This is a genomic window from Phenylobacterium sp. (assembly GCF_013822795.1).
Lineage (GTDB): Bacteria > Pseudomonadota > Alphaproteobacteria > Caulobacterales > Caulobacteraceae > Phenylobacterium.
In genome coordinates, this window is the sequence record NZ_PNLB01000004.1 from 54,806 (window position 1) to 110,964 (window position 56,159).

The 56,159-nt window shown below is 68.9% G+C and carries 50 protein-coding genes (2 of these 50 running past the window's edge); 24 read left to right on the plus strand and 26 right to left on the minus strand.

The window, feature by feature from the left end; translation table 11 throughout:
• On the plus strand, positions 1-196 hold the 3' portion of the coding sequence (locus C0481_RS04690) for a nuclear transport factor 2 family protein (RefSeq protein ID WP_293401153.1). Its footprint begins 179 nt before the window's first position; only the last 196 of its 375 coding nucleotides appear in the window; its start codon lies beyond the left edge, outside the window; the stop codon is at positions 194-196.
• Here the strand turns inward: C0481_RS04690 and C0481_RS04695 are convergent.
• Positions 193-816, minus strand: a complete 624-nt coding sequence (locus C0481_RS04695; protein ID WP_293401155.1) for a hypothetical protein — start codon at positions 814-816, stop codon at positions 193-195. The genes C0481_RS04690 and C0481_RS04695 overlap by 4 nt on opposite strands.
• A 421-nt stretch (positions 817-1,237) precedes the next feature.
• On the opposite strand from C0481_RS04695, the gene leuA reads away from it, so the two are divergent.
• Entirely contained in the window at positions 1,238-2,905 is a 1,668-nt protein-coding gene (gene leuA / locus C0481_RS04700; protein ID WP_293401157.1) for a 2-isopropylmalate synthase, read from the plus strand.
• 232 nt (positions 2,906-3,137) lie between these two features.
• Here leuA and C0481_RS04705 read toward each other — a convergent pair whose 3' ends face one another.
• Together C0481_RS04705 and C0481_RS04710 are read right to left on the minus strand one after the other, a co-directional pair.
• Positions 3,138-3,845, minus strand: a complete 708-nt coding sequence (locus tag C0481_RS04705) for a TonB family protein (protein ID WP_293401159.1) — start codon at positions 3,843-3,845, stop codon at positions 3,138-3,140.
• Positions 3,845-5,887: a TonB-dependent receptor gene (locus tag C0481_RS04710; RefSeq protein ID WP_293401161.1), complete on the minus strand. Its 2,043-nt coding sequence runs from the start codon at positions 5,885-5,887 to the stop codon at positions 3,845-3,847. Before C0481_RS04710 ends, C0481_RS04705 begins: the two co-directional genes overlap by 1 nt.
• Before the next feature lie 175 nt (positions 5,888-6,062).
• Between C0481_RS04710 and C0481_RS04715 the strand changes: the two genes are divergently transcribed.
• Together C0481_RS04715 and C0481_RS04720 are read left to right on the plus strand one after the other, a co-directional pair.
• Positions 6,063-6,860, plus strand: a complete 798-nt coding sequence (locus C0481_RS04715; protein ID WP_293401163.1) for a DUF4198 domain-containing protein — start codon at positions 6,063-6,065, stop codon at positions 6,858-6,860.
• An 8-nt stretch (positions 6,861-6,868) separates the two neighbouring features.
• The gene (locus tag C0481_RS04720; protein ID WP_293401165.1) at positions 6,869-7,333 is read left to right on the plus strand and encodes a hypothetical protein; all 465 of its coding nucleotides are present in this window, start codon (positions 6,869-6,871) and stop codon (positions 7,331-7,333) included.
• A 55-nt stretch (positions 7,334-7,388) separates the two neighbouring features.
• On the opposite strand, the gene C0481_RS04725 is transcribed toward C0481_RS04720, so the two are convergent.
• The 4 genes from C0481_RS04725 to C0481_RS04740 form a co-directional block, all read right to left on the minus strand.
• Positions 7,389-8,528: a serine hydrolase domain-containing protein gene (locus C0481_RS04725; RefSeq protein WP_293401167.1), complete on the minus strand. Its 1,140-nt coding sequence runs from the start codon at positions 8,526-8,528 to the stop codon at positions 7,389-7,391.
• 17 nt (positions 8,529-8,545) lie between these two features.
• Positions 8,546-9,361, minus strand: coding sequence for a class I SAM-dependent methyltransferase (locus tag C0481_RS04730; RefSeq protein ID WP_293401169.1), 816 nt, complete (start codon positions 9,359-9,361; stop codon positions 8,546-8,548).
• 13 nt (positions 9,362-9,374) lie between these two features.
• On the minus strand, positions 9,375-12,137 hold the full coding sequence (gene secA, locus C0481_RS04735) for a preprotein translocase subunit SecA (protein WP_293401171.1): 2,763 nt from the start codon (positions 12,135-12,137) through the stop codon (positions 9,375-9,377).
• A gap of 217 nt (positions 12,138-12,354) precedes the next feature.
• A complete protein-coding gene (locus C0481_RS04740) occupies positions 12,355-13,530 on the minus strand; it encodes an acetyl-CoA C-acyltransferase (RefSeq protein WP_293401173.1) in 1,176 nt (391 codons plus the stop codon).
• Positions 13,531-13,681: 151 nt separating this feature from the next.
• Between C0481_RS04740 and C0481_RS04745 the strand changes: the two genes are divergently transcribed.
• Both C0481_RS04745 and argJ read left to right on the plus strand, forming a co-directional pair.
• Complete coding sequence (locus C0481_RS04745; protein WP_293401175.1) at positions 13,682-14,668, plus strand: peptidylprolyl isomerase; 987 nt, start codon at positions 13,682-13,684, stop codon at positions 14,666-14,668.
• Positions 14,665-16,086, plus strand: coding sequence for a bifunctional glutamate N-acetyltransferase/amino-acid acetyltransferase ArgJ (argJ, locus tag C0481_RS04750; RefSeq protein WP_293401177.1), 1,422 nt, complete (start codon positions 14,665-14,667; stop codon positions 16,084-16,086). The genes C0481_RS04745 and argJ overlap by 4 nt, the downstream gene beginning before the upstream one ends.
• Positions 16,087-16,224: 138 nt before the next feature.
• On the opposite strand, the gene C0481_RS04755 is transcribed toward argJ, so the two are convergent.
• Together C0481_RS04755 and C0481_RS04760 are read right to left on the minus strand one after the other, a co-directional pair.
• The gene (locus tag C0481_RS04755) at positions 16,225-17,694 is read right to left on the minus strand and encodes a DEAD/DEAH box helicase (RefSeq protein ID WP_293401179.1); all 1,470 of its coding nucleotides are present in this window, start codon (positions 17,692-17,694) and stop codon (positions 16,225-16,227) included.
• A 263-nt stretch (positions 17,695-17,957) separates the two neighbouring features.
• Positions 17,958-18,254, minus strand: a complete 297-nt coding sequence (locus C0481_RS04760) for a hypothetical protein (RefSeq protein ID WP_293401181.1) — start codon at positions 18,252-18,254, stop codon at positions 17,958-17,960.
• A gap of 47 nt (positions 18,255-18,301) precedes the next feature.
• Between C0481_RS04760 and mutT the strand changes: the two genes are divergently transcribed.
• From mutT to C0481_RS04775, 3 genes are all read left to right on the plus strand, one after another.
• Positions 18,302-18,712 carry an 8-oxo-dGTP diphosphatase MutT gene (gene mutT / locus C0481_RS04765; protein ID WP_293401183.1) on the plus strand — a complete coding sequence of 137 codons (411 nt, stop codon included), beginning with the start codon at positions 18,302-18,304 and terminating at the stop codon, positions 18,710-18,712.
• A 242-nt stretch (positions 18,713-18,954) separates the two neighbouring features.
• Complete coding sequence (locus C0481_RS04770) at positions 18,955-19,830, plus strand: LysR substrate-binding domain-containing protein (protein WP_293401185.1); 876 nt, start codon at positions 18,955-18,957, stop codon at positions 19,828-19,830.
• Positions 19,820-20,689 carry a kinase gene (locus tag C0481_RS04775; protein ID WP_293401187.1) on the plus strand — a complete coding sequence of 290 codons (870 nt, stop codon included), beginning with the start codon at positions 19,820-19,822 and terminating at the stop codon, positions 20,687-20,689. The genes C0481_RS04770 and C0481_RS04775 overlap by 11 nt, the downstream gene beginning before the upstream one ends.
• A gap of 55 nt (positions 20,690-20,744) precedes the next feature.
• Here the strand turns inward: C0481_RS04775 and C0481_RS04780 are convergent, their stop codons facing one another.
• The gene (locus tag C0481_RS04780; RefSeq protein ID WP_293401189.1) at positions 20,745-21,122 is read right to left on the minus strand and encodes a DUF4168 domain-containing protein; all 378 of its coding nucleotides are present in this window, start codon (positions 21,120-21,122) and stop codon (positions 20,745-20,747) included.
• A gap of 226 nt (positions 21,123-21,348) precedes the next feature.
• On the opposite strand from C0481_RS04780, the gene C0481_RS04785 reads away from it, so the two are divergent.
• From C0481_RS04785 to C0481_RS04795, 3 genes are read left to right on the plus strand one after another with little or no spacing between them, the layout of a single operon-like run.
• The gene (locus C0481_RS04785; RefSeq protein WP_293401191.1) at positions 21,349-22,032 is read left to right on the plus strand and encodes a hypothetical protein; all 684 of its coding nucleotides are present in this window, start codon (positions 21,349-21,351) and stop codon (positions 22,030-22,032) included.
• A 9-nt stretch (positions 22,033-22,041) separates the two neighbouring features.
• Positions 22,042-23,262 carry a M48 family metallopeptidase gene (locus C0481_RS04790; protein WP_293401193.1) on the plus strand — a complete coding sequence of 407 codons (1,221 nt, stop codon included), beginning with the start codon at positions 22,042-22,044 and terminating at the stop codon, positions 23,260-23,262.
• A gap of 2 nt (positions 23,263-23,264) precedes the next feature.
• Complete coding sequence (locus C0481_RS04795; protein WP_293401195.1) at positions 23,265-23,852, plus strand: hypothetical protein; 588 nt, start codon at positions 23,265-23,267, stop codon at positions 23,850-23,852.
• On the opposite strand, the gene C0481_RS04800 is transcribed toward C0481_RS04795, so the two are convergent.
• Positions 23,849-24,760: a methyltransferase domain-containing protein gene (locus tag C0481_RS04800; RefSeq protein WP_293401197.1), complete on the minus strand. Its 912-nt coding sequence runs from the start codon at positions 24,758-24,760 to the stop codon at positions 23,849-23,851. The genes C0481_RS04795 and C0481_RS04800 overlap by 4 nt on opposite strands.
• A gap of 118 nt (positions 24,761-24,878) precedes the next feature.
• On the opposite strand from C0481_RS04800, the gene C0481_RS04805 reads away from it, so the two are divergent.
• From C0481_RS04805 to C0481_RS04825, 5 genes are all read left to right on the plus strand, one after another.
• Positions 24,879-25,541, plus strand: coding sequence for a ComF family protein (locus C0481_RS04805; protein WP_293401199.1), 663 nt, complete (start codon positions 24,879-24,881; stop codon positions 25,539-25,541).
• 33 nt (positions 25,542-25,574) lie between these two features.
• Positions 25,575-25,832, plus strand: coding sequence for a glutaredoxin 3 (gene grxC / locus C0481_RS04810; protein WP_293401201.1), 258 nt, complete (start codon positions 25,575-25,577; stop codon positions 25,830-25,832).
• 40 nt (positions 25,833-25,872) lie between these two features.
• A complete protein-coding gene (locus C0481_RS04815; RefSeq protein WP_293401203.1) occupies positions 25,873-26,706 on the plus strand; it encodes a carbon-nitrogen hydrolase family protein in 834 nt (277 codons plus the stop codon).
• A complete protein-coding gene (locus C0481_RS04820) occupies positions 26,703-27,134 on the plus strand; it encodes a DUF1178 family protein (RefSeq protein ID WP_293401205.1) in 432 nt (143 codons plus the stop codon). Before C0481_RS04815 ends, C0481_RS04820 begins: the two co-directional genes overlap by 4 nt.
• Before the next feature lie 97 nt (positions 27,135-27,231).
• The gene (locus C0481_RS04825; protein ID WP_293401207.1) at positions 27,232-28,641 is read left to right on the plus strand and encodes a M20/M25/M40 family metallo-hydrolase; all 1,410 of its coding nucleotides are present in this window, start codon (positions 27,232-27,234) and stop codon (positions 28,639-28,641) included.
• A 135-nt stretch (positions 28,642-28,776) separates the two neighbouring features.
• On the opposite strand, the gene C0481_RS04830 is transcribed toward C0481_RS04825, so the two are convergent.
• Positions 28,777-30,063 (minus strand): outer membrane protein transport protein, encoded by a 1,287-nt coding sequence (locus tag C0481_RS04830; protein WP_293401209.1) that lies wholly within the window; start codon positions 30,061-30,063, stop codon positions 28,777-28,779.
• 152 nt (positions 30,064-30,215) lie between these two features.
• Here C0481_RS04830 and C0481_RS04835 point away from each other — a divergent pair, with 152 nt between their 5' ends.
• The 3 genes from C0481_RS04835 (at position 30,216) to clpB (ending at position 37,137) form a co-directional block, all read left to right on the plus strand.
• Entirely contained in the window at positions 30,216-32,456 is a 2,241-nt protein-coding gene (locus C0481_RS04835) for an arylsulfatase (RefSeq protein WP_293401211.1), read from the plus strand.
• Positions 32,457-32,532: 76 nt separating this feature from the next.
• Positions 32,533-34,446, plus strand: a complete 1,914-nt coding sequence (locus C0481_RS04840) for a S9 family peptidase (RefSeq protein ID WP_293401213.1) — start codon at positions 32,533-32,535, stop codon at positions 34,444-34,446.
• A gap of 108 nt (positions 34,447-34,554) precedes the next feature.
• The gene (clpB, locus tag C0481_RS04845; RefSeq protein ID WP_293401215.1) at positions 34,555-37,137 is read left to right on the plus strand and encodes an ATP-dependent chaperone ClpB; all 2,583 of its coding nucleotides are present in this window, start codon (positions 34,555-34,557) and stop codon (positions 37,135-37,137) included.
• A gap of 58 nt (positions 37,138-37,195) precedes the next feature.
• Here clpB and C0481_RS04850 read toward each other — a convergent pair whose 3' ends face one another.
• Together C0481_RS04850 and arfB are read right to left on the minus strand one after the other, a co-directional pair.
• On the minus strand, positions 37,196-37,735 hold the full coding sequence (locus C0481_RS04850; protein WP_293401217.1) for a hypothetical protein: 540 nt from the start codon (positions 37,733-37,735) through the stop codon (positions 37,196-37,198).
• Between the two features lie 49 nt (positions 37,736-37,784).
• Positions 37,785-38,210: an alternative ribosome rescue aminoacyl-tRNA hydrolase ArfB gene (gene arfB, locus C0481_RS04855; RefSeq protein ID WP_293401219.1), complete on the minus strand. Its 426-nt coding sequence runs from the start codon at positions 38,208-38,210 to the stop codon at positions 37,785-37,787.
• Positions 38,211-38,417: 207 nt separating this feature from the next.
• Between arfB and C0481_RS04860 the strand changes: the two genes are divergently transcribed.
• A complete protein-coding gene (locus C0481_RS04860; protein ID WP_293401221.1) occupies positions 38,418-38,903 on the plus strand; it encodes a GNAT family N-acetyltransferase in 486 nt (161 codons plus the stop codon).
• Here the strand turns inward: C0481_RS04860 and C0481_RS04865 are convergent.
• Complete coding sequence (locus C0481_RS04865; RefSeq protein ID WP_293401223.1) at positions 38,900-39,382, minus strand: Fur family transcriptional regulator; 483 nt, start codon at positions 39,380-39,382, stop codon at positions 38,900-38,902. The genes C0481_RS04860 and C0481_RS04865 overlap by 4 nt on opposite strands.
• Positions 39,383-39,526: 144 nt before the next feature.
• Here C0481_RS04865 and C0481_RS04870 point away from each other — a divergent pair, with 144 nt between their 5' ends.
• Positions 39,527-41,557, plus strand: coding sequence for a TonB-dependent receptor (locus C0481_RS04870; RefSeq protein ID WP_293401225.1), 2,031 nt, complete (start codon positions 39,527-39,529; stop codon positions 41,555-41,557).
• A gap of 67 nt (positions 41,558-41,624) precedes the next feature.
• Here C0481_RS04870 and C0481_RS04875 read toward each other — a convergent pair whose 3' ends face one another.
• The 3 genes from C0481_RS04875 to C0481_RS04885 form a co-directional block, all read right to left on the minus strand.
• On the minus strand, positions 41,625-42,686 hold the full coding sequence (locus tag C0481_RS04875) for a DUF4167 domain-containing protein (RefSeq protein ID WP_293401227.1): 1,062 nt from the start codon (positions 42,684-42,686) through the stop codon (positions 41,625-41,627).
• A gap of 249 nt (positions 42,687-42,935) precedes the next feature.
• Positions 42,936-43,805: a peptide chain release factor N(5)-glutamine methyltransferase gene (prmC, locus tag C0481_RS04880; protein WP_293401229.1), complete on the minus strand. Its 870-nt coding sequence runs from the start codon at positions 43,803-43,805 to the stop codon at positions 42,936-42,938.
• Positions 43,802-44,578 (minus strand): MOSC N-terminal beta barrel domain-containing protein, encoded by a 777-nt coding sequence (locus tag C0481_RS04885; protein ID WP_293401231.1) that lies wholly within the window; start codon positions 44,576-44,578, stop codon positions 43,802-43,804. Before C0481_RS04885 ends, prmC begins: the two co-directional genes overlap by 4 nt.
• A gap of 139 nt (positions 44,579-44,717) precedes the next feature.
• On the opposite strand from C0481_RS04885, the gene C0481_RS04890 reads away from it, so the two are divergent.
• Positions 44,718-45,917 (plus strand): YihY/virulence factor BrkB family protein, encoded by a 1,200-nt coding sequence (locus C0481_RS04890; protein WP_293401233.1) that lies wholly within the window; start codon positions 44,718-44,720, stop codon positions 45,915-45,917.
• A 9-nt stretch (positions 45,918-45,926) separates the two neighbouring features.
• Here the strand turns inward: C0481_RS04890 and prfA are convergent, their stop codons facing one another.
• The 8 genes from prfA to ptsP form a co-directional block, all read right to left on the minus strand.
• The gene (gene prfA, locus C0481_RS04895) at positions 45,927-47,003 is read right to left on the minus strand and encodes a peptide chain release factor 1 (protein ID WP_293401235.1); all 1,077 of its coding nucleotides are present in this window, start codon (positions 47,001-47,003) and stop codon (positions 45,927-45,929) included.
• 123 nt (positions 47,004-47,126) lie between these two features.
• Positions 47,127-47,420 carry a hypothetical protein gene (locus tag C0481_RS04900; RefSeq protein ID WP_056021923.1) on the minus strand — a complete coding sequence of 98 codons (294 nt, stop codon included), beginning with the start codon at positions 47,418-47,420 and terminating at the stop codon, positions 47,127-47,129.
• A 120-nt stretch (positions 47,421-47,540) separates the two neighbouring features.
• Positions 47,541-48,008, minus strand: coding sequence for a hypothetical protein (locus C0481_RS04905; protein WP_293401240.1), 468 nt, complete (start codon positions 48,006-48,008; stop codon positions 47,541-47,543).
• Between the two features lie 72 nt (positions 48,009-48,080).
• Positions 48,081-48,536: a hypothetical protein gene (locus C0481_RS04910; RefSeq protein ID WP_293401242.1), complete on the minus strand. Its 456-nt coding sequence runs from the start codon at positions 48,534-48,536 to the stop codon at positions 48,081-48,083.
• 87 nt (positions 48,537-48,623) lie between these two features.
• Positions 48,624-49,766: a flavodoxin-dependent (E)-4-hydroxy-3-methylbut-2-enyl-diphosphate synthase gene (ispG, locus tag C0481_RS04915; RefSeq protein ID WP_293401244.1), complete on the minus strand. Its 1,143-nt coding sequence runs from the start codon at positions 49,764-49,766 to the stop codon at positions 48,624-48,626.
• Positions 49,767-49,844: 78 nt separating this feature from the next.
• Positions 49,845-50,633: a TIGR00730 family Rossman fold protein gene (locus C0481_RS04920; protein WP_293401246.1), complete on the minus strand. Its 789-nt coding sequence runs from the start codon at positions 50,631-50,633 to the stop codon at positions 49,845-49,847.
• Positions 50,634-50,688: 55 nt separating this feature from the next.
• Positions 50,689-51,687 (minus strand): helix-turn-helix transcriptional regulator, encoded by a 999-nt coding sequence (locus tag C0481_RS04925; RefSeq protein WP_293401248.1) that lies wholly within the window; start codon positions 51,685-51,687, stop codon positions 50,689-50,691.
• 170 nt (positions 51,688-51,857) lie between these two features.
• Positions 51,858-54,116, minus strand: coding sequence for a phosphoenolpyruvate--protein phosphotransferase (ptsP, locus tag C0481_RS04930; protein ID WP_293401250.1), 2,259 nt, complete (start codon positions 54,114-54,116; stop codon positions 51,858-51,860).
• A 546-nt stretch (positions 54,117-54,662) separates the two neighbouring features.
• Here ptsP and C0481_RS04935 point away from each other — a divergent pair.
• Positions 54,663-56,159, plus strand: the 5' portion of a protein-coding gene (locus C0481_RS04935) for a molecular chaperone HscC (RefSeq protein WP_293401252.1). 207 nt of this gene lie beyond the right edge of the window; 1,497 of the gene's 1,704 nt are visible here — the first part of the coding sequence; it begins with the start codon at positions 54,663-54,665; the stop codon falls past the right edge of the window.

Consider the following 56,159-nt stretch of genomic DNA (forward strand, 5'->3'; position numbering starts at 1 on the left):
CGATCCGAGCTTCGTAACCTATCTGCGGACGACGCAGAGCGTGACGTTGGCGGCGGACGGGACGCGCGCCGCCGAGGCTGGGACCTGGCTGGCGACCTGGAAGGACCAGACTGCGACCGGGCCGTATCTGGCCGCCTGGAAGAAGGTGGTCGGCCAGTGGGTGATCGAGAGCGAGACGTTTGTGACCACCGGCTAGGGCGGGGCCTGGACGGCGCCGGGGGCGCTGGCGCGCATCACCTCGGCGAGTTGTTCAAGGGGCTGCTGAGAGATGGTGATCGCGCCGCTGCGTGGGCGGTCGATGTCGAGGATCAGCACCAGGGCGATGGTCAGCAGCAGCACCAGCATGTTGGCGGCGATCCGGTGGTGCTTGCCGGTGTACTGCAGCACATAGCCGAGCATGACGCAGGATAGCGCGGCGTAGACCAGCAGCACGCTGATCACCCGGCCGGGGATGTGTGAGGTCCGCGCCTCGGCCCGAGCGGCGGCGAGGTTGAAACTGGTTTCCAGGCTGTTGCGCAGATCGGGGCCGAGGAACTCCGGCTCGCGCGTGCGACTGGCGGCGGTGGCGGCGATCCAGAGCTCCTCGCGCATCCGGGCGGTCTGGACCAGCGGCGGGGCCGAGGTGTCGGCCTCTGACCAGGTCAGGCGGTGGTCGACATATCGCTGGAGCAGGCCATTCATGCGCTCGCGGTCGGGAGACGGCATCAACCGCGTTTGCAGCCAGACGATCGACAGCGCATTGGCTTCTTCCAGCACCAGTCCGCGGCGGGTCTCGAACCGTTCGAGCGCGAGTGAAAAGGTGAACCCCAGCAGCAAGGCCAGCAGGCCGAGCGCGGCTGACAGCAGGAAGCTCTCGCCCTCACGCGAGACGGCGGTGCTGCGGCCAACGCGTTCGAGTTGCTTGCGGCCGAAGAAGCCGAACTCGACGCAAGCGATGAGCAGCGCGAAGACGCCGACCCCGATCAGCCCAAGCGGCGCGTGTTCCCAGATGGCCCGGCCCTCCCCGCGGCGCTTGCGGCGCAGCTTGTTGGTGTAACGGGGGCATGTCGAGGCGGTTCCAGGCGCACGGCGACGATTGAACCGTCTGCGCCGCGCGGCTATGAAGGGGCATGGTTCGCACCTTTGCAGCCCTTCTTGCGCGACTTACCGGCGGCCGCCGGATCTAATCGGCTGCCCCGGCGGCGGCACGCCAGCCTCATCGACATTCGTAACTGCCCGCCTCCCAGAGAGCTGCACCATGCTGCGCGACCCTTCCGTCAAATATCGTCCGTTCCCGCAAGTTCACCTGCCCGACCGCCAGTGGCCGTCGAAGACCATCACCAAGGCGCCGCGCTGGCTGTCGACCGATCTGCGCGACGGCAACCAGGCGCTGGCCGACCCGATGAACGCCGAGAAGAAGCAGCGCTTCTTCGACCTGCTGGTCGGGATCGGGGCCAAGGAGATCGAGGTCGGCTTTCCGTCGGCGGGCGCCACCGAGTTCGATTTCATCCGCGGGCTGATCGAGCAGGGCCGCGTGCCCGACGACGTGATGATCCAGGTGCTGACCCAGTCGCGGCGCGACCTGATCGAGACCAGCTTCGCGGCCCTGGAGGGCGCACGGACGGCGACGGTGCATCTCTACAACGCCGTCTCGCCGGTCTGGCGCGAGGTGGTGTTCGGGCTGGACCGGGCGGGCGTGAAGGCGCTGGCGGTCGAGGGCGTCAGCATCATGCGCGAGCAGGCCGAGCGGCGGCCGGGCACCGACTGGCGCTATGAGTACAGCCCCGAGACGTTCTCGACCGCCGAGCTGGAGTTCAGCCTGGAGGTCTGCGAGGCGGTGCTGGACGTGCTGGAGCCGACGCCAGAGCGGCCGGTGATCCTGAACCTGCCGGCGACGGTCGAGGCGGCGAGCCCGAACATCTACGCCGACCAGATCGAGTGGATGTGCCGCCACATCTCGCGGCGCGACAGCGTGGTCATCTCGCTGCATCCGCACAACGACCGCGGCACCGGGGTGGCGGCGGCCGAGCTGGGGCTGATGGCCGGCGCCGACCGCATCGAGGGCTGCCTGTTCGGCAACGGCGAGCGCACCGGCAATGTCGACCTGGTGACCCTGGCGCTGAACCTCTACACGCAGGGCGTCGATCCGGGGCTGGACTTCTCGGACATGGAGAGCGTCGTCAAGACGGTCGAGTATTGCAACCAGCTGCCGGTGCATCCGCGCCATCCCTATGCCGGCGAGCTGGTGTTCACGGCGTTTTCGGGCAGCCACCAGGACGCGATCAAGAAGGGCTTCGACGCCCAGGCCAAGCGCAACGACCAGCTGTGGGCGATGCCCTACTTGCCAATCGACCCGGCCGACCTGGGCGGCAGCTACGAGGCGGTGATCCGGGTCAACTCGCAGTCCGGCAAGGGCGGCGTCGCCTGGGTGCTGCAGCAGGACAAGGGCCTGAAGCTGCCCAAGCCGATGCAGGCCGATTTCAGCCGTGTGGTGCAGCAACTGGCCGACGAGACCAGCCGCGAGCTGGCGACGGCCGATATCTGGGAGGCGTTCGAGCGCGCCTATCACCTGACCCCGGGCCAGCGTTTCGAACTGGTCAGCTTCGAGGAGTCGGGCGTCTCGCGGGTGGACAATCAGCGGGTGTTCGTCGGGCAACTGCGGCTGGACGGGCGCGAGATGACCATCCGCGGGCGGGGCAACGGGCTGATCTCGGGGCTGCTGGCGGCGCTGGCGCACGACTGCGGGCTGAAGCTGGACGTCGCCGACTTCCAGGAGCACGCGATCGGGGCGGGCAGCGATGCGATGGCCGCGGCGTTTGTCCAGTGCCGGACTACCGACGGACGGACCGTGTTCGGGGTGGGGATGGACGCCGATGTGGCGACGGCTTCGGTGCGGGCGGTGCTCAGCGCGGCGAACGGGGTGTGATGGCAATTGCTCCCCCTCTGGGGGAGCTGGCCGCCGAATGGCGGACTGAGGGGGACTTCTGACTCCGCAGGCCCCCTCCGTCTCGCGGCTGCGCCGCGATCCACCTCCCCCAGTGGGGGAGGAACTTGAGGCGGGCCGCTCATCCGGGTGAAGGCCGGGGTCCAGCGCATCGACCGAGCCGGTGACCGACTCCAAGCACGGTCGTGGGCCCCGGCCTTCGCCAGGATGAGCGTCAGCGGGTGATGAAGAACTCCACCGGGGTGGAGACTTCGATCCGTTCGCCGCGCACGGTGTGCGGGGCGCCGGGGAAGGGGTTGGAGCGGTCCAGCATGGCCATGGCCTCGGCGTCGAGGCTGGCGTAGCCGGACGAGCGGGTGACGTCGCCGCCGAGCAGACGGCCCTGGCGATCGACCGCGAAATGCACATGCACGACGCCCTCCTCGCGGCGCATGCGCGCGCGCTTGGGGTAGGTCTTGTGCGCCTCCAGCCAGGCGCGCAGGCGCGAGGCGTAGTCGGTGCTGGAGCCGTTCTTGGCGTCGATGTCGAGGCCGTCGCGGGTTCCTTGCCGCTGAGCGACCGCGGCCGGGGCCGGAGGGCCCAGGGCGGCGGCGACCTGGGCCGGCGCCGGCGACGGGGCCGGCGCGGCCGCAGCGGCGGCGGACGACGCGGCGGGCGCCTCCCGCGGCTGGGGCGGCGTGGGCTGGGCGGCGGAAGACGTCGGCGCAGGCTCCCGAGGAGGGGAGGAAGGGGCCTGCGCCGACGTGGGGAGCGGGGCGTTATTCGCGCCGCCCCGGACCTGAACCAATTCCGCCATCACCACGGTCTCGTCCCACACGGGCGGGTCGTCAGCGGCCGAGCGCATGACCAGGGCGATAAGGCCGAGGTTCAGCGCCGCGGAGACCGCGAAGGCGACCGTGCGTGTGGGCGTGACCGCGAACATCAGAACGTCCGCGCCAACGTCAGCTTGAAGGTCCGGCCTTCGGCGTCGAGCGACTGCAGATGGCGGCGGAACTGCTTGTCGAGGACGTTGTCGACCGCCGCGCGGACTTCCAAGCCCTCGAACGGACCCTGGTCGGGTGTCCAGGTCAGAAAGAGGCCGTGCACGCCGTAGCCGCCGGTGCGGCGCCCGCCCGGGCCGATGTCGTCCTGGTCGGCGGCGAACTCGCCGCGCCAGCCGGCGCTGAGGTTCTGGTCGGTGAACCGCCAGCCGACGGTCATGTCGAGCTCGTCGGCGGGGATGGTGTTGAGCGGCAGGCCGGTCAGGCGGTTCTCGCCCTCGATCCGCGAAAGGCCGGCGCGGGCGAAGAGGTTGCGCGAGGCGTATTCAGCCTCGATCTCGACGCCCTCGAAGCGCGACTCCCCGACGTTGACGAAGTACGCCGAGTTGGCCGTGCCGCGGGTGATCAGGTTGGAGACGTCGTTGCGGAAGGCGGTGACCTTGGCGCGGACGGCGTCGCCCTGGGTCAGCACGTCATCGAACGAGAGGGTGAAGCCGCCCTCGAAGTTGTCCGACTCTTCCGGCTTCAGGTTGAGGCTGAAGTTGTTCGCGGTGGCGCTGGTGCGGCTGTAGATCTCGTCCAGCACCGGCATGCGCACGGTGCGGGCGACCGAGCCGAACACCGCGAAGTTGTCGGTGAACGAGTAGAGCACGGCGAGCTTGGGCGAGGCGGCGCTGTCTTCGACCTCGGTGCGATTGGTGACGCCGGCGCCGGGCTTGAGCTTGGTCCAGTCGACCCGGACGCCCGGGATGATGGTCAGCTTGTCGGTCCAGATCAGCTCGGCCTGGGCGTAGAGGCCGTACTTGTCCATGTCGCCTTCCGGGTGGGTCGCTGCGCCCGGATTGGTCACGCCGGCGGCGTTGGTCCGCGGGTTGCGCCGCTCCTGCGTGTAGGCCTGGGCGCCGAGGAACAGGAAGCCGGTCCAGTCCTCGCCCCAGTCGAAGCGTGAGGTGTTCTGGATGCGGCCCTGCCAGGTCTCGTACGAGAACTCGGAATAGGTCACGCCGGGCAGGAAGGTGGTCTCGCGCTGCTCGACCTTGGAGTTGGCGTAGGAGACCTGGGCCTCGAGGTCGAACAGCTTGGAGCCGCCGAAGTCGTTCTCGTAGCCGAAGGTGGCGGTGATGTCGTCGACCTTGCGGCGGACCGGCGTCGTGCCGAAGGCCTCGGCCTGATCGTACATCTGGGTGCTGTCGGACAGCCAGTTCTGGTAGGTCGCCCAGACGCTGTGGTCCTGATCGCCGCCGATGTAGTAGCGGCCCTTCAGCAGGTAGGAGCTGGAGCTGACGCCGGATGGGACGACGGTGGTTCCGTCGCCGCTCTTGTAGTCGTCGGCCTCGCGGCGGGTGTACATGGCCAGCAGGTCGAGGTTCTCCGCCGGCTGGCCAGCGACGATGGCGGTGCCGAAGACGCCCTCGTTGTTGCTCTCGAAGCCGGCGCGCAGGCGCACGGCGAAGCGGTCGTCGCCCGTCAGAAAGTCCGAGGCGTCCTTGGTGGTGAAGTTGACCACCCCGGCCAGGGCGCCGGCCCCGTAGAGCGTCGAGGAGGCCGGGCCGCGCAGGACCTCGACGCGCTTGTACATGTCGGGCTCGCTGAACAGCGCGCCCATCCGGTACTGCTCGTAGAACTTCGTCACCCCGTCGATCTGGGTGAGGATGCGGCTGTCGGAGTCGGCGATGCCGGTCCCCATGCCGCGGATGTTGAAGCCTTGGCCGAGGGCCGAGACGCCGCCCACGACGCTGACGCCCGGAATGGCCTCCAGCAGGTCGCCCATGGTGGTCGCCTGGGCGTCGTCGATGTCGTTCTGGTCGAGGGCGGTGACCGCCTGGGGCGTGTCGATGGCGACCTTTTCGGCGCCGGCGGAGACCACGATCCGGCCGAGCGACAGCTGCGAGGCCGCGCCTTCCGACGCCTGTTGGGCGTTGGCCGCCCCCGCCAGCAGCAGGACGGACGCGCCCGCCAGAAGTCCAATCCGCCTACGCCCCATACCGCGCCCCATCGATCTTTCCAAAGATATGCAAGTGCGAGTCAATCGCATATGAGTCGCGCGACGCCCCCCGTGGGCGCTTCAACGAGGCCGCTAATGCCGCATCCGAAAGTCAATTGCAAGTGACTCGCAACTGCATTAGTCGGCAATGGACGAACTGATGATGGGGGACCCTATGGGGCGTATCGGAATTGCGGCGTTGGCAGGCGCCGGCCTGTTGGCGACGGCGCCAGGCATGGCGCAGGCGCACATGCCCTACATGCTGCCCAACCTGTTCGACCTGACCGACCGTGACCATGTCACCGTCCAGGCGAGCTTCACCGAAGACCCGTTCCAGGCCGAGGTGGTGATGAAGTCGGACGCCTGGCACGTGCGCGGGCCGGGCGGGGCGGTGACGCCGATCTCGGGCGTCACCTATCTGCGCGACCTGGCGGTGTTCGAGGCCCCGATTGCGGCCAAGGGCACCTATCGCGTGTCGTCGGGCGAGCGCTTCGGCCGCAAGGGCAAGATGTACCGCGACGCCAAGGGCCAGTGGATCATCAGCGAGGGCAAGGACAAGCCGGCCGACGCGCCGCTTGTCGAGGTGCAGAGCATGACCCTGGCCGAGGTCTATGTGACCCGCGGCGGGCCGAGCAAGGACGCCCTGGCCCCGACCGGCAAGAGCCTGGAGCTGCGCCCGATCACCCACCCGAGCGAGATCTTCGCGGCCCAGCCGGCGCAGTTCGAGCTGCTGTTCGAGGGCAAGCCGGTCAGCGGCGCCCACGTCGAGGTGTTCCGCAGCGCCGGCGTCTATGACGGCAAGAAGCAGGTCGGCGGCCAGATCACCACCGACGCGGCCGGCAAGTTCGCGATCACGCCGCCGGACGCCGGGACCTACCTGGCGCTGATCCGTTACCGCACCGAAGCCCCGGCCGGCGCCGAGACGCCGTACCGCAGCTACTCCTACACCCTGACCTTCGAAGCGACCGAATAGGACCGACCATGACCAGCTTTCGTCTTCCCCTTGCCGTGACCGCCGCGCTGCTGGCGCTGGGCGCGGCTTCGGCGCAGGCCGCGCCGCACGAGCACTCGGCTTTCGTCACCGACTACGATCTCGACAAGGACGGCAAAGTCACCGCCGCCGAGTTCAAGACCGTCCGCGACCAGCGCTTCGCGGCCATGGACGCCAGCAAGGACGGCGTGCTGACCGAGGCCGAGTACGTCGGTGAGTACGAGGGTCGGCTGACCGCCCAGCTGGCCGCCTCCAGCGAGAGCGCCGAGCGCAAGGAAGAGCAGCGCGTGCGTCAGATGCGCCAGGCGCATGTCCGCTTCGGCGTCCTCGACTCCAACAAGGACGGCAAGATGACGCCGGCCGAATTCGAGGCCTCGGGCGTCCGCGCCTTCGCCGAGCAGGACGGCGATGGCGACGGCGTGGTCACCGCGGCCGAGAAGAAGAAGGGCGACTAGGACCTGGCCGTCCTAGAAGCCCGCGGGCTGGGGCGGCGCGTACGGGCGCGCCGCCTCAGCCCAATGCCTCCCACATCGCCATGGCCAGGCTGAAGGCGCGCATGTCGCCGGTCGTGGTGCCGGCCATCTTGTTCATGGCGTAGGCGAAGGTGGTGCGCGCATCCATGTCGATGATCACCAGCGAGCCGCCGTAGCCGCCCCAGTAGATGGTGTTGGGGTTGGGCAGCGGCATCGCTCCGCCGGCCAGGCCAAAGCCCATGCCGAAGCGCGCGGGGATGCCGAGGATCAGGTCCTGCCCCTCGATCTGCAGCTCCAGGGCCTTGCGGCAGCCCGCCTCCGACAGGATCCGCTTGCCCTTGGCGACGCCGCCGTTGGCGAGAACCGACTGGACCTCGGCGACCGAGCGCGCGTTGCCGGTGCCGCCAGCGGCCGGAATCTCCGCGCCGCGCCAGGCGCGGGTGCGGGTCTCCGACACCTCCAGCGGCGGGTTGTCCGACATGTTGGCCTGCAGCTCGCTCTGCGCCCCGGGGCCCAGGCCAGCTTCCGCCGGCGGCGGCGGGATCAGCTCGGCGACGCGGGCGTCCTCCGACGCAGGTAGGCCGATGTAGAAGTCAGCGTTCAGCGGCTGGGCGATCTCTTCGCGGAACACCGTGCCCAGGCTCTTGCCGGTGATGCGGCGCACGACCTCGCCGACCAAATAGCCCTGGGTCAGGCCGTGGTAGCCCGGCGCCGTGCCCGGCTCCCAGAACGGCGCCTGGGCGGCCAGCAGCGAGGTGGCCTTGTCCCAGTCGTAGAGGTCTTCCTTGACCATCGGCTCCTTCCAGCCCGAGAGGCCGGCGGAGTGGCTCATCAGGTGGCTGACCTTGACCGCCTCCTTGCCGCCCGCGGCGAACTCGGGCCAGTAGCGGGCGACCGGAGCGTCGAAATCCAGCTCGCCGCGATCGGCGAGCAGCAAGGCGGTGAGCGCCGTCATCGTCTTGGTGGTCGAGTAGACGTTGACGATGGTGTCACGTTCCCAGGGGCGCGTGCGCGCCTCGTCGGCGAAACCGCCCCAGAGATCGACCACGGTCTCGCCTTCGACCGTGGCGCAGAACGAGGCGCCGATGTCGGCGCCGCTGGCGAGATTGGCTTCGAACGCCGTGCGGGCGCCGGCGTACTTGTCGTGGTCGAGACCCTGAACTGCACCGTCGGCCATGAGCTGGCTCCTCCCTATTATGTAGCGAGCCTATCAGCCGTGGGCCGTCCGCCGAAGAGTTTGCCAAGCAGGCCCTTGCGCGGCGGGGGGGCGTCGCCGGAGAGGTCGGGCAGGGCGGCTTTGCGCGAGACCAGCACCTCGATGTACTCGGCCTGGATGCCGCGGCCGAGGTCCTCGATGGTCCAGATGGTGGTGGTCAGGCCGCTGACCGAGTCCCAGTAGGCGGCGATGTCGTAGCCCCAGTCGATGGTGACCAGCGAGCCGTTCGGGTCCATCGGGTTGCCGTGATAGACCGGCTCCAGCAGGTGGTCGACGCCGCCGTTGGCGCGGCGTGCCGCGCGACGCACCGAAGGCTTTTCCTTGTTCACGATCGGCACGGTGCAGACGTGCAATCCGCCCGGCTTCAGGGTGCGGGCGATCTCCCGCAGGGCCAGGTCCGGGGCGAAGACGTGCTCCATGACGTCCTGGGTGACGACGAGATCGAAACTGGCGTCGCCGAAGGTCTGGCGCTCGAGGTCCTCGGATCGCCAGCCGCCGGCCGGGTGGGTGGAGCCCCACGGGATCGAGGGATCGTACTGGCTGGCCCGATAGCCGGGCGCCTGCTCGGCCAGGCGCCGGCTGGCGGCGGTGCCGGGCGAGCTCTCGTGGATGGTCAGTTCGCGCCAGTTTGGGCGCAGCTGCGTGAGCACCGCAAACAACGCCCGTTCGCGCGGCTGGGCGTTGCAGGTCTGGCAGAGGAAGTGGTCCCGCAGCCAGGGATCCCTGGCCGCGAAGGTGGCGGGTAGTTCGCAGACTGGGCAGAAGCCGTCGACCTGGAAGAGGAAGTCGGCCATCTGCGAGGGTCCCCTAGATCAGCGCACCATGACAGTGCTTGAACTTCTTACCCGAGCCGCAGGGGCACACCTGGTTGCGTCCAGTGTTCTCCCAGCCGTCGGGCAGGGCCGTGATCGGCAGCGCCTGGCGCTGTTCGGCCGAGAGGCCGTCAGGCAGGGCGCCCATCTGGGCCACGTTCTCGCCAGTGAGCGGGTCCATATGGACTTCTGTCAAGCCGGACAGCGGGGCGATGGGCTCGGGCTCGGCGAACTGGAACTCGACGGTCATCAGCCAACGGGTGACGTTCTGGCGCAGATCGACCAGCAGCTTCTCAAACAGCGAGAAGGCCTCGGTCTTGTACTCGTTCAGCGGATCGCGCTGGCCGTAGCCGCGCAGACCGATGACGTTGCGCAGGTGGTCGAGGTGCATCAGGTGCTCGCGCCACTGCAGATCGATCATCTGCAGCAGGAAGCTCTTTTCCAGATTGCGCATCTGGTCGGGGCTGATCGCCGCCTCGCGCTCGACGGCGCGGGCGTCGGCGGCCTGCTGGATGCGCTCACGGATCTCTTCGTTGGCGATGCCCTCCTCGGCCGCCCAGGCGGCGAGCGGGAGGTCGAGGCCGAGCAGTTCCTGGACGCGTTCGGTCAGGCCGACGATGTCCCACTGCTCGGCGTAGGCCTTGGGCGGCAGGTGGCGTTCGACCAGGTCCTCGACGGTGTCCTGACGCATCTCGGTGATGATTTCCGAGAGGTCCGCGGCGGTCATGAACTCGGCGCGCTGTTCGAACACGGCCTTGCGCTGGTCGTTCACGACGTCGTCGTATTTGAGCAGGTTCTTGCGGATCTCGTAGTTGCGCTGCTCGACGCGCTTCTGGGCCTTCTCGATGGCGGCGTTCAGCCACTTGTGGGTGATCGCCTCGCCTTCCTGAACGCCGAAGGTGCGCATGATCGCATCCAGGCGCTCGCCGGCGAAGATGCGCAGCAGGTCGTCCTCGCAGGACAGGAAGAACTTGGAGTGGCCGGGGTCGCCCTGACGGCCGGTCCGGCCGCGCAACTGGTTGTCGATCCGGCGGCTTTCGTGGCGCTCGGTGCCGAGCACGTAGAGACCGCCGGCGGCCAGCGCCTGTTCCTTCAGCGCCTTGGTGTCGGCCTCAATGCGCGAACGCTCCTCGGCGGCGGCCTCGGGGGTGGGTTCGATGCCCAGACCCTTCTGCTCGTCGCGCCACTTGAGCACGCGAATGTCGATGTTGCCGCCCAGCTGGATGTCGGTGCCGCGGCCGGCCATGTTGGTCGCGATGGTCACCGCGCCGGGGATGCCGGCGTCGGCCACGATCATGGCTTCCTGCTCGTGGTAGCGGGCGTTGAGGACGTTGTGCGGGACGCCGTTCTGGGTCTTGCCGTTGTGCTCGAACTTGTGGGCCTTCAGCAGCTCGGACAGCTGCTCGGACTTCTCGATCGAGACCGTGCCGACCAGGATCGGTTGGCCGCGGACGTAGCAAGCCTCGATCTGCTTGATGATCGAGTCGTTCTTCTCGCGCTCGGTGCGATAGACCTCGTCGTCGTCGTCGATCCGCGCGACCGGACGGTTGGTCGGGATCTCCGAGACGTCCATCTTGTAGATGTCGCCGAATTCCTGGGCCTCGGTCGCGGCGGTGCCGGTCATGCCCGAGAGCTTGGCGTAGAGGCGGAAGTAGTTCTGGATGGTGACCGAGGCCAGGGTCTGGTTCTCGGGTTGGATGTTGGCGCCTTCCTTGGCCTCGATGGCCTGGTGCAGGCCTTCGGACAGGCGGCGGCCCTGCATCATGCGGCCGGTGAACTCGTCGATCAGGATCACCTCGCCGGCGCGGACGATGTAGTCCTTCTCGCGGGTGTAGAGGACGTTGGCGCGCAGCGCCTGGTTCACGTGGTGGACGATCGAGACGTTGGCCGCGTCGTAGAGGCCAGCCGAGTCGGGGTCGAGGTGACCGCCGACGGTCAGCATCTCTTCGACCTTCTCGGAGCCTTCCTCGGTGAGGATGACCTGCCGCTGCTTTTCGTCGTGATCGAAGGTGGTCGGATCCTTGATCAGCTCCTTCATGACCAGGTCGATGGTCTTGTAGAGCTCGCTGCGGTCCTCGGTCGGGCCGGAGATGATCAGCGGGGTGCGGGCTTCGTCGATCAGGATGGAGTCGACCTCGTCGACGATCACGAAGTTATGGCCGCGCTGGACCATCTCGGTCGGGTCATAGACCAGGTTGTCGCGCAGGTAATCGAAGCCGAACTCGTTGTTCGTGCCGTAGGTGATGTCGGCCTGATAGGCGGCCTGGCGCTGGCCCTGCGAAAGGCCGTGGACGATGACGCCGGTCGAGAGGCCGAGGAAGGCGTAGACCTGGGCCATCCAGTCGCCGTGCAACTGGGCCAGGTAGTCGTTGACGGTGATGACGTGCACGCCCTTGCCGGCGAGCGCGTTCAGATAGGTCGGCGAGGTGGCGACGAGGGTCTTGCCTTCGCCGGTCCGCATCTCGGCGATGCCGCCGTTGTGCAGCACGATGCCGCCGACCAGCTGGACGTCGAAGTGGCGCTGGCCCAGCACCCGGCGCGAGGCTTCGCGCACGACGGCGAAGGCTTCTTCGAGGATCTGGTCGAGGGTCTCGCCCTTGGCCAGACGATCCTTGAATTCCTGGGTCTTGCCGCGAAGTTCGGCGTCGGAGAGCGCCTGCATCTTCGGCTCAAGCGCGTTGATCTTGGCGATCCGCGAGTTGAGGCCTTTGACCTTGCGGTCGTTCGAGGAGCCGAAGAAGCGTTGGAAGATGCTCAAGGGAAATCGTTCCGGATTTGCGGGAGGGCCCGGCGGCGGCGCCTCTAAGCCTGCTCGCCTGCCCGGAAATTCCGCTCTTTTCAGGGCGCGCGAGACTTAAGCAGCGCCCATGCCAGTGTCAACGCGGCGCGCGGGCCAGAGCGCTAACGACTGCGTGCGCCAAAAGAAAAGGCCCTCCCGCGAGGGGAGGGCCTGATCATTTGGCGTGTGGCCGATCTTAGTAGATTTCGATCAGGCCGGCCGCGCCCATGCCGCCGCCGATGCACATGGTGACGACGCCCCACTTGGCGCCGCGGCGCTTGCCTTCCTGCAGGATGTGGCCGGTCAGGCGGGCGCCGGTCATGCCGTAGGGGTGGCCGATGGCGATCGAGCCGCCGTTCACGTTGTACTTTTCCGGGTCGATGCCGAGCTTGTCGCGCGAATAGACGCACTGCGAAGCGAAGGCTTCGTTCAGTTCCCAGATGTCGATGTCGTCGATCTTCAGGCCATGACGCTCCAGCAGGCGCGGAACGGCGAAGACCGGGCCGATGCCCATTTCGTCAGGCGCGCAGCCGGCGACGGCCCAGCCGCGGAAGGCGCCGAGCGGCTCAAGACCGGCCTTGGAGGCGGCCTTGGCTTCCATCAGCACCACGGCGGCGGCGCCGTCCGACAGCTGCGAAGCGTTGCCGGCGGTGATGAACTTGCCTTCGCCGCGGACCGGCTGGAGCTTGCGCAGACCTTCGATGGTGGTGTCCGGACGGTTGCACTCGTCACGATCGACCAGATAGTCGACGATGCTCTCTTCCTTGGTTTCCTTGTTCACGACCTTCATCTTGGTCGCGAGCGGGACGATCTCGTCCTTGAACTTGCCGGCTTGCTGAGCGGCGGCCATGCGGCGCTGGGATTCCAGGCTGTATTCGTCCTGGACTTCGCGGCTGACCTTGTAGCGCTCGGCCACGATGTCGGCGGTGTCGATCATCGGCATGAAGATCGCCGGGTACTGGGCGACCAGGTTCTTGTCGAAGTTGTCGCTGCCGCCGCCGCCGCCGCCCGGGAAGGACAGCGACTCGACGCCGGCGCCGATGGCGACTTCAGCGCCGTCGTTGCGGATGTAGTTGGCCGCGGTGGCGATGGTTTGCAGGCCCGACGAGCAGAAGCGGTTGACGGTCACGCCCGAAGTGGTGATCGGCAGGCCGGCCAGCAGGGCGGCCTGACGGCCCAGGTTGCCCGCGCCGTGCGCCACGTTGCCGAGGATCACGTCTTCGACGGCGGCCTTGTCGACGCCCGAGCGCTCAACTGCGTGCTTGATCGCATGGGCGGCCATGGTCACGGTCGGGGTCATGTTGAACCCGCCGCGCTGGGACTTGGCCATCCCGGTCCGAGCGTAGGAGACGATTACGGCTTCACGCGTCATGAAATGATTCCTCCGAAAAAAATGAGGCCGCGACGGCTGTTATCCGGTCCGGGCGGCTTTAGATCGGGCGCGACCTTTGCATCCCCGCGCCGAGTTGGCTAGGGACGGGCAAGCGCCTGCGGGCGGTTTTCGCACACGAGGTACGTCGCCAATGACGAACACCGCCTTCCGTCGCGTCCCGAACGCGCTGGCGCTGGCCGCGGTCATGCTGGTCGCGGCGACGCTGCTCGTCGCCTGCGGCGATCGCGGCGGGACCGAGGGCGCGCCCGCGCCCGGCGACACCGCCGTGGCCAAGGTCGACGGCAAGACGGTGTGGGCCTCCGACGTCAAGCGCGAGGCGGTCGCCCAGGGCTTGATCGGCGAGGGCGAGCCGCTGGACGTTTCGTCGGATCTTTTCCGCCGGGTGCTGGACGAGGTGGTCGACCAGAAGCTGCTGGCCGCCGAGGCGCTGAAGCGCAAGCTGGACAAGGATCCGGTGGCGCAGAAGCGGCTGGCCGCAGCGCGCGAGCGCATCCTTGGCGACATGTTGGTGGAAAGCGTGGTCAGCGACGCGGTCAACGACATCGCCATTCGCGGCCTCTACCAGGAGCAACTGAAGCTGGCCAAGCAGTCGGAGGAGATCCGCGCCCGCCAGATCGTCGTCGCCAGCGAGGCTGAGGCCGAGGCGGTGCGCAAGCTGCTGGCGACCGGGGCTTCATTCGACGCCCTGGCGATGGAGCGCTCCACCGACGCGGCGACCCGATTCAACGGCGGCGACCTCGGCTACTTTACGGTCGACGTCATGCCGGAGACCTATGCCGCGAACCTGAAGACCGGAAAGGTCGGCGATATCGTCGGCCCGTTCGGGATCGAGGGCGGCTGGGCGATTCTGAAAATCGAGGACCGGCGGCTGGAGCAGCCGATCACCTTCGATGCGGCGCGGCCGCAGATCGTGCGCTTTCTGACCTACGACCAGGTCCGAGACCTGCTGGAGAAGCTCCGAAGCCGGGCGAAGGTCCAGACGCTGATCGGCGCGCCGCAAGACGTGCCGGGTCAGCCGAAGGAACCCGCCGACGCCCCCAAGACCGCTCCGCAAACTCCCGCGACGAAGGCCGCCCCGGCCGCGTCCGCCGCCCCAGCCAAGGCCGCCCAGCCATGACCAAGACTCCCGACGCCCCGAAGAAGGTCGCCAAGTCCACCGCCGAAAAGGCCCTCGAAGCCGCCGCCAAGCCCGTCGAGGCGCTGGCCGGCGCGCTCGACCCGCTGACCACCGCCATCAAGCGCGCCACCAAGAAGACCGAACCGGCCGCCAAGGCGGAAGAACCCAAGCCCGCCAAGGGCGCGTTGCCGGTCTCGCCGTTGGCCGTGCCGTTCCCGCTGGTCCCGCCGATCGCCGGCGTGCAGTTGGCCACCGGTCGGGCCGGCTTCTACAAGCACGACCGCGAGGACCTGCTGGTCATGCGCTTCGCCAAAGGCACCGCCGGCGCAGGCGTCTTCACCCGCCACGGCATCGGCTCGGCGCCGGTCGACTGGTGCAAGAAGCACCTGGAAATGACCAAGGGCGCGGACGTGCGCGCCCTGGTGGTCAACGCCGGCTGCGCCAACTCCTTCACCGGCAAGCCCGGGGCGGACGCGGTGCGGCGGGTGGCCTCGGCCGTGGCCAAGCGCTTCGACTGCCGCCAGCGTGACGTGATGGTCGCCTCGACCGGGGTGATCGGGGTGCTGCTGGACGACACCAAGATCGCCCACCGGCTGCCGGACGTCGAAGCCAAGCTGACCGACGACGGCTGGGCCGGCGCGGCGCGGGCGATCATGACCACCGACACCTTCCCGAAGGGCGCCTACGCCGAGGCGATCATCGACGGTGAGAAGGTGCGCATCGCCGGCATCGCCAAGGGTTCGGGCATGATCGCGCCGGACATGGCGACCATGCTGGCCTTCGTGGCCACCGACGCGAAGATCTCGTCGGGCGCGCTGCAGACCCTGGCCAGCCTCTACACCCGCAACAGCTTCAACGCGGTGACGGTGGACGGCGATCGGTCGACCAACGACACCCTGCTGCTGTTCGCCACCGGCCAGTCGAGCGCGCCGAACATCACCCGCGCCGGCGACCGGCGGCTGGCCGACTTCCGCGAAAAGCTGGAGGCGGTGCTGATGGACCTGGCGCTGCAACTGGTCCGCGACGGCGAGGGCGCCAGCAAGTTCGTGAAGGTGACGGTGAGCGGGGCCGAAAGCTCGGCCAGCGCCCGCAAGATCGCCCGGACCATCTGCGAGAGCCCGCTGGTGAAAACCGCCTTCGCCGGCGAGGACGCCAACTGGGGCCGCATCGCCATGGCCATCGGCCGCGCCGACGAGCCCATCGACCGTGACCGCGTGAAGATTCAATTCGGCTCGCTGGTCGCCGCGCAGGACGGTCTCATCTCGCCGACCTACGACGAGGCCAAGATGAGCGCCTACATGAAGAACCAGGAGCTGGAGGTGTCGGTTGATGTCGGCGTCGGCCGCGCCTCGGCGACCATGTGGACCTGCGACCTGACCAAGCAGTACGTCGCGATCAACGGCGACTATCGGTCGTAGGATAGGCGCCCAATTGCTCCCCCCTGGGGGAGCTGTCCGCCGGATGGCGGACTGAGGGGGACTACGATCTTGGCCGCAGGCCCCCTCCGTCGCGCTTTGCGCGCCACCTCCCCCTGAGGGGGGAGGAATTAACGCCGCTTAGTCCAGCGGGGTCCAGCGCTTCTCCCCGCCGCCCTGGGCCTTGTCGCGCTTGGGGCCCTTGAACTGCGACTGGTCGATCGGCTTGGTCGAGGCGCGCTCGCCCTGGACGCGGGCGCCGTGCGGGTGGCGGTCGCCGCCGCCCTGACCCTGACGCTGTCCGCCGCCGCCGGCCTTGGCCGGACGGTTGCGCTGCTTGCGCAGGCCGGGGGGCAGCTCGCTGCGGCCCTGCGGCTTGCGCCCGCCGCCACCGCCGCTGCGCTCGGCGTTCTTGCGGCCGGCTTCGGCGCGTTCGGCGGCCACTTCCGGCATCGCCTGGGTCATGACGTGCAGGCCGCGGTCGTTGCGGCGGTCGAAGGCCGGGATGGTCTGGCGGGTGACCTTCTGGATGTCCTTCAGCAGGTTGCGCTCGTCGTCGGCGCAGAACGCCACGGCCGAGCCGTCGGCGCCGGCGCGGGCGGTCCGGCCGATGCGGTGGACGTAGGCTTCGGGCACGTTGGGCAGTTCGTACTGGATGACGTGGCTGACCGCGTCGATGTCGATGCCGCGGGCGGCGATGTCGGTGGCCACCAGGGCGCGGACTTCACCGGCCTTGAAGGCGGCGAGGGCGCGCTCGCGCTGACCCTGGCTCTTGTCGCCGTGGATGGCGGCGGCTTCGACGCCGGCCGCCTCGAGCGACTTGGCCACGCGATCGGCGCCGCGCTTGGTGCGGGTGAAGACGATGACGCGCTTGAAGTCGCGCTCGGCGAACATCTCGCAGAGCAGGGCGCGCTTGCGGGCGGTCTCGACGAAGATGACCTGCTGCTTGATGCGCTCGACCGTGGTGGCCTGCGGGGTCACCGAGACCTTGGTCGGGTTGGGGCGCAGCAGCTCGCTGGCCAGCTTCTCGATCTCGCTCGGCATGGTGGCCGAGAAGAACAGGTTCTGACGCACGCGCGGCAGGTGCTTCTGGATCTGCCGGATCGGCACGATGAAGCCCATGTCGAGCATCTGGTCGGCCTCGTCGAGGACGAACATCTCGACGCCTTGCAGCGTGATGGTCTTCTCTTGCAGGTGGTCGAGCAGGCGGCCCGGCGTGGCGACCAGGACGTCGACGCCCGGGGCCATGGCGCGCATCTGGCCGCCGTACTTCACGCCGCCGAAGATCACGGCGACGCTGAGGTTCATGTGCTTGCCGTAGGCCTTGAAGCTTTCGGCGATCTGGGTGGCCAGCTCGCGGGTCGGCGAGAGCACCAGCACGCGGCAGCCGCGGCGCGGCGCCGGCTTCTTGTCGGCGGCCAGGCGGTGGATGATGGGGAGGGCGAAGGCGGCGGTCTTGCCGGTGCCCGTCTGGGCGATGCCGAGCAGATCCTTGCCGGCCAGCACGCCGGGGATGGCCTGGGCCTGGATCGGGGTCGGCTTTTCATAGCCCTCGTCGTTGAGGGCCTTGAGCAGCATCTTGTCGAGGCCGAGGTCGGTAAACTTGGTCAAACGAGTGTCTTTCACGGATGCGCCGAGCGCGGCCGCTCGCATATTGTGAGGGTCGCGAAGGTCGCGGGTCATTTGTGGAAAGCCCCCGCGTGGCGGGGCGATCTATGCGATCTCTTCAGGGCGCTCGACAGCTGGGTCCGAGTTGCGGAACCATCACGCGGCTGGAGCGCCGATAGCGCCACGAATGTTGCGGCGCAGCAGGGATATGACGGCTGGCGCGCCGAAAGTCAAGTTTGGCAAGGGATTGAGCTTGGCGAGATCGGTCAGCGGCGCTTGCCGCGTAGAGCCGAACGCAGGACTGTGTCGACGATCAGGAATGTGGGCACGAGCAAAACCAGCATCGCGGCGCCCATCAGCCATGGCCGCAGTGCGGGGCCGAGAACGTCGAAGTGTTCGAGCCATGCCGCGGGCGTCCGTTCAACAAGCAGCAAGACGGGGAGGCCGACGAGGAGACAAGACGTGACGGAGATGAGCGCGTCCAGCAACTCGGCGCGAAGGCCTGATGGCGGCAGCTTGTGAGGCATGTCGCCGACTGAAGCATGCACGTCGACCGCCGACAATCCGCCGCCCCCTTGCATTCCCCCGCGCATCCCGCGAGGAAGCGGGCATGTCCGACACCAAGCGCATGGTCCTCGTCGCCGCCGCGGCGCTCATCGATTCCGACGGCCGGGTGCTGATCTGCCAGCGCCCGCCGGGCAAGCAGCTGGCCGGGCTGTGGGAGTTTCCCGGCGGCAAGGTCGAGCCGGGCGAGACGCCCGAGCAGTGCCTGATCCGCGAGCTCGACGAGGAACTGGGCATCCAGGTCTCGCACGCTTGCCTGGCGCCCTTCGTGTTCGCCAGCCACACGTACGAGGATTTCCACCTCCTGATGCCGCTCTACCTGGTGCGGCGCTGGGAGGGCGTGGTCACCGCCAAGGAACACTCGGGCATCGCTTGGGTGAAGCCGATGAAGCTGGGTGACTATCCAATGCCGCCGGCCGACGCGCCGCTGGTGGCGTGGCTGCGCGACCTGGTCTGAGGCATGAAAAAGGCCCGCGGTGAGCTCGGATCACCGCGGGCCTCTCAGGGCCGGGTCTTACTGGTCCCCAACCGGCTCGACGCAGGCTGTGCATCGAACCCTCTTAGGTTGAACCTGAGTCCCTGCGCCGCGCCAGCCCCCGTAACGCTGTTCGGCTGGGGCGAAACGTCGCACCTGTGGCAAGGACGCTCGATAAGTGTCCAGGCGCTTGCCCGGCGCGGTGATCAGGCTAGCTTATCTTCATGCCGACCTTGCGACAGCTGCGCTACCTGACGGCCCTGGCCGACGAACGCCACTTTGGCCGGGCGGCCGCCGCCTGCCATGTCACCCAGCCGGCGCTATCGATGCAGATCCGCGAGCTGGAGGCCGAACTGGACCTGGTGCTGGTCGAGCGCGGGCGGGGCGGAACGGTGCTGACGCCGGATGGCGCCGCCCTGGCTGAGCGGGCGCGGGCGCTGATCGCCGGGGTGCGCGACATGGAGGACTTCGCCCGCGAGCGGCGCGGGGTTGGGTCGCGGCGGCTGGCTCTGGGGATGATCCCGTCGGTCGCCCCCTATCTGTTGCCCAGGGCGCTGCCGGTGCTGCAGGCGGCGCTTCCTGGGCTGGAGCTGAAGGTGCGCGAGACCCAGACCACGACCCTGTTGACCGAGCTGGCGGCCGGCGAGCTGGACGCGGTGATCGCCGCTGCGCCGCTGGCGGCCGAGGGGATCGAAGCCGTCGCGCTGTTTGACGACCCGTTCCTGCTCGCCAGCCCGGCGAGCGCGCCGCTGGCGGCCGAGGACCCGCGCCGCCTGCCGGCCGACCGGCTGCTGCTGCTGGAGGAGGGACACTGCCTACGCGACCAGGCGTTGGGCGCGTGCGAGCTCAGCGATCTCTCCACCTTCGGCGCGACCAGCCTGACCACGCTGTTGCAGTTGGTGGCGCACGGCCAGGGGGTGACGCTGTTGCCGGAGATGGCGGCCCGGGACCTGACCGATCCGCGCATCAGTCTGGCGCGATTTCCCGACCCGGCGCCGCGGCGGACCATCGTCATGGCCTGGCGCAGCGGCTCGGCGCGCCGACGGCGGCTGAAGGACATCGCCCTGCAACTGAAGGTCGAGGCCGCGCATGACGGCTGAACCCTGGCTGGCGCAGTTCATGGCGCAAGAGCGGCTGCCTGACAGCTACGCGCAGGTCGTGCGCGAGGTCGCGGTCCCGCTGGCCGACCGCATCGCCGCCGCGGCGCGGCCGGGGGGGATCGTCGTCGGGATCTGCGGGCCGCAGGCCAGCGGCAAGTCGACGCTGACCGCGGTGCTGGCGCGGCTGCTGGAGCTGCGGGGACTGAAGGCGGCGGCGATCTCGCTGGACGACCTCTACCTGACCCGCGCTGAGCGGGCGCAGTTGGCGCGACAGGTGCATCCGCTGCTGGCCGTGCGCGGCGTGCCGGGAACCCACGACGTGGCGCTGGGCGTGGAGCTGCTGGCGGCCCTGCGCCGACCAGGCGTCCACGAGCGGCCGGTGTTCGAGAAGGCCCACGATGATCGCCGCGAACACGGCGCGCCGTTCGAGGGGCCGGCCGACGTCGTGCTGTTCGAGGGTTGGTGCGTGGGCGCGCGGCCCCAGCCGCCGGCGGCGCTGGCCGCCCCGGCCAACGCCCTGGAGGCGCAGCAGGACGCCGACGGCGCCTGGCGCGGCTTCGTGAACAGCGCCCTGGCTGGACCCTACCAGCAACTGTTTGGGGCGCTGGATCTGCTGGTGCTGCTGCAGGCGCCGAGCTTCGAGGTGGTGCTCGGCTGGCGGATCGAGCAGGAGCGCAAGCTGCGCGAGCGGCTGGCGCGCGAAGGGGCGGACCCGAGCCGGGCGATGAGCGACGCCGAGGTCGCCGCCTTCATCGCCCACTACGAGCGGCTGACGCGCTGGATCCTGGAGGAGATGCCGGGACGGGCGGATGTGGTGGTGGCGCTGGACGCGGCGCGGCGTCCGACCTTGCGGACATGAAAAAGGCCGCCCCGGCGAACCGGAGCGGCCCATTTGAAAGGCGTGAGCCGAGGCCTTAGGCGGCCGGTTCGGCGTTCAGCACCGTGGTCAGGCGAGCGCGCAGGGCGGAGTCCTTCTGCACGGCGGCCGACATGTCGTTGTACTTTTGCGGGTCGAGGCCGCTGGCCTGCACGGCCGCGCCCATCTTGCTGATCATTTCCTTCTGCACCTCGGCCTTGGTCGGGCCGTCGGCGCCGGCCAGCTTCGGGGTGTACTCGCCGTTGATCTTCTGGATCTCGGTCATCGCCGAGCCGAAGGCCTTGAGATCGGCGTCGGAGAAGCCGCCCGCGGCAGGCGCTTCGGCGGCGGGGGCGGCCGGAGCGGTCTGAGCTTGCACGGAAGTGGCGGCGACAGCGGCGCCGATCAGGCCGGCGGCCAGGATAGCAATACGCATGTAGGGGGGTTCCTGTAGTCGTTTTGGGGTCGAGCCAAGACCGACGTTAGAGCGACGACGTGGCCAAAAAGCGACCCGGCTTGGCCGTTGGGATCGGGAAGATCTTGCGGCGCCCGCAATTGATGCAGGGAGCCCGCGGGCGCCGGAAATCACATCGACAACCGATTTTCCTCGCGTATAGATTGCGCCAGCCCTCCGATGCAGCCGAGGGCCGCTGGGGGGCGTCATGAGACTGTTCGGGATTGTCGCCGCGTGCCTGTTGCTGGCCGCGTGCACCACCACCAACACCAAGCTGGCCGCCAATCCCACCAAGCCGTCGGCGGGCGCGCGGATCGTCCTGGTGGAGCCGGACATCGAACTGGCGGTGCTGACCGCATCGGGCATGCAGGAGCCGCGGGCCGACTGGACCGAACAGGGCCGGGTCAACGTCGCCGCCGAGGTCGAGCGCCAGATGGCGGCCCGGGCGCACACCTTCCGCATGATCGATCCTGACGAGGCGATGGGCGGGCGCACCGGTCAGCTGCTGCGGCTGCACGAGGCGGTCGGCCAGTCGATTATGATGTTCAACTACGGCTATGTCAGCCTGCCGACCAAGGCCGCGTCCTTCGATTGGACCCTGGGCGAGGGCGCGCAGGCGTTGGGGGCGGCCTACGACGCCGACTACGCCCTGTTCGTGTTCGGCCGCGGCAACTACGCCAGCGGCGCGCGGGTGGCGACGGCTGTGGGGTTGGCGATCCTGGGCGTCGGCGTCCCGGTCGGCGGACAACAGTGCTTCGCCTCGCTGGTGGACCTGAAGACCGGACGGGTCGTGTGGTTCAACGTCGCCAGCACCGGACCTAATGACGACATGCGCAAGCCGGATGGGGCGGCTCAGCTCGTGCAGGCGGTGCTCAAGGACGCGCCGCTCTAGGTCATGGCGATGCGCACGTCAGCCCTCGCCCTGGCGGCGGTCCTGGCCGCCATGCCCGCCGCAGCGCAGGAACGCGCCGCGGGACTGCGTCCGAACGCGACCTCGGCGGAGGCGGGTTTCTGGGCAGTGATGGACAAGGCGGAGGCCGAGGCCAAGACCCGGGCCGATCTCAACACCGACCCGGCGCTGAACGCCTATGTCCGCGGGGTCATGTGCAAGGCGGCGGCGGCGCACTGCCCCGATCTGCGGGTCTATGTGATGGACCGGCCGTTCATGAACGCCAGCATGGCGCCGAACGGCTACTCCGAGGTGTGGTCGGGCCTGCTGTTGCGTGCGAACGACGAGGCCGAGCTCGCCTACGTGCTGGGCCATGAGGTGAGTCATTTCACCGAGAGCCACACGATTGAAGCGCATCGGGCCCAGAAGACGCGAGCCAACGTGGTTCTGGCCGCGACGGTCGTGGTCGCGGTCGCCGGCGCTGCGTCGGCGGCCAGCGCCGGCACCGCGAGCGAGGCGCAGTCGATCATGGACGCCACCGGCAACACGATCGACCTGATCTATTATGCGCAGATGGCGTCCTTCTTCCGCTTCAGCCGCGAGCAGGAGGGCGAGGCCGACCTGCTTGGCCAGCGCAAGCTGGCGGAGGCCGGCTACGATCCAGCGGCGGCGGCCGAGAGCTGGCGCGGGCTGACGGCCGAAACCAAGGGCTCGGACTTCAAGCGGGTGCGGGAGTCTGAGACGCGGATCAGCGTGTTCTCCAGCCACCCGCTGGGCGCGCAGCGAATTGCGGCCCTGGAGACGCAGGCCGGGACCCTGACGGCCGGCGGCGATCGCGGCCGCGACCGTCACCGCGCGGCGATCCGGCCGCACCTGGGCGCCTGGCTGCGCGACGACCTGCGCAAGCGCGACTTTGGACAGACCCTGGTGGTCATCGATCGGCTGGCGGCCGACGGCGAGGACCTGGGCGTGCTCAACTACTATCGCGGCGAAGCCTATCGGATGCGGCGTGGCGACGGCGACCTGGCCAAGGCGCGGGACGCCTATCTCGCCGCGGCCGCCCAACCGGACGCGCCGGTCGCCGTCTGGCGCGAACTCGGCGACATCCGCCGGCGCGACGGGGACCTGGCCGGGGCCCGGACCGCTTACGACAACTATCTGGCCAAGGCGCCGCAGGCCGAGGACGCCTGGCTGGTGCAGGACAGCCTCTCCAGCCTCGATCAGGGGAAATGACCATGCGCACGATCTTCCGGGCCCTTGGGCCGCTTGCGGCCTGCCTTGCGCTGGCGGCCTGCGCCACGGTGACGTCGGCCCCGGCCGGCGCGATGAAGGTCGGCGACGCCTACGAGGTCGCGCTCGGCCGCGAATGGTCGGACATCAGCAACATCATGAACGGCCGGACCAAGAAGGTCCGCCTGCTGTCGATCGACGGGCCGCTGCTCAACCGGCTCTATCTCAGCGACGGGCTGGAGCCCGGCGAGTACCTGATCAAGCCGGCGGCGAAGGAGACCCCGACGCCGGTGATCCGCAAGGATATGAGCGCCAGCGAGCGGCTGGAGTTCGTCGCCGACAGCGTCGTGGCGCTGGAGTACCAGCGCGTCCAGCTGGTCCGGCCGCGCCCGGCCAAGCTTGGCCAGGGCAATGGGGTGCGGTTCGACCTGACGGCGCAGACCAAGTCCGGCCTGGACGTGAAAGGAACCGGCGTGATCAGCGAGCAGGGCGGCAAGACCTATGTCCTGCTCTACCTGGCGCCGGCCGAGCACTATTTCGACGCCAACCTGGCCGAGGTCGAGGCGATCCTGGGTTCGGCCAGGCTGGGTTAGTCCTCGTCCCGCGGCAGAGGGTTTTCGACCACGCCGAGGGCGTCGGCCAGGCGCATCTTGGCTGAGCCGGGCTTCAGCGGTTTCTGCTGGCTGGGGTCGGGCGCCCAGCCGGTCAGGGTGAGGATCTCGAAGGTCGCGGGCACGCGGCCGTCGGGCTCGGCGAAGCGTTCGACATAGATCTCGAAGGCGCGGGCCAGGACCTGACGGGTCAGCGGCTTGGGATGGCGCTCGGCCAGCACGCTGGTCTCACCCATGGCGCGCAAGTCGGCGAGCAGCTTGAGCGGGTGGGCATAGCGGACCGTCAGGCGGTCGACGTCGGCCACCGGCAGGGCGAAGCCCGAGCGCTGCAGCAGGCCGGCGGCGTCGTACGGATCGGCGAAGGGCGAGACGCGGGGGCCGGCGCCGCCGGTCAGCTCGGCCTCGGCGGCCAGCAGTGACTGGCGCAGTTCGGTCAGGGTGGCGCCGCCCAGCAGCGAGCCGATGAACAGGCCGTCGGGCTTCAGCGCGCGGCGGATCTGGATCAGGGCCCCGACCACGTCGTTGGTCCAGTGCAGGGCCAGGGTGGAGACCACCAGGTCGAGGCTGCCCGGGGCGAAGGGCAGGCGCTCTTCGTCGGCGATCAGGCGCAGGCCCTGGCGGCCGGCCAACATGCGCGGGGAGAGGTCGGTCTCGACCAGCAGGCCGACCCGCTCGGCGGCGTCGCTCTGGGAGAGGAACCGGGCGAAGTGACCGTTGCGCGCGCCCAGATCGACGGCGCGCGGGAAGTCGCGCATGATCGCCTCGAGACGCACGACGGCGTCCTCGGCGGCGCGGGCCTTCAGGAAGTCGGCGGCGGCGTAGCCGGGGGCGGCGCGGTCCAGGCGGGCGCGGAGCAGATCGCGGTCGAAGAGACGGGGCGGGGCTGACATGGGCTTTCTAGATGGCGATGCGGACGTCCGGTGGAAACCCGGGTCGCGCGCGAAGGCCGCGGTTCGTACCGCGCTGGATCTGCTTTTCCCACCCCAAACGCTCGACGGCGCGGCGGCGATGAGCGGCGGTCTGAGCGCGCAGGCCTGGAGCGCGATCCCGTTTATCGACGGACCGCTGTGCGACGGCTGCGGCTTGCCGTTCGAGTACGACCTGGGGCCCGGCGTGCGTTGCGCAGACTGCTCGGCGCGGCCGCGGGCGTTCGCGCGGGCCCGGGCCGCCTGCCTCTATGACGAAAATTCGCGCGGGCCGATCCTGCAGCTCAAGCACGCCGACCGCACCGACTTGGCCCCGCTGCTGGCCCGCTGGATCAGCCGCTCGGCGCGAGAGCTGCTGGACGAGGCCGACGTGCTGGTTCCGGTCCCGCTGCACCGCTCGCGGCTGCTTGGACGCCGCTTCAATCAGGCCGCCGAGATCGCCCGGCCGCTGGGCCGGCTGTCGGGGGTGAGCTACCTGCCTGACGCGCTGATCCGGGTGCGGGCCACGGCGACCCAGGGCGGCAAGACGGGGAGCGGCCGTCGCCGCAACGTGGCCGCGGCGTTCGCCGTGCCGCCGGCCAAGGCCAGGCTGGTGGCCGGCAAGACGGTGCTGCTGATCGATGACGTCATGACCACCGGCGCCACTTTGGAAGGCTGCGCGCGGGCCTTGCTGGCCGCGGGGGCGCTGCGCGTGAATGCCGCAGTGGTCGCGAGGGTTAAAGAAGCCGCAAGTCGGGCCATATAGACCCGAGCCCATCCAACCCGTATCAGTCGAGCCATGGCCGAAGTCACCATCTATACGAAACCCTACTGCCCCTACTGCATCCGCGCGGTGTCGCTGCTGGAGAAGAAGGGCGTGGCGTTCCAGGAAATCGAGGCGTCGGGCGACCCCGAGAAGCGCCAGGAGATGGTCCAGCGCGCCAACGGCCGGGCCACCTTCCCGCAGATCTTCATCGGCGAGCAGCACATCGGCGGCTGCGACGACATGATGGCGCTGGAATACGACGGCAAGCTGGACGCCCTGCTGGCCGCCTGAGGCTTGAGCGCGGGCCGGCTCTGACCTATCGGAGTTGGCCATGAGCGTACGCGTCGGCCTGATCCAGACGAGAACCCCGGCGAGCCAATCGGCCGCCCTGGCCCATGTCGCGCCGCTGGTGCGGCAGGCGGCGGCGGAAGGCGCGAGCTTCATCGCCACGCCCGAGGGGACCAACATCCTGCAGAAGGACAAGGCCGCGCTGCTGCCGCAGCTGACCTTGCTGGAGGACGACCCCGTCGTGCAGGGCCTGCAGGCGCTGGCGGCGGAGCTCTCGGTCACCCTCCTGATCGGCTCGGCGCTGGTGAAGCGAACCGACGGCAAGGCCGCCAACCGCGCGGCGCTGATCACGCCGCAGGGCCAGATCGCCGCGACCTACGACAAGCTGCACATGTTCGACGTGGACCTGCCAACCGGCGAGACTGCGCGCGAGAGCGAGACCTACGAGCCCGGCGCGCAGGCTGTAGCCGCGCGGGCCGGTGACCTGAAGCTTGGCCTGACCATCTGCTATGACGTGCGCTTCCCGGCGCTCTACCGCGCCCTGGCTCTGGCCGGGGCCGAGGTGATCGTCACGCCCGCCGCGTTCACGCGGCCGACCGGCGAGGCGCACTGGGAGACGCTGCTGCGCGCCCGGGCGATCGAGACCGGCAGCTTCGTGCTGGCGCCGGCGCAGGGCGGCTTCCACGAAGACGGCCGCGGCACCTGGGGGCGGACGCTGGCGATCGGCCCCTGGGGCGAGGTGTTGGGCAGGCTGGATCACGACGAGCCGGGGGTGCTGATCGCCGACTTGGACCTGGCCGCCGTCGCCAAGGCGCGGGCGGCGATCCCGGCCCTGCCCAATGCGCGAAGCTTTGCAGCGCCTATATCTATCGCATGATCCGCTACGCGCTCATTTGCGAGAACGCCCACGAGTTCGAGGGCTGGTTCGGCTCGTCAGGCGACTTCGACGACCAGGCCGGCCGCGGGCTGGTTTCCTGCCCGGTCTGCGACAGCAAGGCCGTCGAGAAGCAGATCATGGCCCCGTCGGTGGCGGGCACCAAGAAGAGCGCTGCGGCCGACCTGCCGCCGCAGGTGCGCTCGATGGTGATGGAGGCGATGGGCAAGGTCCGCGCCCACGTCGAGGAGAATTTCGACTATGTCGGCGACGCTTTCGCCGGCGAGGCCCGCGCCATCCACGAGGGCCGCTCGGACGACCGCGGCATCTATGGCGAGGCCAGCCCCTCCGAGATCAAGGCGCTGAAGGACGACGGGATCCAGATCGCGCCGTTGCCGCCGGCGCCGCCGAAGAAGTCGGACGTGAACTAAAACTCCGCCGCGGTGAGCGGTTGTCGTGAAGGCGGCTCCGCCATTGCGGTGGCGCTTTGCGCCCCATAGGCTCCCGGCCAGTTCATGGGGAGCGTCAATGATCCGTACTTTCACCGCCGCCGCCTTGGCGGCCGCCGCCGTCGCCTCGCCTGCGATGGCGCAGAGCCCGCGCGCTGACCAGCTTGCCTTCCGCGACCTCTACAAAGAGCTGATCGAGATCAACACCACCCTGTCGGTGGGCAGTTGCACGGCGGCGTCCGAGGCCATGGCCGCGCGGCTGAAGAGCGCCGGGTTCGCCGACGAGGACCTGAAGATCATCGTCTCGCCCGACCGCCCCAAGGACGGCAACCTGGTGGCGACGCTGAAAGGGACCGACGCCAAGGCCAAGCCGATCCTGCTGCTGGCGCATATCGACGTGGTCGAGGCCAATCGCGCCGACTGGGAGCGCGACCCGTTCAAGCTGGTCGAGGAGAACGGCTTCTTCTACGCCCGCGGCGCGGCCGACGACAAAGCCCAGGCCGCGGTCTGGGTCGACACCCTGGCGCGCTACAAGACCGAAGGCTTCAAGCCGAGGCGGACGATCCGCATGGCGCTGACCTGCGGCGAGGAGACGCCCGACACCTTCAACGGCGTCCAGTACCTGATCAAGAACCACCGCGAGCTGATGGACGCCGCCTTCGTGCTGAACGAGGGCGCCGGCGGGCGGCTGGATTCTCAGGGCCAGCGCGTCTCGTTGGGCATCCAGGCCGGCGAGAAGGTCTATCAGGACTACACCCTGGAAGTGACCAATCCGGGCGGCCACTCCTCGGCGCCGGTGCGCGACAACGCCATCTATCACCTGTCGCAGGGGCTGGCGCGGCTGGGCGAGTACGACTTCCCGGTGAAGCTGAACGACGCGGTGCGCGGCAACTTCATCCAGATGGCCAAGATCGAGGGCGGGCCGATGGGCGAGGCGATGGCCGCCGTCGCCAAGGACCCGTCCAACGCCGCGGCGGTGGCGGCTGTCGCCCGCGATCCGGGCCGCAACTCGATGATGCGGACCACCTGCGTGGCGACCATGGTCAACGCCGGCCATGCGCCCAACGCCCTGCCGCAGCGGGCGCGGGCCAACGTCAATTGCCGGATCCTGCCGGGCGAGGGCGTCGAGGCCACCCGCGAGGCGCTGGTCAAGGTGCTGGCCGATCCGGCGATCAAGGTGACCACGGTCGGCGAGCCGAGCCCGGTCACCCCGCCGCCGGTGTTGAACAAGCAGATCATGGGCCCGGTCGAGACCGTCTCGGCCAAGCTGTGGCCGGGCGTGCCGGTGGTTCCGGTGATGGCGACCGGCGCCACAGACGGTCGCTTCCTGAATGCGGTGGGGGTGCCGACCTATGGCCTGACCGGGATGTTCAGCGAGCCGACCGGCAACGGCGCCCACGGGCTGAACGAGAAGATGCGCGTGCGCTCGCTCTATGAGGGCCGCGACTTCCTCTACGAGGTGGTCAAGCTCTACGCGAACCAGAAGTAGCCTTAGATCCTCCCCTCTTGGGGGAGGTGGATCGGCGCGGAGCGCCGAGACGGAGGGGGACTGCTCTCAAACTGAAGAGTCAAAGTCCCCCTCAGTCAGCCATCGGCTGACAGCTCCCCCAGAGGGGGAGCATTTTTAGAACGTCTTCCTCAGGCCCAGCGACAACACGTAGCCGGCGCCCTCGACCTCACCGCGCAGGCGCGTGGTCGTGGCCGCGGGGGTGCCGCCGTAGAACACCGTGTCGTGGTGGACGTCGGAGTTGGCGAAGTCGATGTAGGCGAAGGCCGCGTCGACCTTCAGGCCCGACATGACGTCGGCCGTCGCGCCGACACCGTAGAGCCAGCGATCGCCGTCGGGCACCCGGGCGGTGCGGTCGGCGTCGGGGGTCGGGGTCGGGTCGTACTGCACGCCGGCGCGCAGGGTCAGCTTGTCGTTGACCGCATAGTCGAGGCCGACGCCGCCGGACGTGACGTCTTCGTAGCCTTGGAACAGGTTCTCGCCGCCACCGGGGAACGTCACGTCGATAGATTCAAATTCGCCCCAGCCGATGCGCTGGACCTGGGCGTTGAGCGCGAGCTTGTCGGTCGCTTGCCAGCGGGCGCCGAGGGTGGCGATCCAGGGCGTGGTGAAAGCGGCCGAGCCGCCGACCTCGCGATTGACCGGCGCGAGAGGCCCGACCAGGCCGCCGACCAGCACATTGCCGTCGAGGTCATGCTCGACCTTCGAGCGGTAGCTGGCGCCGACCGTCACCGGCCCGAAATAGGCCTGGGCGCCGAGCGTCCAGCCGAAGTCCCAGCCGTCGCCGCTGAGCTGGGAGATGCCGTCGGGAAGCAGCGGCGAGAGGTTCGGATAGGCGGTCTGCAGCTTGGCGTCGGCGTATTGGGCGTTCACACCGGCCCCGATGTCGAGCCACTCGGTGACCTTCATCGCGCCGGTCAGCTGGATGTCGGCGGTGGTCAGCCGCGAGGTCAGCGCATCGTACCGGGCCCAGGACGTCTTGCGGTACTCGGTGGTGAAGTTGAAGGGCGCGGCGACCGACAGGCCCAGCGCGAAGCGGTCGCCGATCGGGGTGGCGATGGCGAAGTTGGGGGCGACGCCGTCCTGGATCGGACTGAAGGCGCGCGGCTCGCCCTGGATCGGAATGGTCAGGCCGTTCGGATAGGTGATGGTCGAGCCTTCGTTCTTCACGGTCGCGTCAACGAACACCGCGTGCATCCCGACATAGGCCTCGCGGCCGGAGCGGGCGATGGCGGCCGGGTTCCACCAGAGCGAGGAGACGCCCTGGTCGGCGACCTCGCCGGAATAGGCGCGGCCGGTCCCCTTCACCGACTGTTCCTGCAGGTAATAGCCGGCCGCATGGGCCTGGGTGGACAGGAGGGCGGTTACGGCCGTGGTCGCCGCCAGGAGGGTCAGCCGGGTCATGGGAGGTGCTCGTCTTCCGGGGAGGATCCGCGCGCGGATCGGTTGCCCCCCAAACCCGGTCAGCCCGTCGCCGGTTGCAGAACGACGATCAACCGCTTGCCAAACCGTGGCCCAGGAGCCACAACTAAATGAATTGGCATGGAGTCTGTCATATGTCTGGATCGCGCGACGCGGCGAAGGTTGGCCGCACCCTGGCGGACTCGGTCCCCTATTGGCCGCCCAAGGTGAAGCCGCCGGCCGGCTCGCCGAACATCCTGGTGGTGTTGTTCGACGATGTCGGCTTCTCGGACTTCGGGTGCTACGGCTCGCCGATCAAGACCCCGACGATCGACAAGCTGGCGGCCGAGGGGCTGCGCTACACCGGCTTCCACACCACGGCCATGTGCTCGACCACGCGGGCGGCGCTGCTGACCGGGCGCAACCACCACTCGGTGGGCATGGGCTGCCTGGCCAACTTCGATTCCGGTTTCCCCGGCTATCGCGGCAAGATCGCCAAGGAGGCGGGGACCCTGCCGGAGATCCTGCGCGGTCAGGGCTACGGGACCTACATGGTCGGCAAGTGGCACGCCACGCCGGTCAACCAGACGGGCGCGGCCGGGCCGTTTGACGGCTGGCCGCTGGGCCGCGGCTTCAACCGCTTCTACGGCTTCATGGACGCGGAGACCGACCAGTTCTCGCCTGAGTTGGTGCGCGACAACACCCCGGTCGAGGCGCCGGCCGGCTATCGCGACGGCTATCACCTGACCGAGGACCTGGTGGACGAGAGCATCCGCTTCGTCGCCGATCACATCGCCGACGCCCCCGACCAGCCGTGGCTGCTGTGGCTGGCGCTGGGCGCCTGCCACGCGCCGCACCAGGCGCCGATGGACATCATCCGCAGCTATGACGCGGTGTTCGAGGATGGCTGGGATGTCGAGCGCGAGCGCCGGCTGGAACGCCAGAAGGCGATGGGGATCGTGCCGGCCGACACGGCGCTGCCGCCGCGCAACGACGGGGTGCGGCCCTGGGCCGACTATTCGCCCGACGAGCAGAAGGTGTTCACCCGGCTGCAGAGCGCCTTCGCCGGCATGCTGGACCATGCCGACCGGCACCTGGCCCGGCTGGTCGACTTCCTGGAACAGGCCGGCGTGAAGGACGACACCCTGATCCTAGTGCTGTCGGACAACGGCGCCAGCCAGGAGGGCGGACCGCTGGGCTTCGTCAACGCCATGGGCCCCTACAACATGAAGTTCGAGCCGATGCCGGAGAAACTGGCGCGGATCGAAGACATCGGCGGGCCCGACAGCCACTCGAACTTCCCGCAGGGTTGGGCCCAGGCCTCGAACACCCCGCTGCGCCGCTATAAGCAGAACACGCACGGGGGCGGCATCCGCGATCCGCTGGTGATCAGCTGGAAGAACGGCATCGCCGCGCGCGGCGAGACCCGCGGCCAGTTCGCCCATGCCTGCGACCTGACCCCGACCCTGTTGGAGCTGCTGGGGATGAGCTCGCCGGACGTCATCGCCGGCGTCGCGCAGATGCCGATGGAGGGCGAGAGCTTCGCCGCCTCGTTGAGCGACGCGGGCGCCCCGGCCAAGACCTCGCCGCAGTACTTCGAGATGTTTGGCCACCGCGGGCTCTGGAAGGACGGCTGGAAGGCGGTGGCGTTCCACCCGCCGGGCGCGCCCTTCGACAAGGACGTCTGGGAACTCTACCACCTGGACGCCGACTTCTCGGAGACCAACGACCTGGCGCAGACTGAGCCCGAGCGGTTGGAGGCGCTGATCGACGAGTGGTGGGCGCAGGCCGAGCGCAGCAACGTCCTGCCGCTGGACGACCGCTTCGGTCCGCGGTTCGCCGAAAACGCCCTGCGCCACCAGGGCGCGCGCAAGCAGTTCGTGTTCCACAAGGGCATGGGGCACGTGCCCAGCGACTGCGCCCCGGACGTGCGCTCGCGCTCGTACTTCATCGAGGCGGACGTGACCCTGGGCGAGGGCGACGAGGGGGTGCTGATCGCCCATGGCGACGCCACCAGCGGCTACTCGCTGTTCGTCCGCGACGGGCGGCTGCACCATACGCTGAACGTCGGCGGGCTGCGCACCACGGTCAGCTCGCAGGCGCCGCTCGAGCCGGGCCGCCGGCGGCTGGGCGTGCAGTGCGTGCAGGGCGACGGCCGCCGCTTCATCCTCAGCATCGACGGCCAGCCGGCCGGCGAAGTCGCCACCCACCTCGGCTTCATGACCCTGATCTCGTGGTCGGGCCTGGACATCGGCCGCGACCGCGGCAGCGCGGTCGGCGATTATGCCGAGCCGTTCAAGTTCACCGGCGCCCTGCGCACCGTGACCGTGACCATGGACGCCGACCAGGCCCTCGATGGCGAGGCTGTGGGGGCTGCGGAGCTGGCGCGCCAGTAGATTGCGTCACCCAACTGCGGGTTGCGTGCGGGCCCAGCCTCGGCCAAGGTTTCCTTGATCGGGGAGGACTACCATCGTGCTTATCAGGGTGATCGCGCTGGCCGCAGCGCTGCTTTCGGTCGCGTCGGTCGCAGAGGCTGCGCCGCTGGAGGCGTACGGCCGGCTGCCCGCCATCCAGGCCGCCGCCATCGCGCCGGACGGCAAGCACTTTGTGTTGGTGACGACGGAAGGCGACGAGCGGCGGATCCTGATCAAGGATGTCGAGACCGGCCAGACGGAAGTCATGGTCGCTGGCCGGACGAACACGCCCGGCGTCACTTGGGCCGGGCCGCGCTATCTGCTGGTCACCACCAGCCGCGAAGCGGAAATCGTCGGCGCCCTGGGTTCCCCAGCCGACTATACGACCATCAGCCTTTACGACGTCGAGCGCAGGAAGGGGCTCCCGCTCATCATCGACGCGACCACCGGCTTGAACGTCACCGTGGGCGAGCCCCAAGTCCGCAATGTCGGCGGCGAGGCGCAGATCTTCGTCAAGGGCGTGCGGTTCGACATCGAGGGAAAGGGCCGACTGGCCCTCTACCGCGTCGATCCCGTGACGCGGCGCGCGGCCCTGGTTCAAGCCGGATCTGAGTACACCGAGGACTGGCTGGTCGGCATGGGCGGCGAACCGCTGGCCGAGACCGGATACGACGCCGACAAGGGCCGCTGGACGCTGAAGCTGAAGGCGCCGGCCGGATGGCGCGACGTGAAGTCGATGACCACCTTCGCCCAAACGCCGGCGCTGCTGGGAGTGGGGCGTGACGGGGTCTCGGCGCTGGTGTCGGAGAACGTCGACGGCAAGCAGGTTCTGCGCGAACTCGCGCCCGATGCGGCCGCCTGGCCCGATCCCTTCGCCGACATCAGCGACCGCAGCGTGATCTGGGATTCGCTCGGCGTGCGCATGACCGGCGTCACCTATCTGGAGGGCGACCAGCGGCGTCATGAGTTCCGCGACCTCGAAGATCAGAAGCTTTGGCGTTCGGTCCAGGCCGCCTACCCCGGGCAACTGGTGGAGCTGGTCTCATGGTCGGATGATCACCAGCGCCTGATCGTCAGCGTGGATTCGCCCGTCGAGGGGCCGGCGCTGGCCTTTGTCGACTGGAGCAAGAAGAAGGCCGACTGGATCGGTCCCTACTATCCGCAGCTGACCGCCGCGGACATCGCGACGGTGGCGCCCGTTCGGTTCAAAGCCGCCGACGGTCTCGAGCTCTCGGGCTACCTGACCGTGCCCAAGGGGCGCCAGGCCAAGGGCCTGCCCCTCGTGGTGCTCGCGCACGGCGGCCCGGCTTCGCGAGATGCGCCGGGCTTCGATTGGTGGGCGCAGGCGCTGGCGTCGCGCGGCTACGCCGTGCTGCAGGTGAACTTCCGCGGCTCGACCGGCTATGGCCGCGAGTTCCTGGAGGCCGGCTTCGGCCAATGGGGCCGCAAGATGCAGACGGACCTATCCGATGGCGTGCGCCACCTGGCGGCCCAGGGAACCATCGACCCAGGGCGGGTGTGCGTCGTCGGCGCAAGTTACGGCGGCTATGCGGCCCTGGCGGGCGCTACGCTTGACCGCGGCGTCTATCGCTGCGCGGCCTCGGTGTCCGGCGTCTCTGATCTGCGCAAGATGCTGATCTTCGCCCGCAGCGAGGGCGGCGCCGCCGCGCAGCGCTACTGGATTCGGTTCATGGGCGTTGAAGGCCCCAACGACGACAAGCTGATCAGGTTGTCGCCGGTCTTCAACCTGGAGGGCGTGAAGACGCCGATTCTCCTCATGCACGGCGGCGACGACAAGGTGGTTCCGATCGAGCAGAGCTATGCGATGGCGCGGGCGTTGAAGGAGGCGGGGAACCCTGCCGAACTGGTGGTTCTGAACGGTGAGGACCACTGGCTGTCTCGGGGCGAGACCCGATTGCGGATGCTCAATGCGGTGACGATGTTCCTGGAGAAGAATAACCCGCCGAGCTGATTTCGGGGTGGTCACGGTTGTGTGGCGAAATCGCCACACTACATCCCGTCGAGGCGCGGCCGTGCTTGATGAAGGCGGTCGCGTCAATCCGCCTATCGAGGGGAACGCATGAACATCGACCTCTATTCCGACCGCGCCAAGCAGGCGATCCAGTCGGCCCAGAGCCTGGCGCTGGCGCGCCGCCATCAACAACTCGCGCCCGAGCACCTGTTGAAGGTGCTGCTTGAAGAAAAGGACGGCCTCAGCCGCGCACTGATCCAGAGCGCCGGCGGACGTCCAGATGCGGCCGACAAGGCCGCCGACGATCTGCTGGCCAAGCGGCCCAAGGTCGAAGGCGGCTCTGGCCAGCTCTACATGGCGCCCGAGACCGCGCGCATCTTCGCCGAGGCCGAGGCCGGGGCGAAGGCCGGCGGCGACGCTTTCGTCACCACCGAAAGGCTGCTGATCGCCATCGCCAAGGAAGGCGGCGACGCGGCCAAGGCCCTGAAGGACGCCGGCGTGAACGCCGCGGCGCTGGAAGAGGCCGCCAAGTCGATGCGCAAGGGCAAGACCGCCGACAGCGCCTCGGCCGAGGAAGGCTATGACGCGCTCAAGCGCTATGCCCGCGACCTGACCCAGGCTGCGCGCGACGGCAAACTCGACCCGGTGATCGGCCGCGACGAGGAGATCCGCCGCACGATCCAGGTGCTGAGCCGCCGGACCAAGAACAACCCCGTGCTGATCGGCGAACCCGGGGTCGGCAAGACCGCGATCGTCGAGGGGCTGGCCCTGCGCATCGTCAACGGCGACGTGCCCGAAAGCCTGAAGGACAAGCAACTACACGCCCTGGACATGGGCTCGCTGATCGCCGGCGCGAAGTATCGCGGCGAGTTCGAAGAGCGGCTGAAGGCCGTGCTCGGCGAAGTCACCGCGGCCGAAGGCTCGATCATCCTGTTCATCGACGAGATGCACACCCTGGTCGGGGCCGGGAAGACCGACGGGGCGATGGACGCCTCGAACCTGCTCAAGCCCGCCCTGGCGCGCGGCGAGCTGCATTGCGTCGGCGCGACCACGCTGGATGAGTACCGCAAGCACGTCGAGAAGGACGCGGCTCTGGCCCGCCGGTTCCAGCCGGTGTTCGTCAGCGAGCCGACCGTCGAAGACACGGTCTCGATCCTGCGCGGCCTCAAGGAGAAGTACGAGGTGCACCACGGGGTGCGCATCTCCGACAGCGCCATCGTGGCCGCCGCGACCCTGTCGAATCGCTACATCACCGACCGCTTCCTGCCCGACAAGGCCATCGACCTGGTCGACGAGGCGGCCAGCCGCGTGCGCATGGCGGTGGACTCCAAGCCCGAGGAGCTGGACGAGATCGACCGGCGCATCGTGCAGCTGAAGATCGAGCGCGAGGCCCTGTCGAAGGAGCCGGACGCCGCCTCCCAGGCGCGGCTGGAAAAGCTGGAAGACGAACTAGACGACCTGGAAGGCCGCTCTGCGGAAATGACCGCGCGCTGGAAGTCCGAGAAGGACAAGGTCTCGTCGGCCGCCCAGGCCCGCGAGGCCCTGGACCGGCTGCGCGCTGAACTGGTTGCGGCCCAGCGGCGCGGCGACCTGCAGCGCGCCTCGGAGATCGCCTATGGCGAGATCCCGGCCCTGGAGCGCCGGCTGGCGCAGGAGGAGACGGCCGCGGCCGAAAATCCGATCAGTCCTGAGGTGGTCGACGCCGAGCAGATCGCCGCCGTGGTCAGCCGCTGGACCGGCATCCCGGTCGACAAGATGCTGGAAGGCGAGCGCGAAAAGCTGCTGCAGATGGAGGACGCCCTGCGCGGCCGCGTGGTCGGCCAGGAAGAGGCGCTGGTCGCGGTGTCCGACGCCGTCCGTCGCGCGCGCGCCGGCCTGCAGGACCCCAATCGGCCGATCGGCTCGTTCCTGTTCCTCGGTCCGACCGGCGTCGGCAAGACCGAGCTGACCAAGGCGCTGGCCGAGTTCATGTTCGATGACGAGAGCGCGATCACCCGCCTCGATATGTCTGAATACATGGAGAAACATTCGGTCAGCCGGATGATCGGCGCGCCTCCCGGCTATGTCGGCTACGACGAAGGCGGGGCGCTGACCGAAGCCGTGCGGCGCCGGCCCTATCAGGTCGTGCTGTTCGACGAGGTCGAGAAGGCGCACCCGGACGTGTTCAACGTGCTGCTGCAGGTGCTGGACGACGGTCGCCTGACCGATGGCCAGGGCCGCACGGTCGACTTCCGAAATACGATCCTGATCATGACCTCGAACCTGGGCTCGGAGTTCCTGGCCAACCAGGCCGAGGGCGAGGATGTCGAGGAGGCGCGGCCGATGGTGATGGAGGTGGTCCGCCGCCACTTCCGGCCCGAGTTCCTCAACCGGATCGACGAGATCATTCTCTTCAAGCGCCTTGGCCGCGGAGAGATGGACAACATCGTCGGCATCCAACTGCAGCGGGTCGAGAAGCTGCTGGCCGACCGGCGCATGTCGATCGTCCTGGATTCGGCGGCCATGCACTGGCTGGCCGAGAAGGGCTATGACCCGGTCTATGGCGCCCGTCCGCTGAAGCGGGTGATTCAGAAGGAACTGGTCGATCCGATCGCCCGCAAGCTGCTGGCGGGCGAACTGGACGACGGCGCGGTGATCCAGGTCGGGGCCGACGCCGACGGCCTGGAGATCGGCAAGGCCAAGGTCCACTAAGGCAAAGGCCCCGGAGATCGCTCTCCGGGGCCTTTTGTTTCTGCGGAATGGTCGGGAGCTAGAGCTCGACCTTCACGGCGCGGCCGCCGCGGATTTCGACGCGGCGCATGACCGCGATGTCGGGGCCCGAGCCGCTGACCGGCTTGGCGACAGTGATCACGTACCAGGCGCCGTTGGCGAGCCCCGAGAAGCTGAAGGCGCTGTTGGCGTCGCAGACCGTGCGCTTGACGAAGGCCGAGTAGTCGCCGCTGGGCGCCGACGGCGTGCGGGCGCGGACCTCGTCGGCCGGCAGGGCAGCGCGGTCGGCCGACGTGTAGAGAATGCTCATCCGCCGCCGGGTCCAGGGCGTCTCGGGCGTCAAGACCACGCCCGCGCCAGTGCACGAGTAGCGGGTCTGGCCGGCCTTGAAGGTCAGGCGGCCATCGACGCGGCCCGAACCGGGGACGGCCGACCACGAGAAGTCCTCCGCGCGGAAGACGCCGGCCGTGGCCGGACCGCCGGCGCCGGGCGGCGGAGGCGGGGGCGGGCCCAGGGTCGGAGCGCAGGCGGCGACGAGCAGCAGGGCGGCGGAGGCGGAGAGAAGACGGATGCGTGACATGGCGCGCGCACATTACGCATCCGGAAGCCTCACCGCCAAGGGTTTACCCCTAGTCGTCGCCTCGGACCTTGCCGCGCATGGCCTTGACCCCGCCGCGACGCACCTTGGTTTCGACGCGGCGCTTCTGCGAGGCTTTGGTCGGCTTGGTCTTCTTGCGGGGTGGGGGCGGCGGCTTGGCGGCCTCGCGGATCAGCTCCAGCAGCCGTTCCAGCGCGTCGGCGCGGTTGCGCTCCTGGGTGCGGAAACTCATCGCGGTCAGCACCAGCACGCCGTCCAGGGTCAGCTTGCGCCCGGCCAGCCGCATCAACCGCACGGCGACGTCGTTGGGCAGCGAGGGCGAGCGGCGCACGTCGAAGCGCAGCTCCACCGCGGTGGAGACCTTGTTGACGTTCTGTCCGCCCGGACCGGCCGCGCGGATGAACCGCTCGGTGATCTCGTCCTCGGAGATGGCGATGGTGGGGGTGACTTCGATCACCGGGCTTTTCCGATACCTGGGTTCCGGCTAACTATGCCGCATGCGCACTTTCGCGACCCTTATGCACGTGACCTGCCGAACCGCCCAAGCGGGATCGGTGAGGGATGTCGTGCGCTAGGACCGTTTGGCCGCATCAACCCCGCCAGCCCCGCCGCGAGGACGGGGCTTTTTTCATGGCTCCGTCTCGCATTCCAGAGAGAAGCAGCCATGAGCGACATTCTGATCCGCGCGTCCGAACCTGAGGACATCGCCGACCTGACCGAGGTCCTGAACCAGCCGCGCGCCGTCTGGGGGACCATGCAGGTCCCGTTCACCAGCGTCGCCGAGCGCCGCCGCAAGTACGAGGGACGGCCCGACACCCATCTGGTGGCGGTGATCGAGGGCAAGGTGATCGGGACCTTGGGCTTGGCGCGCAACGAGGGCCGACGTGGACACTCGGCGACGCTGGGCATGGCGGTGCACGACGCCTATGCCGGCCGTGGCGCAGGCACGGCGTTGATGGCCGCCATCGTCGATCAGGCCGATCGGTGGCTGAATGTTCAGAGGCTGGAGCTGTTCGTCTGGACCGACAACGTCCGCGCCATCGCGCTTTATGAGCGGTTCGGCTTCGAGCGCGAAGGCGTGCTTCGGTCGTACGCCTGGCGAGACGGGGCCTATGCCGACGCCATCTCGATGGCGCGCCTGCGGCCCTAGCCGGCGCGGCAGGCGGAGCAGCGGCCGCGGGCTTCCAGGGTGATGGTGGAGACCTGGTAGCCCGCCGCCTCGGCGGCGGCGAGCTGGGCGGTGAAGTCGGGCTCGAACTCCTGGGCCGCGCCGCAGCAGTCGCAGATCAGAAAGGCGGCGCGGTGCTCGCCGCCGTCGATGCGACAGGGCACGTAGGCGTTCAGGCTCTCGATCCGGTGCGCGAAGCCCAGGCGTTCGAGAAACTCCAGCGCCCGGTAGACGGTCGGCGGCTTGGCCGGTTCGCCGTGCTCGCCGAAGGCCGCGATCAGGTCGTAGGCCTTCTGCGGGCCGTCCGACTCGAGCAGCAGCTCCAGCACACGCCGACGCGGCGCCGTCAGGCGCTCCTGGGTCGCCACGCAGCGGTGCTCGGCCGCGCCGAGCGCATGGGTCAGGGCGTGCCCCTTGAGGCCCGGATGCGCGCCGTCCGCGTGATGACACTCGCTTCCCATATGCCTTGGCTACCTGCCTCTCGCGCCCGCCGCAAGCAAAGCCGCTTGACGGTGGGTTATGTTATCTCATAACGGTCGATGTTATTTCGTAACACGGCGAGCCGGTTTCAAGGCCGCCGTCGTGAGTATGCCCGAGGCGTTAGAATGACCAAGACCTACCTGCTCGCCGCCGCCGGCGCCGCTGCGCTGTCCGCGGGATCGGCCCATGCCGAGGCGCCCAAGGAGGTGTCCGAGCTGGTGGTGACCGCCGCGCCCTATGTCGTCTCGATGGATTCGGTGACGACCAGCGTGGAGGTGATGAAGCGCGACGACCTCGACGCCGCGCCTTCGGCCGGCCTGGGGGACGTGCTGTCGGGGCTGCCGGGCGTGCGCTCGACCTTCTTCGGACCCGGCGCCAGCCGCCCGGTGATCCGCGGCCTGGCCGGGCCGCGGGTGCTGGTGCTGAGCAACGGTGTGGGGATGATCGACGCCTCGGCGCTGTCGCCCGACCACCAGGTGGCCAATGACCCGCAGGAAGCCGAGCGGATCGAAGTGCTGCGCGGCCCCTCGGCCCTGGCCTATGGCGGCTCGGCGATCGGCGGCATCGTCAACATCATCGACGAGCGCATCTCCAGCACCAAGGTCGAGGGCGTGCACGGCCGCATGCTGGCCTCGGGCACAAGCGTCGACGAGGGTTCGTCGGTCTCGGCCTCGATCAAGGCCGGCGTCGGCGGCTGGGTGTTCAGCCTGGACGGCCTGCATCGCGAGAGCTCGGACTACGACATTCCCTCGCCGGCGGAGTCGCGGCGGTTCATGGCCGCCGAAGGCGAGGAGTACCTGGGCAAGGAGCCTTCGACCGTCGCCAACACCGCGGTCGAGCTGAACGCCTACGGCGGCGGCGTGTCCTATGTCGGCGACAAGGGCTTTCTGGGCATGGCGGTGAAGCGCACCGACACCACCTATGGCGTGCCGGGCCACTCGCACGAAGCGCATGGGGATGACGACCACGATCATGAGCATGAGGACGAAGAGGGCGGTGTCCAGATCGACCTGAAGCAGACGCGCTACGATCTGCGCGGCGGCCTCAACCTCGACCTCGGCCCGTTCGACCAGCTGAAGGTCTCGGCCGGCTACGCCGACTACGAGCACGCCGAACTGGAAGGCGGCCACATCGGCACCCAGTTCCTCTCGGAAGGCTGGGAGGCGCGCGCCGAGCTGGTGCAGAAGGCGCGCGGCGGCTGGCAAGGCGCGGTCGGCCTGCAGGCCCTGTCGCGCACGTTGGACGCCAACGGCGACGAAGCCTACGTGCCCTCGACAGAGACCCACGAGCTTGGCCTCTTCACGCTGCAGCGACTGGACAACGACACCTGGGGCGTCGAGGGCGGGCTGCGGCTCGACCGTCGGGAGCTTGAGACCGATACGCTGTCGCGGGACTTCACCAATGTCTCGGCCAGCATCGGCGGCTTCCTGCGCCCCGCGGAGGGTTGGTTCCTGGGGCTGTCGGCCTCGCGGACAGCGCGGGCGCCGACCGAGGCGGAACTGTTCGCCAACGGGGCCCATGCGGCCACCCGCGGCTTCGAGGTCGGGAACGCTGACCTGGACTCGGAAGTCTCGTACTCGCTGGACGCCACGGTCCACTACGGCGAGGGGCCCTGGGAGATGGATCTTCACGCCTTCGCCGTGAAGTACGACGGCTTCATCGACCTGCGCGCCAACGGCCAGTTCGATCCCGAGAGCGGCTTCGCCGTGTTCGACTACCTGCAGACCAACGCGACGTTCTATGGCGCGGAGGCCGAGGCGTCGTACCGCCTGTGGCAGGACGGCGAGCGCAGCTTCTCGCTGCAGGGCGCGGCCGACTATGTCCATGGCGACACCGATCTCGGCCCGCCGGCCCGCATTCCGCCGTGGTCGGTCACCGGCCGGGCGGTGTTCGACGGCGGCTGGTGGAGCGGCAAGCTGGAGTTGCGCCAGGTGGGCGAGCAGGACCGGGTGGCCGAGTTCGAGCTGCCGACCGACAGCTACCGGACGCTCAACGCCTACCTATCAGCGACGCCGTTCGCCGACCGCCAGTTACGGCTGTTCCTGGAAGGGCGGAACCTCAACGACGCCGAGGCTCGCGAGCACGTTTCGTTCCTGAAGGACCTAGCCCCGTTGCCGGGCCGCAGCTTCCGGCTCGGCGTCGGCTACAAATTCTAGTCCGGGCAAAGAAAAACCCCTCCCGCGAGGGAGGGGTTTATCGTTTCAGCGCCGGGGCGCTTGAGCCTTAGGCCTCTTCGGTCTCGTTCGAAGAAGCTTCTCCGCCTTCGAAGCTGCGCGGGGCGCGGCGGCGACGGGCCTTGGGCTTTTCTTCTCCCTCGGCGGCGGCGGGAGCCTCGGCCTTGGGAGCGCGGGGCGCGCGCGGGGCCTTCAGGAAGGCCGGAGCGTGGCTTTCACCGCCGTCCTCGTCGCGCAGCACGGGCGAAGCCTGCTGTTCGGTCGCCACCAGCGGCGCGGCCTTGGGTTCAACCACGGCCAGCGGATCGCGCTCGGGACGGTCTTGCCGTTCGGTCCGCTCGGCGCGGTCTGGGCGCTCGCTGCGATCCTCGCGGTCACGGCGGCCTTCGAAACGCTCACTGCGCGGCCGGTCGTCACGCTCGCGGCGATCTTCGCGCTCGGCACGGGGACGATCGTCACGGGGGCGATCGTCGCGGGGACGTTCGTCACGCGGCCGATCATCACGGGGCCGATCATCACGGGCGCGGTCGTCGCGCGGACGGTCGTCGCGGTCGCGATAGCGGTCGTTGCGGTCGCGGTTACGGCCTTCGAAGCGATCGTTCCGCTGGCGGTCGTCGCGGTCGCGGTTGCGGTCGTCGCGCTGACGATCCTGGCGATCGTCACGGTCGCGCCAGCGCTCGCCACGGGGCTGCTGGCCTTCGCCTTCGCCGCCCTCGGGGGCGTCAGCCGTCTCAGCAGCGGCCGCCGCCTCGGCTTCCGCCGCGGCCTGGGCGCCGCTCTCGTCCTCGAAGTCGATGTCGAGGCCGCCGGAATAGGTGTCGCGGCCGAGAATCTCGGCGGCGGGCTTGGTCGGCTGCATGGCGCGCACGGTGCGGAAGTAGTGCTCGGCGTGCTGCAGGTAATTTTCGGCCAGCACGCGGTCGCCGGACGACGACGCGTCTCGGGCGAGTTGCTGGTACTTCTCGAAAACGTGCTGGGCGTTGCCGCGCACCTTCACGCCGTCCGGGCCGTTGGAGTCGAAGGCCCGGTTCGCGTTCTGCTGCTGCGGCTTGCCGCCGCCGCCACCGCGATTGCGGCCGCGCTGGCGCTTCATACCCTTGAAATCTCTCATTCGCTGTGTCCGCCGCCGCCTCGGTCTTCGCCGGTGTGCGCGCGGTCTATCCTCTCGCCTTGATCGGGCCGTTCGCCCGTAAGTCCGTGTTGAAGACGTAAGTGTTCTCCGTCGTCCGCCCTGACCTTGAGGCGCGAGACACGCTAAGCCTGCGCGCCTGCCGGAGCGGGTGTCCGCCCTGTGATCCCAGGACGTCCTGAACCTCTAGCACCGGCGAATTGGGTGGAGACGAGATAAAGACTTAGCGATTCACTTGCGGGTTTCCAAGGGGTTTTTCACGCCCACAACGACGCGGTCGTTCGTGGACAAATCCTTGATCGTCCAGACTTCACTACCGCCTGCTTCATTGAACAGGGCCTCGACCTGGTCCTTTTGGTCGTAGCCGATCTCGACCGCGAAGAGCCCGCCGGGCTTCAGCACGCGCATGATCTCCGGCGCCAGGCGGCGATAGGCGTCCAGCCCGTCAACGCCGCCGTCCAGGGCCAGGCGCGGGTCGAAATGGCGCACCTCCGGCTCCAGCGTCTCGATGATCTCGCTGGCGATGTAGGGCGGGTTAGAGACGATGACGTCGAAGCTGGCGTCCTGCAGGCCGGCGGTCCAATCACCGCGGGCGAAGGCGACGCGGCCCGCCAGGCCGAGGTTGGAGGCGTTCTCGCGGGCCACGGCCAGGGCGTCATCGGAAATGTCGGTGGCCAGGCCCTTGGCGGCGGGGCGCTCGGCCAGGATCGACAGGATGATCGCGCCCGAGCCGACGCCCAGGTCGAGGATGTCGAAGGCCATCTGCTCGGGAAACTGCTTGAGCACGTAGTCGACGATGACCTCAGTCTCCGGCCGCGGGGTCAGGACGTCGGCGTTGACTGCCAGCATGACCTTCCAGAAGCCCTTGCGGCCGAGGATGTGGCTGACCGGCTCGCGGCGCTCGCGGCGCGAGACGTAGTCCTCCAGGCGTTCCGCCTGCTCAGGCGTCAGGGCGCGGTGCGGGTCGGTGACGATGTCGGCCCGGGTGGCGTCGGCCGCGGCCTCGACCAGCAGCCGTGCGTCGATCACCGGGCCCACCAGGCCGACGGCTTCCAGCCGAGACTTGGCCGACTGCCAGGCTTGCAGGAGGGTGATCGTCATGCAGTGGGCTCCAGGGACGGCATGGTGGCGGCGTCGCCGACCGTGATCCGCCCAGAATCGGTAACGTGGACATAGATGCCCAGGTTCATGTGCCCATAGTTGTCGAACAGCGCCTTGACCACATCCATGTCGCGCTCGGCGGTGTCCGGGTTCACGTGGGTGGCGGCGCAACGGACGATGGGCTTGAACACCTTGGCGCGGGCGAAGCCGATCATCAGCTCGCGGCCCTCCCACTCGTTCTCGACCCAGGCGGGCCAGCCCTCGACATAGAGGTTGCCGCGGAAGCGCAGCGGGTCCACGGGGCGGCCGATCTTGGCCTCGAGGTCGCGGACGCTGGCCATGTTGATGATCGAGACGTGGCCCAACGGGTGGTCCATGAACCGGTAGCCGGGCGCATCGAGCACCTTGAGCTCACCGCGGACTTCCTCACCAAGCAGAGCGGTCAGCCAGCCGGCGAAGGCGATGCGGCCGTCGGCCTGCTGCAGCGAGCCGCTGAAGTCCGGCTGGCCGTCCGCGGTGGCCGACAGAACGCCGCTCGCCTCGTCGTAGCGCGTGCGGGCCTTGGCCACCTCGGCGATGGCCATCAGCACCGTGAACTTCTGCTTGGGGATATAGGCCGGCGCGGCCGGGTCGAAGCCTGACGGGCCGTTCTCGATCGCGTAGAGCCGGTCGCAGGGGAACGGGCCGCCGGCGGTCAGTTCCGCATGGTCGAGGCGCTCGGGGGTGAAGCCCTTGACGGGGTGGCGGTAAAGCGCAGCGATGTGGCCGGTCATGTGCCCCTCGTCTTCCCGAGCGTTCGGCTGATGGGTTGTCTTCGCACAGTCGCGCCCGCGCCGGTAGCTGTCTGGCCAGGGGAACACTGGCAAGATCAGGGTGTTCCAGCCTGTCTGGCGCGGCGGAGAAAGGGTGCGGATGACGGATCAGAAGGAGCGATCGGCGTGGGACCGCGCCGTCGGGATCTTCTGGCGGGCCGCGCCGTGGGTCGGATTCATCGCCATGACCGAGCTCTGGCGGCGCAGCCGCCAGCATGTCGGCGGCGGGCTCAGCGTCGACGCCATCGCCACCCCCGCGGCCTTCGAGGCCGCCGAGCCGCGGCGCGGGCGCATCGCCCACGGGCCGCACGCCATCCCGCCGAAGGGCTGGAAGGACATCGCCTGGCGCACCTATCAGGAGATCGGTCGCGACCGTCTGCCCTCGGTGGCCGGCGGGGTGACGTTCTACACGCTGCTGGCGCTGTTCCCGGCGATGGGGGTGTTCGTCTCGCTCTATGGGTTGATCGCCGATGTGAGCGCCGTCCAGCAGCAACTCGACAGCCTGGCCACGGTGTTTCCGGCCGAGGTCATCGACATCGTCGGCCAGCAGATGATCCTGCTGGCCAGCCGCCCGTCGGCGACGCTGTCGGTGGCGTTCCTGGTCAGCCTGCTGCTGTCGGTGTGGTCGGCCAACGCCGGGATGAAGGCGCTCTTCGATGGTCTGAACGTCGCCTATGACGAGAAGGAGAAGCGTAACTTCTTCAACCGCACGCTGCTGACCTACCTGTTCACCTTTGGGGCGTTGCTGTTCCTGGTGGTGATGAGCGCGGTGCTGGTGGCCGCGCCGTTCGCCTTCGAACGCCTGGGACTGGAGGAGCTGGCCCTGATCTGGATCCCGCTGCGCTGGCTGATCCTGCTGGGCATCGCGGCCGGGGCGTTCGGCGTAATCTATCGCTACGCCCCCTGCAGGGCGCGGGCACGCTGGCGGTGGGTGAGCGTCGGGGCGGCCCTGGCGGCAGGGTTCTGGCTGGTGGGGTCGCTGGGCTTTTCCTGGTATCTCAACAACATCGCCCATTACGACGTGACTTATGGCTCGCTGGGCGCGGTGGTGGCGTTCATGACCTGGATCTGGTTTTCGGTCATGGTCGTGCTGCTGGGGGCCGAGATCAACGCCGAGATCGAGCACCAGACGGCGCTCGACACCACGAGCGGACCGGACAAGCCGATGGGCGAACGCGGCGCGGCCATGGCCGACAGCGTCGGCCTGGCCTTTCACCTGGACATTTCGAAGATCAAGGAGCGGGCGGTCAGCGACAGCCTGCGTCAGGCCGAGAAAGTCCGACGGGCGCTGCGGCGCTAGGCCGAGCGCTTAGTTGAACTCGTCTTCCAGCGCGGCCAGCCGGGCGGCCTGGTCCTCGGCGATTAGCGGCTTGATGACGTCGTCCAGCGCCTCGCCCTCCATCACCTTGGCCAGGTTGTAGAGCGTCAGGTTGATGCGGTGATCGGTCACCCGCCCCTGCGGGAAGTTGTAGGTGCGGATGCGCTCGGAACGGTCGCCCGAGCCCACCTGGCTCTTGCGGGCGTCGGCGCGGGCGGTGTCGAGGGCTTCGCGCTGCTGGTCGTAGAGCCGAGCCTGCAGCACCTTCATGGCGCGGGCGCGGTTCTGGTGCTGCGATTTCTCGGAGGAGGTCACCACGATGCCGGTCGGCAGGTGGGTGATGCGTACCGCCGAGTCGGTCTTGTTGACGTGCTGGCCGCCGGCGCCCGACGAGCGATAGGTGTCGATACGCAGGTCGGCGTCGCGGATCTCGATCTCGACGTCCTCGACCTCGGGCAGCACCGCAACGGTGGCGGCCGAGGTGTGGATGCGGCCGCCGGCCTCGGTTTCGGGCACGCGCTGGACGCGGTGCACGCCGCTTTCGAACTTCAGGCGGCCGAACACGCCGTCGCCGGTGATCGAGGCGATGATTTCCTTGTAACCGCCGACTTCGCCTTCCGAGACGCTGTCGATCTCGACGCGCCAGCCCTGGGTCTGGGCGTAGCGCTGGTACATGCGGAAGAGGTCGCCCGCGAACAGCGCGGCCTCGTCGCCGCCGGTGCCGGCGCGCACTTCCAGAATGGCCGAGGCGTTCTCGTCCTTGTCCTTGGGGGCGAGCAGCAGGGCGACCTCATGCTCCAGCCCGGGCAGGCGCTCATTCAGCTCGGCCAGTTCGTCCTGCGCCAGGGCGGCCATGTCGGGGTCGCCGGCCTTGGCCATCTCTTCAAGCTCGGGCAGTTCCTCGCGCGCCCGCGCCACGGCCAGGACGGCGTCGGCGACAGGCTTCAGCTCGGCGTGCTCCTTGGACAGCCGCACGATCTCGGCGCCGTCGGCGGCCGCGCCCATGCGCGCCTCGATCTCGCGGAAGCGGTCGAGGACCTGATCCAATCTGGCCTGGGGGAGACGCACGGAGTTCCAGTCGCTGCTGAACTAAAGGGGCGCTTTCTCTAACGCCCCCGCGCCGCGCCTCCAACGAAAAAGGCCCTCTCCGCGAGGAGAGGGCCCATCCGTCCGCCGGAGCGGAAAAACGTCTTAGACGCGCACGCCCGTGAGCGGAGCCGAGCCGAAGGCGCCCAGCTTCACGTTGCCGCTCATGGAGTCGCCGGCCACGGTGGCCGAGAACTCGAGGGTCATCGGCATCGGTTGGGTGATGGCGGTCGACCAGGTCAGGGTGTCGCCCGAAACCTTACCTTCGATGGCCTGCTCACCCATGCGGCCCTTGGTTTGGCCGGTGAAGGTGTCGCCGCTCGTGGTGATCGAGGCCTCGACCTCTTGAGCGCCCATCGGCGAATTGATGGTGATCTTCCAGTTGCCGTCAGCGGACATGATGTCCCTCCCTGGGGTTTAGGCGAGGCACCTAATCAAGGCTAAGGCGCGAGTGCAAGAGGTGACGCGGGCGTCATCTTTGACAATGTTCAATTTGAAATGCCGTTCGGGGACCGGCGTTCACGCGCTGAGCGGCGGAAGCTCCGGCTCGATGAGCTCGAACCCCACGGCGTGCAGCGCCCGGCCAAGCCCTTGGATGCGCTCGTAGAACTCTACCGCGGCGTCCATCATTTCGGGCGAGGTGAAGACCGCGGCCGGGGCGATCAGGCCGCCTGGGACGCGCTCGATGACGCCGAGCGAAATAAACGCCTCGACGTAGCGGTCGACGATTTCGCCTGGCGCGCCGATGGCCTTGCGCAGGGCGGCGTCGGTCATCGGCAGGCTGCCCTTGTCGGGGCCGATGCGGTGCAGGCCGGCATATCGTTCGTCGCCGAGCAGGTTCTCGCCGTTGGCGCTCCAGATGGTGGTGAACACCAGCAGCGCGAAGACGTCGCCGCCGTGCAGCTTGGCGAAGGAGCGAAGGGCGGCGAGGATCTCGAAAGTTCCGGTGCGGAGCACGGCGCGCCTGTTGTCGGCTGCTGCGTCCATGTTCGCCCCCCTTCGATTTGCGTTCGCCGAACGACCTATGCGAACCGCCGCCGCCCTGGTCAACTGTCCTGGTCAGTCGCCGAAGGAGAAACCGGCCGAGCGTAGCGAGGTGACCATTTGGACGACGCTTTCGTAAAGTTCGCTCGTGCCCTGGAGCATCTCGGGCTGCGTGAAGACCGCGGTCGGCACGACCAGCCTGCCTGACACCTCTTCCGCCAGGCCCTTGTCCAGCAGGCGCTTCACATAGGTCTGCAGAATGTCGTCGGGCATCGGCAGCGCGTGGCGCAGCTCGTCAAGGCTCGCCGGCTTGCGCAGGGCGTCAGGTGGAATGGACTTCAGCTGAACGTAGCGCGGGTCGCCGATCAGGTGACTGGAGTTGAGCACCCAGATCGCGGTGAACACGAAGTACTCGATGACGTCGCCGTCATGGACCTTGGCCATGGCGCCAGCGATCTTGGTCATCTCGGTGGCGACGATGCGAACGACGGCGCGGCGGGTGTCCGCTGGAACCGGAGAGAACGTAGTCAAATCAATACCCCAGAGCACTCATTATAAGGTCTAGGGCATTTCGCCGGGCGCGAATAGCGGCCCGACGCAGTTCGCATAACGTGTGATCTATTCCGCCGCCTGCAGCGCGGCCTGCTCGGCCTTGGCGAGCTCGGCGGCCTTGGCCTCGACCAGCTCGACGATGTGGTCGACCATCCGCGCGTTGTCCATCTTGTGATCCGGCTTTCCGGCCAGATAGACCATGCCCGCGCCCTTGCCGCCGCCGGTGAAGCCGACGTCGGTCATCAGCGCCTCACCCGGGCCGTTGACCACGCAGCCGATGATCGAGAGGCTCATCGGGGTCGCGATGTGGGCCAGGCGTTGCTCCAGGGCCTCGACGGTCGCGATGACGTTGAAGCCCTGCCGCGCGCAGGACGGGCAGGCGATGATGTTCACGCCGCGGTGCCGAAGGCCCAGCGACTTCAGGATGTCGAACCCGACCTTGATCTCTTCGACCGGGTCGGCCGCCAGGCTGACGCGGATGGTGTCGCCGATGCCGGCCCAGAGCAGCGCGCCCATGCCGATCGCGGACTTCACGGTGCCGGTGCGCAGGGCGCCGGCTTCGGTGATGCCGACGTGCAGCGGGCAGTCGATGGCCTCGGCCAGCTGCTGATAGGCGGCGACGGTCATGAAGGGGTCGGACGCCTTCACGCTGATCTTGAACTCGTGGAAGTCGTTGTCCTGCAGGATGCGCGCGTGATCGAGAGCGCTCTCGACCATGGCGGCGGGACAGGGCTCGCCGTACTTCTCCAGCAGGTGGGGTTCGAGGCTGCCCGCGTTGACGCCGATCCGCATCGAGCAGCCATGGTCGCGGGCCGCCTGGATGACTTCGCGCACGCGGTCGGGCGAGCCGATGTTGCCGGGATTGATCCGCAGGCAGGCCGCGCCAGCCTTGGCCGCCTCGATGCCCCGCTTGTAGTGGAAGTGGATGTCGGCCACGAGCGGGACCTTGGCCTCGCGGGCGATGGTCTTGAACGCCTCGGTGGAGTCGACATCGGGGCAGGAGACCCGGACGATGTCGGCGCCGGCTTCTTCCAGTTGGCGGATCTGATCGATCGTCGCCGCGGCGTCGGCCGTGAGCGTGTTGGTCATCGACTGGACCGTGATCGGGGCGTCGCCGCCCACCTCGACCTTGCCGACGCGAATCTTGCGCGAGACCCGGCGGTCGATGGCGCGCCAGGGACGGACGTGGGTGTGATCTTGCACGGTCATGGCCTCGAAAATAAGGGCTTCCAGGACAAAACGCGAGGCCGCGCCGCGCCGCAGTGCAGCGGCGGGCCCCGCATGGCGTCAGGTGATGTCCTCGCCGTGCTTGACCCCGCCGGCGACCAGCTGGGTCCAAACCTGTTCGGCGTTTTCGGCGAAGGTGAAGAGGTCGAGGTCGGAGGCCTTGATCATGCCCTCGGCGATCATGGCGTCGAAGTTGATCACCGAGCGCCAGTAGGCTTCGTCGAACAGGACGACGGGGATCTTGGGCGCCTTGTCAGTCTGGCGCAGGGTGAGGATCTCGAACAGCTCGTCCAGAGTGCCGAACCCACCCGGGAACACCACCAGCGCATTGGCGCGCATGGCCAGGTGCATCTTGCGCATGGCGAAGTAGTGAAAGCGGAAGGTCAGGTCTGGCGTCGAATAGGCGTTCGGCTCCTGCTCGAAGGGCAGGGTGATGTTGAACCCGACCGAAGGGGCGCCGGCGTCGACAGCGCCGCGATTGGCCGCCTCCATCACGCCGGGCCCGCCGCCAGTGGCGATGACATTGTCGCGGGGGCCGCCGTTGCTCAGCAGGGCCCCGCCGCGCTGCGACGCGATCTTGCCGAACTCGCGCGCCGCCGCGTACCAGGCGCCATGGCGGCCAGGGCCGTCCTCAGAGATGCGGGCGCTGCCGAACACGACGATGGTCGAGCGCACGCCCCACGCGCGCAGCGCCTCTTCGGCCTTGGCGTACTCCAGCAGAAAGCGGACTCCGCGCATGGAGTCGCCGAGCAGGAAGTCCTCGTCGAGCGCGGCCAGCCGATAGGAAGGCGAGGCCATCTGCGTGGCGTTGCCGGGATGGGCCTCGCTGTTCGTGACACCTGCGACCATGACTGAACCTCCGTACTGAATCGGAGGGCAACTTCGCCGAGACGGCGCCGCGAGGCTAGCCCGCAAGCTTCTCGGCGGCGATCGTGGGGGCCGGCATCAGGCCCTTGCTCTGGCCGCCGACGAACACCTGGAAGGCGGCCGGGTCGGTGACCTCGAGGGTCAGGCCCTTGAGGTTCGGGACGCGGTAAGCCTGGCCTGCCGACAGTTGGCGGGCGAAGTGGGCCGCTCCGCCGGCCCCGCGAACGATCAGCGAGGCACCTTTGCGGGCCTGGAGGGTGACCAGCGAGGCGGCAGGTTCGGCGCCGTAGACCGTTCCGCGGGCCACGAAGGTCGCGGGCAGGGGTTCGGTCGGCGCGGCGGGCTCGGCCTTGGGCGCGGCGGCTGCGGCCTTCTTGGCGGCGACGACGGCGTCGGACGACCCGCCCGCGGCGGTGGCTTCGGCCAGGCCGGGCGTTTCGTAGGGCGTCGGGGTGGTGGATTCGACCGGCGCCGGCAGCGGCGCGCCGAGCGCGACCGGGCCGGCGGGCGCACCGAGCTTGGCCTTGGCGATGGCGGCGGCCGGGGCGGTGTGCGGGGGCGGGGCCTCGGCGGTCATCGCGCGTTGGGCGACGTTCCAGAGCACGATCGCGGCGATCACCAGCATGCCGCCGCCGACGACCAGGGTCAGGCGCGGATCCTTGGATTCGACGACGCCGATCGGCGCGCGCAGGGCGGTGTCGTGGATCGGCTCGTCCCGGCGGAAGCGCTCGACCGCGGCGTCGCCGTCGAGGCCCAGGGCCGCGGCGTAGGCTCGGATGTAGCCGATGGTGAACGGGCGCGATGGCAGCTCGTCCAGCCGCATTTCTTCAATCGCCGCCAGGTAGCTGCGGCGAATTCGCGTGGAGTCGGCCAGTTCCTGGAGGTTGAGGCCGCGAAGTTCCCGGGCGGCCTTCAGCGCGGCGCCAATATCGGGTCCAACTTCGAGGGACGGCGTCAGGCCGCCGGCGCGGTTGGTCTCGCGATCACCGCCGTTACGCAAATCCAGACTGGTAACCCCGCCAGTATCGAGCGGCATGGCTACTTTGGCGCCTCTTGCTAGCGTTTACGATCTAAAGGCGAAGTCGCGCCCTGCCAGAGTTACAGTATAGATCTTAATATTAGGTTGTAAGTACCACCCTAGGCATTGAAATTCAATGCGCTAATGGGGCGTGGGGGTGCGACGCAGCGTCCCCCTGAGCGCGCTGCCTAGATCGCCAAATACAATTTTCGGGCGAGAGTTTCGATCTCGTTCCGGACCGATCCGGCGGAGGTCCGCAGCAGGGCGGTGACGCCGCGACGGGCGGCCTCACGGTCGCAGGACAGCACCATCTGCTTGACCGGACCGATGCCGGCCGGCGGCATCGACAGGCGGTCAAACCCAAGCGCCACAAGGGCGAACGCCTCCAGCGGGCGGCCGGCCATCTCGCCGCACACTGAGACGGGCGTGCCGGTTTCTTCGCAGGCCTTCTGGATCACCTCCAGCGCCCGCAGCGCCGGCGGCGAGAGGAAGTCGTAGCGGTCCGACACCCGCGGGTTCCCGCGGTCGGCGGCGAACAGGTATTGCATTAGGTCATTGGTGCCGACGCTGACGAAATCAGTCATCGGAAGCAAAGCATCAAGGTGCCAGACCACGGCCGGCGCTTCGATCATCGCCCCGACGTCGAGGCGCGAGGGGGCGGGGCGGCCGCGGCGCTGGGCCCAGGCGACCTCATGATCGACCAGGGCGCGGGCGGCGCGGAACTCGTCGACGCTGGCCACCAGCGGGAACATGATGCGCAGCGCGCGGCCGCGAGCCGCCGCGATCAGGGCGCGCAACTGCAGGCGCAGAAGGGCGGGGCGGTCCAGCCCCATGCGGATCGCGCGCCAACCGAGGGCGGGGTTCTCCTCGCGCTCGGCCTCAAGATAGGGCAGCACCTTGTCGCCGCCGAGGTCGAGGGTGCGGAAGGTGACAGGCCGATCGCCGGCGGCGTCCATCACCCGGCCGTAGAGCGCGGTCTGCGCGTTGAAGCGCGGCATCTCCTCGGCGACCATGAACTGGAACTCGGTGCGGAAGAGGCCGATGCCCTCGGCCCCGGTTTCGCCGAGGATGTCGAGGTCGACGTCCAGCCCCGCGTTCATCAGCAAGGTGACCTTGGCCCCGTCGCGGGTGAAGGCCGGGGTGTCGCGCAGCTTGGCGAACTCGGCGCGCCGCTGCAGGCGAACTTCGAGGCGGGCCTGCAGCGCCTTCACGACATCGACACGCGGGCGCAGGTAGGCCTCGCCGGTCTCGGCGTCGACGATGACCGGGTCGCCTTCCGAAACCTTGTCGCGCAGGCCTGGCAGGCGGCCGACGCAGGGAATGTCCAGCGCGCGGGCGACGATCGCCGCGTGGCTGGCCGAGGAGCCTTCTTCCAGCAGCAGTCCGGCCAGCTTGGTGCGGTCGTATTCGAGCAGGTCGGCGGGACCGAGGTTCCGGGCGATCAGGATGGCGTTCTCGGGCAGCTCGCGCGCGGTGTGGCCGTCGCCCGACAGGTGGCGCAGCAGCCGGTCGGCCAGATCTTCGAAGTCGTGCAGTCGCTCGCGCAGATACGGATCGCGGGCCTGGCCCAGGCGGGCGCGGTGCTCGGAGCGCACCCGCTCGACCGCGGCCTCGGCGGTGAGGCCGTTGCGGACCGCGTCCTCCAGGCTGCGGTTCCAGCCGCGGTCATGGGCGAACATCTTGTAGGTCTCGAGCACCTCGTAGGAGGCGTCGACCAGGCCGTGCTCGCCGGTGAGCATGTCGTCGATCTGGGCCTGCAGACCGACGATCGCGGTCTTCAGACGGGCCTCCTCAGCCACCACGTCCTCGGCCAGCAACTGTGAGGGAGCGACCGGGGGTTCGTGCAGCACCGCCACGCCCAGGGCCAGGCCGTCGGCGAATTTCGAGCCGATCAGCCGCTCGGGCCGGTGCGGCGCGATCTCGACGCCTTTGAGTTCGCCCTCCAGCTCGCTGCCGGCGACCATTTCGGCCAGCACCATGGCGACGATCTGCAGGTCCTCGACCTCGTCGTCGGTATAGACCCGCTCGGTGCGGTTCTGGACGACCAGCACGCCGATCGCGCGGCCGCCGCGCAGCAGCGGCACGCCCATGAAGGCGTGGAACGGGTCTTCGCCGGTTTCGGGGCGGTAGGAGAAGGCCGGATGGTTGGGCGCGTCAGACAGGTTGAGCGGTCGGCCCAGGCGCATGATCTCGCCGACCAGGCCCTCGCCGGGCTTCATGCGGGTGACGTGCACGGCGCCAGGGTCCAGGCCCTCGGTGGCGAACAGCTCCATGTCGCCGCTGGCGCGGCGCATGTAGAGCGAGCAGACCTCGGCGACCATCGAGCGGGCGATGATCCGCACGACGACGTCCAGACGCGACTGGGCCGGCCCGCCGGAGGCGAGTGCTTCGCGAATCTGCCGCAGCAGACTGCGTTGTCCCCGAACCGCGATACCGGGCATGGCCATCGGGTGAGTTTCGCTCCCTTTTCCCTAATCGCCTCCTAGCAGCTTTGCGCGTCGGAACGGAGACGAAAACAGGGCGGCGCAACTTTGTGAGCGCGGCAGTGCAAGGCGCGCAGGACGCGGCCTGCGCCAGGAGGGGGTTTGCCGAATTTGCGCGCAGCGGCGCCGCTGCGCGCGGCGGCCCCGTTAAAGGCGCGATGCCGATCGAATGTTCGCTGTAAACATTGGCGCCGCCTGGGCCTGGAGCCAACGCCACCCAGATCAGGAAGCCGCGTGAAATCAGTCCGGCCGTCGGCGCGGCGCCTAAAAACAAGGCGTTGACCTGAGCCAGCTGGATGATAGCGGCGTCGGGGTTCGCTGCACCGCTTTCGAGCTGAGACGCCCGCGAGCCGAAAAATACAACCAGCGCAGTGCCATGCGTTTCCCCGCCGCATGCCCGGCATCATACTGGAGCTTGATTGAAGCCTTCGCCCGTTCTTGTGGCGCGGGGCGCGTCGGGGGCGCGGGGAGCAGGAGTACGCGGCCCGGCGGCGAGCGCGGAGTGCGGCGGTGATTGTCGGCATCGACCTGGGGACCACCAATTCGGCGATCGGCGTCTGGCGTGACGGCGAGGCGCAGCTCATCCCCAATAGCCTGGGCCAGTTCCTGACCCCGTCGGCGGTCGGCATCGCCGACGACGGCACCGTGCTGGTCGGCATGGCCGCGCGCGAGCGGCAATCAACGCACCCGAATGACACGGCCACGGCGTTCAAGCGCTACATGGGCAGTCAGAAGCAGACGCGGCTGGGCCAGCGCGAGTTTCTGCCCGAGGAGCTGTCGGCGCTCGTGCTGCGCGCGCTGAAGGCGGACGCCGAAGCTTTCCTGGGCGAGCCTGTCACCGAAGCGGTGATCGCGGTGCCGGCCTACTTCAACGACAAGCAGCGCAAGGCCACGCGACGGGCGGGCGAACTCGCGGGCTTCAAGGTCGAGCGGCTGATCAACGAGCCGACGGCGGCGGCGCTCGCCTACGGCATCGGCGAGCGCGGCGATGAGGTCCGGTTCCTGGTGTTCGACCTCGGCGGCGGCACCTTCGACGTCTCGGTGCTCGAACTCTTCGACGGGGTTGTGGAGGTGCGCGCCTCGGCCGGCGACAACCGGCTGGGCGGCGAGGATTTCAACGACCTGCTGGTCGACATGTTGCGGCGGCGCTTCGAGGCTAAGTGGGGCGAGGCCGGACGGGACGACGCGGCGCTGCACCAGCGCCTGCGCGCGGCGGCCGAGCGCGGACGGCGCGAGTTGTCGGAGAAGCCGAGCGCCACGTTGTCGGTGGTCTGGAAGGGCCAGGCCTACGAGCACGAGGTGACGGCCGAGGCTCTGGAGATGGCGGCCGAGGGCCTGCTGAGCCGTCTGCGCGATCCGGTGTTGCGCTCGCTGCGTGACAGCGACCTGAGGATCGGCGCGCTTGACGAGATCGTGCTGGTCGGCGGCGCGACCCGGATGCCGATGGTCCGCAGGGCCGTGACGCGGATGTTCGGCCGTTTCCCGGCCGCTTCGATCAATGTGGACGAGGCGATCGCCCGCGGCGCGGCGGTGCAGGCAGGCCTGAAGGCGCGGGATGCGGCGCTGAACGAGGTCGTGCTGACCGACGTCTGCCCCTATTCGCTGGGCGTGGACGTGGGCGAGCACGGCCCCAACGGTCAGATCCGCACGGGCCTGTTCTCCCCGGTCATCGAGCGCAACACGACCATTCCGGCCAGCCGCGTGGAGTCGTTCCGCACCCTGCGGGCGGGGCAGCGTCAGATCGAGTTCGGCGTCTATCAAGGCGAGGCGCGCTGGGTCGCAGAGAACGTCAAACTCGGCGACATCGTGATCCCGATCCCGGCGCGGCCGGCCGGGGAGATCGAGGTGAAGTGCCGGTTCACCTACGACATCAACGGGCTGCTGGAGGTCGACGTCGAGGTGCCGCTGACCGGCGAGCGGCGGCAACTGGTCATCGTCGACGAGGACAACACCGACGAGGCCGACGTGGCGACGCGCCGCGCCGAGCTCGCCCAGCTCAAGGTGCAT

Bases quoted from the DNA above. Each gene is read 5' to 3' on its own strand.
- leuA (WP_293401157.1), top strand. From the start codon at position 1,238: ATGCTGCGCGACCCTTCCGTCAAATATCGTCCGTTCCCGCAAGTTCAC.
- C0481_RS04705 (WP_293401159.1), bottom strand. From the start codon at position 3,845: ATGTTCGCGGTCACGCCCACACGCACGGTCGCCTTCGCGGTCTCCGCG.
- C0481_RS04710 (WP_293401161.1), bottom strand. From the start codon at position 5,887: ATGGGGCGTAGGCGGATTGGACTTCTGGCGGGCGCGTCCGTCCTGCTG.
- C0481_RS04715 (WP_293401163.1), top strand. From the start codon at position 6,063: ATGGGGCGTATCGGAATTGCGGCGTTGGCAGGCGCCGGCCTGTTGGCG.
- C0481_RS04720 (WP_293401165.1), top strand. From the start codon at position 6,869: ATGACCAGCTTTCGTCTTCCCCTTGCCGTGACCGCCGCGCTGCTGGCG.
- C0481_RS04725 (WP_293401167.1), bottom strand. From the start codon at position 8,528: ATGGCCGACGGTGCAGTTCAGGGTCTCGACCACGACAAGTACGCCGGC.
- C0481_RS04730 (WP_293401169.1), bottom strand. From the start codon at position 9,361: ATGGCCGACTTCCTCTTCCAGGTCGACGGCTTCTGCCCAGTCTGCGAA.
- C0481_RS04740 (WP_293401173.1), bottom strand. From the start codon at position 13,530: ATGACGCGTGAAGCCGTAATCGTCTCCTACGCTCGGACCGGGATGGCC.
- C0481_RS04745 (WP_293401175.1), top strand. From the start codon at position 13,682: ATGACGAACACCGCCTTCCGTCGCGTCCCGAACGCGCTGGCGCTGGCC.
- argJ (WP_293401177.1), top strand. From the start codon at position 14,665: ATGACCAAGACTCCCGACGCCCCGAAGAAGGTCGCCAAGTCCACCGCC.
- mutT (WP_293401183.1), top strand. From the start codon at position 18,302: ATGTCCGACACCAAGCGCATGGTCCTCGTCGCCGCCGCGGCGCTCATC.
- C0481_RS04770 (WP_293401185.1), top strand. From the start codon at position 18,955: ATGCCGACCTTGCGACAGCTGCGCTACCTGACGGCCCTGGCCGACGAA.
- C0481_RS04775 (WP_293401187.1), top strand. From the start codon at position 19,820: ATGACGGCTGAACCCTGGCTGGCGCAGTTCATGGCGCAAGAGCGGCTG.
- C0481_RS04780 (WP_293401189.1), bottom strand. From the start codon at position 21,122: ATGCGTATTGCTATCCTGGCCGCCGGCCTGATCGGCGCCGCTGTCGCC.
- C0481_RS04785 (WP_293401191.1), top strand. From the start codon at position 21,349: ATGAGACTGTTCGGGATTGTCGCCGCGTGCCTGTTGCTGGCCGCGTGC.
- C0481_RS04790 (WP_293401193.1), top strand. From the start codon at position 22,042: ATGCGCACGTCAGCCCTCGCCCTGGCGGCGGTCCTGGCCGCCATGCCC.
- C0481_RS04795 (WP_293401195.1), top strand. From the start codon at position 23,265: ATGCGCACGATCTTCCGGGCCCTTGGGCCGCTTGCGGCCTGCCTTGCG.
- C0481_RS04800 (WP_293401197.1), bottom strand. From the start codon at position 24,760: ATGTCAGCCCCGCCCCGTCTCTTCGACCGCGATCTGCTCCGCGCCCGC.
- C0481_RS04805 (WP_293401199.1), top strand. From the start codon at position 24,879: ATGAGCGGCGGTCTGAGCGCGCAGGCCTGGAGCGCGATCCCGTTTATC.
- grxC (WP_293401201.1), top strand. From the start codon at position 25,575: ATGGCCGAAGTCACCATCTATACGAAACCCTACTGCCCCTACTGCATC.
- C0481_RS04815 (WP_293401203.1), top strand. From the start codon at position 25,873: ATGAGCGTACGCGTCGGCCTGATCCAGACGAGAACCCCGGCGAGCCAA.
- C0481_RS04820 (WP_293401205.1), top strand. From the start codon at position 26,703: ATGATCCGCTACGCGCTCATTTGCGAGAACGCCCACGAGTTCGAGGGC.
- C0481_RS04825 (WP_293401207.1), top strand. From the start codon at position 27,232: ATGATCCGTACTTTCACCGCCGCCGCCTTGGCGGCCGCCGCCGTCGCC.
- C0481_RS04830 (WP_293401209.1), bottom strand. From the start codon at position 30,063: ATGACCCGGCTGACCCTCCTGGCGGCGACCACGGCCGTAACCGCCCTC.
- C0481_RS04835 (WP_293401211.1), top strand. From the start codon at position 30,216: ATGTCTGGATCGCGCGACGCGGCGAAGGTTGGCCGCACCCTGGCGGAC.
- clpB (WP_293401215.1), top strand. From the start codon at position 34,555: ATGAACATCGACCTCTATTCCGACCGCGCCAAGCAGGCGATCCAGTCG.
- C0481_RS04850 (WP_293401217.1), bottom strand. From the start codon at position 37,735: ATGTCACGCATCCGTCTTCTCTCCGCCTCCGCCGCCCTGCTGCTCGTC.
- C0481_RS04860 (WP_293401221.1), top strand. From the start codon at position 38,418: ATGAGCGACATTCTGATCCGCGCGTCCGAACCTGAGGACATCGCCGAC.
- C0481_RS04865 (WP_293401223.1), bottom strand. From the start codon at position 39,382: ATGGGAAGCGAGTGTCATCACGCGGACGGCGCGCATCCGGGCCTCAAG.
- C0481_RS04870 (WP_293401225.1), top strand. From the start codon at position 39,527: ATGACCAAGACCTACCTGCTCGCCGCCGCCGGCGCCGCTGCGCTGTCC.
- C0481_RS04875 (WP_293401227.1), bottom strand. From the start codon at position 42,686: ATGAGAGATTTCAAGGGTATGAAGCGCCAGCGCGGCCGCAATCGCGGT.
- prmC (WP_293401229.1), bottom strand. From the start codon at position 43,805: ATGACGATCACCCTCCTGCAAGCCTGGCAGTCGGCCAAGTCTCGGCTG.
- C0481_RS04885 (WP_293401231.1), bottom strand. From the start codon at position 44,578: ATGACCGGCCACATCGCTGCGCTTTACCGCCACCCCGTCAAGGGCTTC.
- C0481_RS04890 (WP_293401233.1), top strand. From the start codon at position 44,718: ATGACGGATCAGAAGGAGCGATCGGCGTGGGACCGCGCCGTCGGGATC.
- C0481_RS04900 (WP_056021923.1), bottom strand. From the start codon at position 47,420: ATGTCCGCTGACGGCAACTGGAAGATCACCATCAATTCGCCGATGGGC.
- C0481_RS04905 (WP_293401240.1), bottom strand. From the start codon at position 48,008: ATGGACGCAGCAGCCGACAACAGGCGCGCCGTGCTCCGCACCGGAACT.
- ispG (WP_293401244.1), bottom strand. From the start codon at position 49,766: ATGACCGTGCAAGATCACACCCACGTCCGTCCCTGGCGCGCCATCGAC.
- C0481_RS04920 (WP_293401246.1), bottom strand. From the start codon at position 50,633: ATGGTCGCAGGTGTCACGAACAGCGAGGCCCATCCCGGCAACGCCACG.
- C0481_RS04925 (WP_293401248.1), bottom strand. From the start codon at position 51,687: ATGCCGCTCGATACTGGCGGGGTTACCAGTCTGGATTTGCGTAACGGC.
- ptsP (WP_293401250.1), bottom strand. From the start codon at position 54,116: ATGGCCATGCCCGGTATCGCGGTTCGGGGACAACGCAGTCTGCTGCGG.